This is a genomic window from Rhodoferax potami (assembly GCF_032193805.1).
GTDB classification, from domain to species: Bacteria; Pseudomonadota; Gammaproteobacteria; order Burkholderiales; family Burkholderiaceae_C; genus Allorhodoferax; species Allorhodoferax potami_A.
Genome location: NZ_JAVBIK010000003.1, coordinates 230687 through 271436, shown reverse-complemented (window position 1 = coordinate 271436; position 40750 = coordinate 230687). Strand labels below are relative to the sequence as shown.

The following is a 40750-nucleotide window of genomic DNA, read 5'->3' as shown; positions in this document are numbered from 1 at the left end:
GACGCAGCACCGTTGCTGGAATCCAATCAGGCTTGGCCGCCTGAATACGTCCAGCCAGGTAGTCCTTGAATGGATCGAGCTTGCTCTTACATGCCGGCAGTTTCTTCATGGCCGGCGGACCACCCTCCAAATACTTACGCACCGTGTTGACTGCCATACCAGTTTGCACCGATATCTCGCGCAAGCTCAGCCTGTGTTTCCTTAATACCTTGAGTTCCATGTACTCCTCGTTCGTAATCATTGCCAGTCCCATCCATGGTTCGGATGGCTTGGCACGTTAGTCGAGGTGTATCAATTCCTCACCGCGTTCTCGTGTCATTTTCATACTGCGCGTGACAACAATTGGGCGAGAATGGCGCGCATATCCTTGACCTGTAAACGCGCTGTTGTCCTATGACCCCCTTAGCTTTTGAACCCCTGTCTGACGAAGAGACCGACGAGCTTGATCACTTCATGCTCTATGAGGCTAAGTGCGACGAGGGCATGACTCTGGATACGCTGGATGGCTATTTGCATGCCATCGCCATCGGCCCCAAGACCCTGATGCCACGGCAGTGGATGCCGCTTATCTGGGGCAAGGGCGACAGCATGATGCCGCCGGTGGAGAGCATTGAGAAGCTCAACCAGATTCTGGGACTGATCATGCGCATGTTCAATAGCGTCATCTCCGGCCTGGAAGAAGACCCGCCAGAGATTTACCCGCACTGGTGCGTGCAGGTGTACCGGGGGCGCGAGTATGACGACGCGGAGGGCTGGGCCTACGGCTTTACTCAGGGCGTGCACCTGTGCCAAGCGGAGTGGGCGTCGCTATTGCAGACACCGCAGGGCCAGGCCTGGTATCGACCGATTGGTCTGTTGGGAGAGGATGACTTTGTCCCTGAGCAAGACGCATTGACCAAGACACCAGCAATGCGCAGCAAGCTAGCTCTGCAAATCCCGGAGGCCGTCGTTGCCATGCACCGGTACTGGCTACCGTACCGCCGCGCGGTTTACGAGCGTGAGGTTGCAAAGTAACCGGTCACTGTCCGGCGTTATTGCCTACGTTACCAAACCGTGTAATGGTGAACGCAATGGATTCTCGGCGAAGTGCTGCTTCCATTGACGAGGCGTCAGTTCTGAAACTCTGGAGGCGGGGTGGTGGCCTACGCGTTGCAAGACATCAACCAGGTAGGTGTAGGGGTCAATGTCATGTAAACGGCATGTCACGATCAGGCTCTGCATGATGCCCGCGCGCTTGGCGCCCACCTCCGTCCAGCAGAATAACCAATTGCGCCTGCCCATTGGTATCGCGCGCAAGGCGCGTTCCAGATGGTTCGTATCCATGGCCACATCCGCATCGCCCAGAAACACCTGCAGTTGCGCGCGGCGCTCGCGTGCATAGGCCAATGCCTTGGTCAACGGATTGCTGGGCAGGAAGCCTTGCCGCTCGAACTGCAAATCCACCCATTCAAAGAAGTTCTGCACCAGCGGTTTGCTGTGGCTTAGACGGTGCTCTCGTTTGGCATCCCCGTAGAGGTCACGTTCACGAATGGCTTCTTCCTGGGCGTAAATCTCGCCAATTTGCTGCAGCGCCTGGCCAGCGGCCTGTGGCTCGGCCCCTAGAGCTTCAAAGAAGCCACGCCTGCAGTGCGCCCAGCATTGGGCATGCGTAATGCCGGTCTTGGCAGCGTAACGTGCATAGGCCTCATAGCCGTCAGTGAGCAACACGGCATCTGTGGCCCCTGGCAGCCCCAATGCCTGCTGTACGTGCTCGTGGCGGCGCGACTCGAAATAGGCAAAGCACACCTCATCGAGTTCGCCGTACACAGGCCAGAAGTAGGCCGCCTTCATCTTGCCGGGCCCACTGCGCCCGGCCTTGATGGGGGTCTCGTCCATTGCCTTGACCCGGCTGTTGCGGATCGACTCGAGCTGCGTGTCGTAAATCGGCTCCAGCAGGGAAATGGTCTTTTGCGCCAGTTGCGTCAGCCACGCCCGGCTGAGTTTGAAGCCCGCTTGGCTCAGGCGCTGGTGCTGCCGGTACAGCGGAATGTGCCAGGCAAACTTGTCAACAACAACGCCTGCGAGCAAGCTCACGTCAGCGCGGCTGCCCTCAATGATGCCTGTTGGCGCGCCCGCACAGTGCAGGGTTTGCGTGTCGTGGCGCTTGATGACAGAGCGCACATACTTCAGCACCACATAGGCACCGGGGCGCTGTGCCAAGCGGTGGCTGACCTTCTGGCTGACAACCTCGTACTGATCGGGCGAGAGGTCTTTGGTCTCGGGGTTGGCCAGCTCGATGGTGTGCACGGGCACCTTGGTTTCGTCAAAGAACGATGCGGGCGTGCCCTCGTCGGCAAAGTTGCTGCGGGGTTTGCGTCGCTGGTGTGCAGGGATGGTGTTGGAGTCGGAGTCGGCTTCGGGCGCATCAGTGGCAGGGAGGTCGCCCAGGAGTTGCCCCAGGTGCATTTGCTGCGCATCGGGCAAGGGTGCAAAGCGCTCGCTCTTCTTGCCAAAGAGTTGGCGTTTGAACCATTCGAGCTGCTGCTCCAGCGCGCTGATGCTGGCGGCCTGTGCTTGCAGTGTCTGCGCGATGCTCTGCGGCGACAGCCCCATGACCGTTTCGACGGTAAATGTGGGAGTGCTGGTATTGGGCATCGACATGGGCCTTATCTTGCGGCCTTTAGGGACAAAGCAAAAGAGTGCTTCTCCGGATTGAAAATGGGCACATCGTCACCTCCGCGCAGGGTGTTGGTAGCGTTTGTGGCGTCGGCGCACTTCGATGCCTTCGAGCATCAGTTTGAGCGCCGTGCAGTCGATCTCGCCACTGCCGCCTTGAACGCCTTTACGGGAGAACTTGCCGCTCTCCAAACGCTTGCACCACAGGCACCAGCCGCTGCGGTCAAAGTACAGCACCTTCATCTGTGTTTGCCGCCGGTTGATGAAAACAAACATGTGTCCGGCCAGCACATCCACTTCAAACCCCTGGCGTGCCAGAGCGTACAAGCCGTCGTAGGACTGGCGCATATCGGCAGCTTGGCCATACAGGAACACGCGAATGCGGCCCTCGGGAAAGAACATTACCGGCGTACCAGATGCAAACTCATGCCCGAGCCGAGTTCGATGCGTAACTCCATGGCTCCATTGCCGCTGCCGTGCACTCCAGCAAGGTCGCCCAGATCAACGAACGCCGCCTTCGGCACGGTGGTGGGGGCTACCTTGTTCGTTCGCAGCGGGGACGCGATTCCCCTCTGTTTATTCCTAAGCGTGCGTCGGCGAGCAAGGCTGCTGCGACTGATGCCTTCGCGGCTGCAAAATTCATCTATCGTCAATCCAGCGCGGTCAAAACGATCCAGTACCTCAGCCCAAGTCTGTTCACTCAACACTGCACGCCTGAGCACGCTCTGCGTCTCTTCCATATCCGACCCCGTCCTGTTTGTTGATCAGGGCGCATTCTTTGGTACCTGCAATCAGTTCGCAAGAACGCCGGACAGTGACCGGTTACGTTGCAAAGGCGATGCAACCCAAGGTCGGACGCAATGAGCCCTGTCCATGCGGCAGCGGCAAGAAGTTCAAGAAGTGTTGCGGTGCCGCTGCCAACCTGCATTAGGTCGCAGCAATACGTCAGGCTGGCCGCCACCGATGCGGCAACAATTCTTCGATCTGGTTGTTCTTCTGCGTTGGCAGCCGGGTGAGGATGTCCTTCATGTAGGCATACGGGTCATGCCCATTGATCTTGGCGCTTTGAATCAAACTCATCACAGCGGCAGCACGCTGACCCGCGTGTCACTTTTCACCACATACAGGCCAATTGGTTTTCGGCACATAGGAGCCAGAGCGTTTTCGGCACATATAGGCCATTTGGTTTTCGTCATATAGGAGCCAGCCGGGGGATTGGACGGGCATCTCGAACGCGACGTAACTGTCGTTACCTTCTGAATTTTTTGTTCAGGAGTAACGGATGGGTCGCAGAAAGATCGAGATGCATGAATACAGAAACGTTTTAATCAGACTACGCGCCGGTGACGGCGATCGCGAGATCGCGCGTCTGGGCCTTATGGGCCGGGTCAAGGTGGCGAGCTTTCGCGAACACGCCCGCAGCTTGGGCTGGTTGGAGGCTGAGCTGCCGCTGCCCGAACCCGAAGTTATTGCCCTGAGTCTGTGCGCAGCGGCCAAGCGCCCATCCAGCACGGTCTCCAAAGCCCACCCATGGCGCGAACAAGTGGCGCGCTGGATGGCTGCCGGGGTTGAGGGCGTAGCCATTCATGCCGCGTTGGTGCGCGAGCACCAGTTCTGCGGCAGCTACTCCTCTGTCTATCGCATCATGCGTGACATTGCCAAGGCACAGCCGCGTACCGATCTCACTGTGAGACTGAGCTTCAAGCCCGGCGAAGCCGCTCAGGTTGACTTTGGCGCGGGGCCATTTTTGGTGCATCCGGATGGACAGCGTAGGCGCACCTGGGCCTTTGTTATGACCTTGTGTCACAGCCGCCATCAGTATGTGGAATTCGTCTGGGACCAAACGGTGGCCACATGGCTGGGCTGCCACCGCCGTGCCTTTGAGTGGTTTGGCGGTGTGCCCGAGCGCGTGATCATCGACAACGCCAAGTGCGCCATCATCAAGGCTTGCCGATTTGACCCGCAGGTGCAGCGCTCCTATGCCGAGTGCGCTGAAGGTTATGAATTCAAGATTGACCCGTGCCCGCCGCACGATCCGCAGAAGAAGGGTATCGTGGAGTCGGGCGTCAAATACGTCAAGCGTAACTTCCTGTCTACCCGCGAATTCCGTGATCTGGCGGACCTTAATGCACAGGCGCAGGCGTGGGTATTGCAGGAAGCCGGTGTGCGCATTCACGGCACCACCCGCCAGCAGCCCATGGATTTGTTTGCGCTGGAGCGGGCCTTGCTCAAGCCGCTTCCACCGCAGGCGCCGGACTTGGGCGTTTGGCAGTGCGTGACGCTGCACCGCGACTGCCACGTCAAGTTTGACTACAAGCTGTATTCCGCCCCCTTTGCGCTGGTGGGCAAAGAGCTGTGGCTACGTGCCACCGATAACTGCGTGACTTTGTTTGATGACTACCGATTGGTGGCAACCCATGCGCGGGGACAGCGTCCCGGTGAACGCCTCACGACCAAAGACCACTTGCCACCCGAGGCACAACTCTTCTTTGCCCGTGACCGCGAGTGGCTGGGTACCCAAGCGCTGCAAATCGGACCGTACTGTCAGCAGGTTATTGACTGGCTACTGAGTGACCGGATTCTGGAGCGATTGCGCGCAGCTCAGGGTGTGATTGGTCTGGCAAAGACCTACAGCGCCCAGCGTGTTGAGCTCGCCTGCCGACGTGCCATGGCCCACAACAGTCCGTATTACCGCACTGTCAAGACCATCCTGAGCAGTAATTCCGACCGGCTACCGATGCCTGATCACAGCATCGTGCCTACCTATGCAAAGGCCCGGTTTGTCCGCGACGCCGCAAGCCTCTTCACCCCCGATACCCACAACCCGCAGCAGGATTTGCTGCATTAACTATCCAGGAGACCATCCCAAATGACACCCATCCCCGAACTCGTTCCACATCTCAAGCAGTTGCGCTTGTCCGGTATTCTGGATTCGCTGGACGCCAGAAACCGCCAGGCGATTGAATCGAAGTTGGCCTATACGGAGTTCCTGGCCATCCTGATGGGCGATGAAGTGGCCCGCCGGGAGCAGAACAGTTTCAGTACCCGCCTGCGCCGGGCCCAGTTCCGCTCCACCAAAACGCTGGAGCAGTTTGACTTCGAGCGGCTACCCCAACTCAACCGCGCGCTGGTGCATGACCTGGCCACCGGGCGCTACGTGCGGGAGTGTTCTCCGGTATTGATTGTTGGCCCTAGTGGAACCGGCAAGAGTCATCTTGCGCAGGCCTTGGGCCATTGTGCGATCCGTCAGGGCGTGGATGTGCTGTTTACCAACTGCTCGGCACTCACGCAGTCACTGCACGCCGCGCGCGCCACCAACGCCTACGAGCGCAAGCTGCAGACCTTGAGTCGCATTCCGGTACTCATCATTGATGACTTCGGACTCAAGCCTCTGCGTGCGCCGGCCGACGAAGACCTGCATGAACTCATTGCCGAGCGCTACGAGCGCACTGCCACCATCGTCACCAGCAATCTGGACTTTACTGAATGGGATCAGGCATTCCCAGTCAACCCGCTCTTGGCATCCGCAACCTTGGACCGCTTACGTCACAACGCATACTGCCTGGTGCTTGATGGCCAGTCGTATCGGGCGCCACGCCAGATGCCGACCACCATGCCGACAAAAACAAAGAATTCAACGCAACAAAAAGACGTCAAATAAAGGCAAAATCCATACCCGAGTGATGTCCGTCAGACACCCTCCGGCTGGTCTCTATATGCCGAAAATCACTGGCTCCTATATGCCGCAAAGTGACACCGCGCGCAGAGACCCTGCAAAAAGCCAGTTGTTACGACCCAAGGCGGCCGGGCGGATTTGGTTCTCGCACCAATTGTTGTCAATGGGTACTTGGCCGTCATACAGGTAGTGCGTCAGCGCCACCCAGCGTTTGAGGCTGTAATCCAGTGCTTTTGCCGTCGCAGAGCCATTGGGGACCTTGCTTCGTTGCAATAACAGCCACTGATGCAGTGCATCGGCAACCGGTTTGGCCCTGTCCTGTCGAATCTTCTTGCGCTCCTCGGCGCTGAGCGCCTTTGCATCGCGCTCCACGTCATACAGTAGTTCAAAGAATTTAAGGCCCTCAGCAGCAATCAGGCTGCTGTGATTGGCATGCAGTTCAAACAGCTTTCTGCGGGCATGGGCCATGCAGCCGGACTCCGTGATGCCCTTGGTAAACAGCGCCTTGTAAGCCGCGTAGTCATCGCAAACCAGCGTGCCACTCCAGCCACCGTCAGCATCGGACTTGCCCAGGAATGCTCGGGCATGCTCGCCGGCACGGGACTCACAGAAGTCGTACACCACAGCCCGCGTGGACTCGAAGGCGCCCGGTGCATAGGCCCAGAGGTAAGCACGATGCGTCTTCTTGTTGCCCGGCTTGAGCATCGGGATCGGCGTTTCATCCGCATGCAGGATCGCGTGGCTCAGTACCGCTTGCTTGAGCGCATCTACCAATGGCTGCAACTGCACGCCGCACATGCCAACCCACGCACCCAATGTGGAGCGTGCTATCTCCAGACCCGCACGACCAAAGATCTTCTCCTGGCGGTACAGGGGCAGATGGTCCGCATACTTGGCCACCAATACCTGGGCCAGCAATCCTGCTGTAGGGATGCCCTTGTCGATGACTTGTGGGGGAACTGGTGCTTGGATCAAGGTCTCGCAACTGGCGCAGGCCCATTTGCCGCGCACATGGCGCTCTACCGTGAACACGCCGGGTGTGTAGTCCAGCTTCTCGGACACATCCTCGCCAATGCGCTTGCGTTGGCAGCCGCACTGGCAGGTGGTGGAGTCGGGTTCGTGGTGGACGTCCACGCGCGGCAGGTTGGCTGGCAGGGCTGCACGCTTGGGCTTCTTGGGTGGCTCGGTGTCCGCCTTGGGTGATGTGAGGTTCTTGAGTTCCTGCTCAACGGCGGCCAGGTCTTCGTCAAAGGCCTCTTCCAGCAGGCTGACTTGGGTACTGTCGACTTGCTCGCTGCTGCGACCAAACCGGTGGCGTTTGAGCACTGCCATCTCATGTGTGAGCAGATCAATCTTGGTCTGACGGTACACCAGTTCCTTGGCATCGCTGCTTGATGCCTGGTCCAGTTTCGCGATGTGCTGGTCTTGCTGTGCCACTTTGCTCATCAGGCCCGTGAGCAATTCGCGCAATTGGCTAAATACGCCCATCCCCTCTACAGGGACTTCCAGTTAAAGCAAGAGCGGATTTTTTTCTACCTTTTCGCATTCCCACATTTGAAATCTGACCAGTTGACGTTTGCTCGGGAGAGATACCAAGCAAGGACAGACTGCACATCTACAGGCGGGCTTGTTTCGGTGGGTTTCACCGAGGCCCCAGATACGAACCGCTCAGCAGGACTCCATTCGAAAAGCGTGATCAGGCACAGCCTGCCACTGAGGGAATGTCGAGTTCATCTGCTGCCGGTCTGACCTGTGGTGAGCATCTTCGAGCGCACGTCTGTTGGCAAAAAATCAATATTTTGGTTGCGCGATCTGACTGTGCCTAGGCAACTGACACTGCACCCGGATAGGTTGGGACGTGATCAGGGTCGAACGTTGTTCCCCTTGTCAGCACGCTCCAAAGTATTCTGGCATTTTTGTTGGCCAGCGCTACGACCGTTTTTTGCCAGCCAATGCGCTCCTTGAGTTGCAGCAGCCACTTGCTAATGCGGTCGCTACGTTTGCCTGCACTCATGACGGCGGACTTCGCCCCCTGAATGAGCAGGGTACGCAAGTAGGTGTCGCCACGTTTGGTGATGCCACCAAGCTTGGCTTTGCCTCCCGTTGAATTCTGACTCGGCGCCAGGCCAAGCCAGGCCCCGAATTGCCTGGCACTGTGGAACTGGGCGAAATCGCCCACCGTCGATACCAGTGCGGATGCCGTCAGCGGACCTATCCCAAGCAATTGGGCGGCCTTCTTTGCCTGCTCATCACTCTTGACGTGGGCGCAGATCCGTTCGTCGCACCAGGGTAACCGGTCACTGTCCGGCGTTCTTGCGAACTGATTGCAGGTACCAAAGAATGCGCCCTGATCAACAAACAGGACGGGGTCGGATATGGAAGAGACGCAGAGCGTGCTCAGGCGTGCAGTGTTGAGTGAACAGACTTGGGCTGAGGTACTGGATCGTTTTGACCGCGCTGGATTGACGATAGATGAATTTTGCAGCCGCGAAGGCATCAGTCGCAGCAGCCTTGCTCGCCGACGCACGCTTAGGAATAAACAGAGGGGAATCGCGTCCCCGCTGCGAACGAACAAGGTAGCCCCCACCACCGTGCCGAAGGCGGCGTTCGTTGATCTGGGCGACCTTGCTGGAGTGCACGGCAGCGGCAATGGAGCCATGGAGTTACGCATCGAACTCGGCTCGGGCATGAGTTTGCATCTGGTACGCCGGTAATGTTCTTTCCCGAGGGCCGCATTCGCGTGTTCCTGTATGGCCAAGCTGCCGATATGCGCCAGTCCTACGACGGCTTGTACGCTCTGGCACGCCAGGGGTTTGAAGTGGATGTGCTGGCCGGACACATGTTTGTTTTCATCAACCGGCGGCAAACACAGATGAAGGTGCTGTACTTTGACCGCAGCGGCTGGTGCCTGTGGTGCAAGCGTTTGGAGAGCGGCAAGTTCTCCCGTAAAGGCGTTCAAGGCGGCAGTGGCGAGATCGACTGCACGGCGCTCAAACTGATGCTCGAAGGCATCGAAGTGCGCCGACGCCACAAACGCTACCAACACCCTGCGCGGAGGTGACGATGTGCCCATTTTCAATCCGGAGAAGCACTCTTTTGCTTTGTCCCTAAAGGCCGCAAGATAAGGCCCATGTCGATGCCCAATACCAGCACTCCCACATTTACCGTCGAAACGGTCATGGGGCTGTCGCCGCAGAGCATCGCGCAGACACTGCAAGCACAGGCCGCCAGCATCAGCGCGCTGGAGCAGCAGCTCGAATGGTTCAAACGCCAACTCTTTGGCAAGAAGAGCGAGCGCTTTGCACCCTTGCCCGATGCGCAGCAAATGCACCTGGGGCAACTCCTGGGCGACCTCCCTGCCACTGATGCGCCCGAAGCCGACTCCGACTCCAACACCATCCCTGCACACCAGCGACGCAAACCCCGCAGCAACTTTGCCGACGAGGGCACGCCCGCATCGTTCTTTGACGAAACCAAGGTGCCCGTGCACACCATCGAGCTGGCCAACCCCGAGACCAAAGACCTCTCGCCCGATCAGTACGAGGTTGTCAGCCAGAAGGTCAGCCACCGCTTGGCACAGCGCCCCGGTGCCTATGTGGTGCTGAAGTATGTGCGCTCTGTCATCAAGCGCCACGACACGCAAACCCTGCACTGTGCGGGCGCGCCAACAGGCATCATTGAGGGCAGCCGCGCTGACGTGAGCTTGCTCGCAGGCGTTGTTGTTGACAAGTTTGCCTGGCACATTCCGCTGTACCGGCAGCACCAGCGCCTGAGCCAAGCGGGCTTCAAACTCAGCCGGGCGTGGCTGACGCAACTGGCGCAAAAGACCATTTCCCTGCTGGAGCCGATTTACGACACGCAGCTCGAGTCGATCCGCAACAGCCGGGTCAAGGCAATGGACGAGACCCCCATCAAGGCCGGGCGCAGTGGGCCCGGCAAGATGAAGGCGGCCTACTTCTGGCCTGTGTACGGCGAACTCGATGAGGTGTGCTTTGCCTATTTCGAGTCGCGCCGCCACGAGCACGTACAGCAGGCATTGGGGCTGCCAGGGGCCACAGATGCCGTGTTGCTCACTGACGGCTATGAGGCCTATGCACGTTACGCTGCCAAGACCGGCATTACGCATGCCCAATGCTGGGCGCACTGCAGGCGTGGCTTCTTTGAAGCTCTAGGGGCCGAGCCACAGGCCGCTGGCCAGGCGCTGCAGCAAATTGGCGAGATTTACGCCCAGGAAGAAGCCATTCGTGAACGTGACCTCTACGGGGATGCCAAACGAGAGCACCGTCTAAGCCACAGCAAACCGCTGGTGCAGAACTTCTTTGAATGGGTGGATTTGCAGTTCGAGCGGCAAGGCTTCCTGCCCAGCAATCCGTTGACCAAGGCATTGGCCTATGCACGCGAGCGCCGCGCGCAACTGCAGGTGTTTCTGGGCGATGCGGATGTGGCCATGGATACGAACCATCTGGAACGCGCCTTGCGCGCGATACCAATGGGCAGGCGCAATTGGTTATTCTGCTGGACGGAGGTGGGCGCCAAGCGCGCGGGCATCATGCAGAGCCTGATCGTGACATGCCGTTTACATGACATTGACCCCTACACCTACCTGGTTGATGTCTTGCAACGCGTAGGCCACCACCCCGCCTCCAGAGTTTCAGAACTGACGCCTCGTCAATGGAAGCAGCACTTCGCCGAGAATCCATTGCGTTCACCATTACACGGTTTGGTAACGTAGGCAATAACGCCGGACAGTGACCGGTTACGCACCAGGCTATTTCCTTGTCAAGTTCTGTGTAGTGTGAATTCGCACGGTCAAGTGCTAAACGCGCCACCGTTGGCAACTCGTTGCTGGCGTCCTCAAGGACCTCTTGTATCGCCCCTCTTAACGCTTCTGGACTTTGGGGGAACACCAAACCGAATTCAGTGAGGAGTCCGCGAATGCGATTGAGGCAGGCCGTCCGTTCTTCCTTGTAGCCTTCACGCAATCTGTGAACGGCCAACTGCCCTTGCTGCTCGCAGGTCTTTATAGGCACGAAGCGCATCTGTGGGCGACCGGCTGCCTCGCAAATCGCTGCCGCATCGTTGGCGTCATTCTTCCCGCTCTTGCCTGCCATACGATAGGGCGTAACGAAACTGCCGGCAATAAGTCTGGCATCCAAACCCATGGCACGGAGGCGGCGTGCGACGTGATGCGCACCTCCACAGCTCTCCATTGCCACCATGCAGCCTGACGGCAACTCGGAGCACCAGGAGAAGAACCGATCCCGAGAATATGCCTTGGCCAGGGTGACATCCCCAAGCTGCGTGATGGCGTGCACTTGGAAATACTTCTTGGAAAGGTCAACACCGACCCGAACAATGGCCGCCAGTGAAATGTCGTTCATGGGATACCCCTTTCAGTTGATGAATGGACTCGACATTCCGATCTTGGCTAACTTGTTGCGCCAGGGCAATCGCGGAAGTCCCTTCATATTCGAAAAGGTAAAACGAGCGAATTCCCCCTCTGAAGGCGGGGCGGTTTTTAGTCAAAAAGATCCCCTTGTCCAGGCTGCGTAGCATTGCTCCAGAACACCGAGTCGGCATACTGCGCGGCCAATGCATCTAGATCAATATCATGATCGTCTTCGCTGAACTCAAACGACCCGTACATGTTCACGTGCTGCCACGCCACCGGCGACATGCCCTGGATGAACGCGATGGCGTCCAAGTCCCCGGCGGCCACCTTCTGTTCATAGACCTTGGACAGTAACGCCGTGTTGTAGTAGATGACTGCGTTGGCAATCAGCCGCGCGCAGTCGTTCCAAACCTGCTGCTCAGTTTCCGTCTGTACCTTGAACTTTCCGCCATTGATGAAGGCCACTGCGCGGCGGAACCGGTGATAGGCCTCGCCCCGGTTGAGTGCCTTTTGTACGCTCTGGCGCAGTTCGACATCGTCAATGAAGTCCAGAATGTAGATGGTCCGCAGAATGTTGTCCAACTCCCACAGGGCCTTTTTGGTGTTGTTTTGCCGGGCGTAGCTGCTCAGCTTGCGCACGATGGTGGCTTGGGTCGTGTCCTTTTGCGCGAGGGATGCCATGATGCGCTGGATATTTGGCCATTCGCTGATGATCAGATCGGCATTGACCTTAGTGCTTGGTCGAATCAACATGTCTGCCGGGTACTGACTGAGCAAGTTGAACCCCACCAGGGATGCAGTTTTCTTTTGGATTGTCTTGTATCGCGGGGCAAAACCGTAGCCGTATGCGTAGAGAAAAAAGAAGTTGACCTGGTTGGTGCCGTGCGTATCAGTCGAGTGGCGCGTGGGCTTTATGTCCGACGTGTTGTTGTACAGCAGGTCAAACACAAAATGGCTCTCATGCTCGTGGGTGCCGATGATCTTGGCGTTGATGGGAACGTGGTTGGCCACCACGGTACAGGCGCTCACGCCCTTGTCCAAGCCGAAATACTTGGGCGCATGTCGGGCATTGAAGGTGTTGATCTGGGTCTCGAAACGCTGGCCATCGCTGCTGGAATGCAACTCTTCGCGGATATTGAAGAGTTTGAAGGCCGGCAGAGCGGCCGTGGCATTGCTGATGGCGTCATTGGCTGCGTGTACAGTTTCCGGGCTCAGGTAGCTGCGGGCGGTGGTTATCAAGGATGCGTGGTTCAAGCCTGAGACCTCTGCCATCTTGCCCAACCCCATGTTGGTGCCGAAGGCCACCACGCAGGCAAGGATTTCGCGCAGGTCCGGCGCGTGTTTGACGCCGCGATTCAAAACATGCTCGAAGGCATCCAGAAAACGCGTCTCTTTGTTCACGAAGCGCAATAGATCGGCAACAGCGATTCCCGGCAGCTGGTTGTAAAACGGGGCGTTGCCAGTCTGCGGTGCAGTTGGGTAGATCAGCGACCAACGCCTTTTTTCTCCTTGCCCGATAACCTTGATGTTGGTGTTGACGCAGGCGGCCACACGCTGATTGACATTTACCAGCCTGTCTTCCAGCTTGGTACGCAAAGTTGCCAGCGTCTCTTCAATGGGCGTGGTCAAAATGGACTGTCCGATTTCCGCCAGCACGGCTTCCTTGTGCACCCAGCGGGCGTCGCTGATCAGATCATCCTCAAACTGACGGAATTCGTTGCTGTGATTGACGTACAGGTCACCTGACTCCAGCGCATTGCGCAGCAGCCGGTAGACCAGAAACTCGTATCGATCGACATCCAGGACTTTGCGTTTTTCGCCGTCCTCGATGGATTCGACGTACAGGTGCTTCTTGAGTACCGCGGGTATCACTGCCTCGGGGAATTTTGATGAGTCTGCCTTGCGCAGTGACTTGCTCTGACGCAATTGATCTTGCATCACGGCGATCGCTGTGACCAATGGGGCGTTCTCCAGGCGACCGGCAAAATCTATGTCGCAAAAAAGGTGCCGCAAGTTGAGCTTGATGGTTGGCGACTGCATGGTGAAGTAGGTCCACTCGTAGTCCAGTTTGTCGAAGGCCACGTTACGCAAAAAATTGGACACCGATGAGAAGGCCGTCTGGTCCAGCAGTCCAAAAGCACGTTCCTTTATAGTAGAAAATGGGCAGTCATTTGCTATGGACTCATCGACGAACAGGCCCAGTACCTCGCCGGCTGCTTTCAGATTGCTGTTGGCTTGGTCAGATGCCAGCTGCATGGCCGTCTTGGCGGCCAGTTTTGCGTGCTTGTCAAATTGGCCGACCAGGTGGATGAACGCCTCGATCAGGTTGTCGTTGATTTGGCGGAACCGGTGGAAGGCAAAGCACAGCAAGTACAGGCGAACCGTTGAGACATCCATGCGACGCAGCTTGTAAATCGTGTAGAACTGAACCAGCCCGGCGTAATACTTGATGCTCTCAGGCGACAGCGCAGCATCCATCAGGAATTTCTGAGCGAAGGTATGCAAGGGGGCGAGTTGCTTGCGTCGGCTCACCTCCTGGCGCAGCTCTTTGTTGCTGAAGTCACTTGCTTCGTGTTTCAGGACGTTGATCAGATGGATTTTGTCGTCCGCGTGCAGCAGGGTGTTGAGCGATTGCTGCAGATTGGCGGGCAAGGCGGCATCGAGCATTCGGGTCACTCGCCGGCGCTCGTCGGTGACCGCCTGGCTCACCAAGTCCTGCAAGGACGTGTATCCCGGTGCCACAATACGCTGGCTTGCTAGATGCTCTAGCACCTCCCGCAAAATGAATTTTGGCTGGGTTGACAACATCGCAGCCCGCTGCGCGAAAGCAGCCAGCGCGTGCCTTCCCTCGCTGCCGCACAGACGATAGTCCAACAACCCAAGAATGATGCGTTGTTGGGCCAGCCTAGTCGGCTTTGACAAAACGCCTACCTCGGCCATCTGCCTGCCCGGGAAGTAACGCTTCAGAATATGATCAATGTCGGGGCGGACATGGTCAAGACTGACGACGAAGAATTGGGCTTTGGCCTTGAAATAACCCAGTTGCAGTACGAGGTGGACTCCCGCTGTGATTGTGCGTGCTGCATCAATAGTCTGGCGCTCTTCGGGACTCAGATCAAAGTGAATTTGGCGCTCACCTTCGGTGAAGTGCGGCATGCCATAGAGGCTGTCCACCTCTTCGGTTGAGAGAATGGAAAGGCGCCTGGACGCTTGTGTATTGGTGAGTGGCAAGACTGACGTGCTCCAACGCATGGCACAGCGTTGGCTGAGCCTGTAAAAACGAAATGGGGATGAGTCGAGGGATGCTGCAGAGATGCAACGCAGTGGCCGCCTTGCCTGCCAATTCACGTGCAATTTGTGAATGGCTTCAGCCAAAAACCCAAGGGATTTGTTTATTGGCGTGCATTCTATTGCGATAATCCTTCTTATCACAGCCGCTATTCCATTATTCTTAACTGACATCCATGAAAAGTCTGCCGATGTCCCTACCGCCCGGATTGGGAAAAGACGAACGCCAGGATGGTTTCCCCGGTGAAGCCGAACTGGCCGCCTTGCGTGGCTGGTACGCGGGCTTGTCATCGCGCGAATCCGTGGCCCGCTACCTGGAAACGCAGAAGGTCTCGGGAGAGTCATCACGAGGAATAATTGGAGGCATCCGCCGTCAATTGACCCGAATTGCCCGCCGACGACACCGGTCGGATCTGGTGGCCCTGCTGGACCATCCAGTGAATGAACGTGCCCAGCATGCGAAGACCGTTGCACATGCCATTGAGGCGCTACGCATTGCTTCTGAGCCGACTCCCAAGATTACGGACGACGTGAGCCTGTGGCTCTCCGTTCGTGCGGCCAACGCCCTATACGCCCAGGACATCAAGACGCTAGCGCAGCTGACTGTGCGTGTACCTCGGCGTCGGCGCTGGTGGACGGTGGTCCCTGGGCTGGGAGCACAAGGGGCCCGCCAAATCGAAGTCTTCTTTGCGGCCCACCCGCAATTGACCGAACGGGCGCGGGAATTGATGGTCAGCGAAACAGTACAGACAGTTGTTCCGTGGGAGCGCCTGCAAGTGCCGGAAGAACTCAACGGCACGCAAGGCACTTTCCGCGGGCCACCATCGGGCTGCACGCTCAGTGCCGACAATGACTATGAGGCCGTGCAGGCATGGCTGGCACTACACGAATCCAGTGCGACAAAACGGGCCTATCGCAAGGAGGCCGAACGCCTGATTCTGTGGGCCGTTGTGGAGCGTGGTCGCGCGCTATCGTCGCTCACAACCGAGGATGCCACTGCCTACCGGGGGTTCCTGCGCAATCCCACGCCACGCAGCCGATGGGTTGGACCACCGCAGACACGGTTTTCTGCCGAGTGGCGCCCATTCGCGGCCGGGTTATCACCCCGTTCCACTGCGTACGCCCTGACTGTCATTGGTGCGATGTTTCGTTGGCTGATTGAGCAGCGCTATGTGGTGGCCAACCCGTTTGCCGGGATCAAGGTGCGCGGTAGCAGCCGTAGCACGCCCATGGATGAAGGGCGCGTGTTCTCTGAGGGTGAGTGGGCCATCATCCGGGCCGTTGCCAATGGGTTGGAGTGGTCATACGGATGGAAGCTTGCAGCAGCCCAGCGGCTGCGCTTTGTGCTGGACTTCGCGTATGCAACGGGTCTGAGGTCCAGTGAGTTCGTGGGTGCAACCCTGGGGCAGATTGAAACGGATGCCCAGGGAGACCATTGGCTCAAGCTGGTCGGCAAAGGCAGCAAGGCGGGCAAAGTCGCCTTACCCCCGTTGGCTCGTGTGGCGCTGGACCACTACTTGATGCAGCGAGGTGTACCAACCACGCCAGCGATATGGAAGCCGTCCACTCCGATCATTGCCGACTTGCAGGCCGGCAATGGTCAGGATCGCATTACTTCGACGAGATTGTGGACCGTCACCAAGCGGTTTTTTGTGACAACCGCTGAGGTTATTGAGTCTGAGTCGCCGAAAACAGCTGAGAAACTGCGCCGAGCAAGTCCCCATTGGATGAGGCACACCCACGCTACACATGCTTTGGCACGAGGAGCTGAACTGACCACTGTGAGAGATAACTTGCGGCATGCTTCGGTGTCCACCACTTCCGTGTACCTTCACACTGATCAAGCCAAGCGTGCGCGGCAAATGCGGGATGCTTTTGGGTCGCCAAACGCCTAGCGCCTCAATGAACCAAGGGTTGGCACATCTACCCCAATTTGTCATTGAAAAGCTTATCAGTTCATGATAAGCTTTGGCATGGGTTCACAACGTTCACTGGCCATTGGTTTGGAATATTTGCTTGGCTTGGATGGCAATATTGAAGTTCAAAATGATGCAGGCTACTGGGTCAAGATGGAAGTTTCGAGTGCGGATGTGACGGCTGAGCGACCGCATGGCATCAGGTACAGCTTGACACTTCATGCGCCGGACAACACTCGGCTAATTGGTTTCGACAATGCCCATAGTGTGAGACCAGCAGGCTCGCGGTTCAAGCATGCTGGTAAAAGGTTTCCATACGACCATCGCCATCGACACGCTCTGGATGAGGGTGTGTTGTATGAGTTTGACACCGCTTACCAGTTGGTCAGTGATTTTTATGCTGAAGTTGATCGCGTTTTGAAAGAGGTCAGTCCATGAACAAGGTATTGAAGTTTGGTATTGCGCCAGTGCCTATGCAGCGTGCACGATCGCTGGCCATTGCGGCTGGAACACGCCAACGCGCCAAAGACGAACCCAACGTTTGGTTCCCCTCTGTGACCGCCATGGCAAGAGTCTTGTCAGATGAGAACATGGCGTTGCTCAAGGTCATTCGTGAGAGTCACCCAGACTCCATGGATGCCTTGGCCAAAACCGTGGGAAAACATGTACCCAACGTTTCGCGGTCGTTGCACACCATGGCTCAATATGGATTGGTCACACTAACCAAACATGGTCGAACGGTGATGCCCCAAGTTACCTCCGAGCGAGTTACGGTAGATTTCTCCTGGGGTGGGTGACATTGCATTCAAATGAGATCAGCCACTCATTGAAACCAATCGACATACGTCACAGCGAATAAATTGGTGGCTTTACCTTGTTTTGGGTGTGCAAAAGTAGCCAATTTTGGGCAAGCCGCCCCAGCCTCAAGTGGCCTGCGGATCGGTTTTTCTATCAAATAAAGCGAGCCGCGCATGTCAACGACAGAAGCAGAATTCATCCAGTTACGTGCTGAGAATGAAGCGCTGAAGGCACTGCTTGCAAAGCACGATATCGCGGTACCGCAACCGTCTAAATTCAACACTGGCGATGCTGCGCTGCAGCCAACTGCGAACGGGTTGTCGCAAACGGCAAAGGTTCAGCTCTTCCGACGACTCTTTCGCGGGCGAGATGATATCTATCCAGTTCGATGGATAAATAAAGCGGGCAAACCTGGGTATTCGCCCCTCTGCACCAACAAATGGAAACCCGGCGTTTGCAAATTGCCAGTAATAAAATGTAGCGTGTGCAGTTATAGCCTGTATGCGCCCATCACTGACGACATCATTCGCCAGCATCTTAGAGGCGAGATTACCGCCGGCGTATACCCACGATCGGTCGACAATCGATGCCATTTTCTTGCCATCGACTTTGATGACGCGGACTGGCGCGAAGATGCCCGAGCGGTGCTACAAACCTGCCTCGACAATGCTCTCCCCGCAGCGCTGGAAATATCGCGCTCCGGCGAGGGAGCTCACCTCTGGCTATTCTTTGCGAACGCGACGCTTGCAAGAGATGCGCGACGTCTTGGCGCGGCGCTGATCAGTGCGACTTGCGCCCGCACTCGCCAATTGGCCCTTAAATCGTACGACCGATTGTTCCCAAATCAAGACACCATGCCGAATGGCGGATTTGGCAACCTGATCGCCTTGCCGTTACAAAAGGAACCCCGTGACCTTGGACGCAGCGTCTTTGCCGATGAGAACTTGCAGCAACTTCCTGATCAGTGGGCGTTCCTTGAAAACATCAGGCCCCTACCGCAAAGCCTTATCGAAACGGTATTGACCAAACTGGTTGGGGACCGACATCCGCTCGACATCGCCTATGCCGAAGTTCCGCAAGAGAACGTTGACGCCCCATGGGTACGACCGGCTAAGCCTGATATCAAACTCAACAGCATCATGCCCAAAGCGGTGAAGGCAACAATGGCCGCCCAATTGTTTATCGAAAAGGCCAGCCTCCACAACCCTTGATGAACCGCCTAATCCGTGTTGCAGCGTTCCAAAATCCGGAGTTCTACAAACTTCAGGCCGGGCTCAGGTCCACATGGAACACACCCCGGATCATCAGTCGCGCAGAAAACCACGAAAAATTCCTGTCGTTGCCGCGAGGTTGTCTGAGCGACGTCGAGGCCTTGCTCGCTACAAATAGAATTGAACTCCGTCTCGAGGACGCGCGTTCGGTGGGGCAACGAATGAACGCGACGTTCAATGGCGTGCTGCGTCCGGATCAGCAGGAAGCCCTCGAAGCTATTACAAAACATGATTTCGGCATGCTCATTGCTCCCACCGCGTTTGGAAAGACGGTCACCGCAGCAGCCGTTATCGCCAAGAGAAAGGTTAGTACCTTGGTGATTGTGCACCGCGCCGACCTTATGCGGCAATGGCATGAGCGGCTTGGTAGTTTCGTTGGATTGGACGACCAAAAAATTGGACTGATCGGTGCCGGGAAAAAGAAGCCCACCGGCATGCTCGATATTGCAGTCATTCAAAGCCTTGCGCGCCGTGACGATCTGCCCGAACTGTTTAGCCAATACGGGCAGGTAATAATTGACGAGGCGCATCATTTAACGGCCGCAACATTCGAGGCGGTATTGAAGCAGGCCAACTCACGCTACGTCCTGGGGCTCAGTGCCACCCCTGTTCGCAGTAACGGGCACCATCCGATCATTTTCATGCAGTCGGGCCCCGTCAGGCATATTGCAAAACGTCCGGCACATGTACCAGATCAGTTAATGGTTCGGGTCCGTCATCTTCCAACTCCGGCCATTCCGTCGAACGCCAGTATTCAAGAGGTCATACGGTTGCTGTCCGTGGACGCCCATCGAAACGCACGTATCGTCGCCGATGCGACCACTGCCTTGAAAAACGGGCGTAAGGTGCTGCTGCTGACCAAAAGGACGGAACACCTTGACCTGTTGCACGCGCAACTGGCGCATGTCGAGTTCCCATGCTTCATGCTGCACGGTCGCATGAAGACAAAGGAACGCCAGGCGATCATCAAGGCCCTGGCGGAGTTGCCCCACGACGCACCGCACATACTGTTAGCCAGCGCCCAACTGGTCGGCGAGGGTTTTGATCATGCGCCGTTGGACACGCTGATCCTGACGCTGCCGATCTCATGGACAGGAACGCTGCAGCAATACGCCGGACGCCTACACCGTGACCATGCGGACAAGAGCGACATCTTGATTTACGACTACGTCGAACAGGATCATCCGCAACTCTACAGGATGTGGGAAAAGAGGCAGCGAGGTTATCGGGCGATGGGGTATCAAATGGATTTCGATCAACAGCAGTTACGCCTTGGTTCCCTATAACGAAAAAGTTGGCCAGAATCTGTTGTCACATCTAGATTCGACGCTTTTGTCCCCCTCCTAGCTCTGAAATCTGCTCGTTTTACCTTTTCGAATATGAAGGGACTTCCGCGATTGCCCTGGCGCAACAAGTTAGCCAAGATCGGAATGTCGAGTCCATTCATCAACTGAAAGGGGTATCCCATGAACGACATTTCACTGGCGGCCATTGTTCGGGTCGGTGTTGACCTTTCCAAGAAGTATTTCCAAGTGCACGCCATCACGCAGCTTGGGGATGTCACCCTGGCCAAGGCATATTCTCGGGATCGGTTCTTCTCCTGGTGCTCCGAGTTGCCGTCAGGCTGCATGGTGGCAATGGAGAGCTGTGGAGGTGCGCATCACGTCGCACGCCGCCTCCGTGCCATGGGTTTGGATGCCAGACTTATTGCCGGCAGTTTCGTTACGCCCTATCGTATGGCAGGCAAGAGCGGGAAGAATGACGCCAACGATGCGGCAGCGATTTGCGAGGCAGCCGGTCGCCCACAGATGCGCTTCGTGCCTATAAAGACCTGCGAGCAGCAAGGGCAGTTGGCCGTTCACAGATTGCGTGAAGGCTACAAGGAAGAACGGACGGCCTGCCTCAATCGCATTCGCGGACTCCTCACTGAATTCGGTTTGGTGTTCCCCCAAAGTCCAGAAGCGTTAAGAGGGGCGATACAAGAGGTCCTTGAGGACGCCAGCAACGAGTTGCCAACGGTGGCGCGTTTAGCACTTGACCGTGCGAATTCACACTACACAGAACTTGACAAGGAAATAGCCTGGTGCGACGAACGGATCTGCGCCCACGTCAAGAGTGATGAGCAGGCAAAGAAGGCCGCCCAATTGCTTGGGATAGGTCCGCTGACGGCATCCGCACTGGTATCGACGGTGGGCGATTTCGCCCAGTTCCACAGTGCCAGGCAATTCGGGGCCTGGCTTGGCCTGGCGCCGAGTCAGAATTCAACGGGAGGCAAAGCCAAGCTTGGTGGCATCACCAAACGTGGCGACACCTACTTGCGTACCCTGCTCATTCAGGGGGCGAAGTCCGCCGTCATGAGTGCAGGCAAACGTAGCGACCGCATTAGCAAGTGGCTGCTGCAACTCAAGGAGCGCATTGGCTGGCAAAAAACGGTCGTAGCGCTGGCCAACAAAAATGCCAGAATACTTTGGAGCGTGCTGACAAGGGGAACAACGTTCGACCCTGATCACGTCCCAACCTATCCGGGTGCAGTGTCAGTTGCCTAGGCACAGTCAGATCGCGCAACCAAAATATTGATTTTTTGCCAACAGACGTGCGCTCGAAGATGCTCACCACAGGTCAGACCGGCAGCAGATGAACTCGACATTCCCTCAGTGGCAGGCTGTGCCTGATCACGCTTTTCGAATGGAGTCCTGCTGAGCGGTTCGTATCTGGGGCCTCGGTGAAACCCACCGAAACAAGCCCGCCTGTAGATGTGCAGTCTGTCCTTGCTTGGTATCTCTCCCGAGCAAACGTCAACTGGTCAGATTTCAAATGTGGGAATGCGAAAAGGTAGAAAAAAATCCGCTCTTGCTTTAACTGGAAGTCCCTGTAGAGGGGATGGGCGTATTTAGCCCAATTGCTGCGCGCTCAATTGGTCCAATGAATCGGGGGTGACAACCATGGCCTGCAGTGTGGCAGGCACCGCACGCCATCACCATTGGTGCATGCACCGATGGCGCCCGCCCCGCGCTCATTCACACAACGGTGATGATGCCCTCAACGCCCAGGCGCTGCCAGGGCAGACCCAGCACCAGGGCATGCAACTGCTCCGTGCTGAGCTGGTGTTGCCGGTTGATGCCCGGTGCTGGCCAGACAAACTTGCCTTCGTTGAGTCGCCGGGCCGCCAACCAGATGCCGATGCCGTCGTGCACCAGCACCTTCATGCGATTGGCCCGGCGGTTGGCAAACAGATAGGCGTGGTGGGGATGCGCCGCACCGAACACCTGGACGACTCTACCCAGTGCCGTGTCCGTGCCCGCACGCATGTCCAGTGGCTGCACTGCCAGCCAGGCGCAGTCGATGCGAATCACTTGAGGACGGAGGCCGACCAGCAGGCAAAGTCACTGGCTGCAGACATGGGCCAGGTAACGGTCATGACCAGACCTCCTTTGCGAACCTCCACCTTGATCTCACGCTCCACAGGCTCAGCCGGCTTCGTGAGAAGTGGCAGTGCGATGAAGGACGGCACACTGTGGTCGGCCATGTCCACGGAAGTAGCGCCAATGCCAGCGCCTCGTAACCGGTCACTGTCCGGCGTTATTGCCTACGTTACCAAACCGTGTAATGGTGAACGCAATGGATTCTCGGCGAAGTGCTGCTTCCATTGACGAGGCGTCAGTTCTGAAACTCTGGAGGCGGGGTGGTGGCCTACGCGTTGCAAGACATCAACCAGGTAGGTGTAGGGGTCAATGTCATGTAAACGGCATGTCACGATCAGGCTCTGCATGATGCCCGCGCGCTTGGCGCCCACCTCCGTCCAGCAGAATAACCAATTGCGCCTGCCCATTGGTATCGCGCGCAAGGCGCGTTCCAGATGGTTCGTATCCATGGCCACATCCGCATCGCCCAGAAACACCTGCAGTTGCGCGCGGCGCTCGCGTGCATAGGCCAATGCCTTGGTCAACGGATTGCTGGGCAGGAAGCCTTGCCGCTCGAACTGCAAATCCACCCATTCAAAGAAGTTCTGCACCAGCGGTTTGCTGTGGCTTAGACGGTGCTCTCGTTTGGCATCCCCGTAGAGGTCACGTTCACGAATGGCTTCTTCCTGGGCGTAAATCTCGCCAATTTGCTGCAGCGCCTGGCCAGCGGCCTGTGGCTCGGCCCCTAGAGCTTCAAAGAAGCCACGCCTGCAGTGCGCCCAGCATTGGGCATGCGTAATGCCGGTCTTGGCAGCGTAACGTGCATAGGCCTCATAGCCGTCAGTGAGCAACACGGCATCTGTGGCCCCTGGCAGCCCCAATGCCTGCTGTACGTGCTCGTGGCGGCGCGACTCGAAATAGGCAAAGCACACCTCATCGAGTTCGCCGTACACAGGCCAGAAGTAGGCCGCCTTCATCTTGCCGGGCCCACTGCGCCCGGCCTTGATGGGGGTCTCGTCCATTGCCTTGACCCGGCTGTTGCGGATCGACTCGAGCTGCGTGTCGTAAATCGGCTCCAGCAGGGAAATGGTCTTTTGCGCCAGTTGCGTCAGCCACGCCCGGCTGAGTTTGAAGCCCGCTTGGCTCAGGCGCTGGTGCTGCCGGTACAGCGGAATGTGCCAGGCAAACTTGTCAACAACAACGCCTGCGAGCAAGCTCACGTCAGCGCGGCTGCCCTCAATGATGCCTGTTGGCGCGCCCGCACAGTGCAGGGTTTGCGTGTCGTGGCGCTTGATGACAGAGCGCACATACTTCAGCACCACATAGGCACCGGGGCGCTGTGCCAAGCGGTGGCTGACCTTCTGGCTGACAACCTCGTACTGATCGGGCGAGAGGTCTTTGGTCTCGGGGTTGGCCAGCTCGATGGTGTGCACGGGCACCTTGGTTTCGTCAAAGAACGATGCGGGCGTGCCCTCGTCGGCAAAGTTGCTGCGGGGTTTGCGTCGCTGGTGTGCAGGGATGGTGTTGGAGTCGGAGTCGGCTTCGGGCGCATCAGTGGCAGGGAGGTCGCCCAGGAGTTGCCCCAGGTGCATTTGCTGCGCATCGGGCAAGGGTGCAAAGCGCTCGCTCTTCTTGCCAAAGAGTTGGCGTTTGAACCATTCGAGCTGCTGCTCCAGCGCGCTGATGCTGGCGGCCTGTGCTTGCAGTGTCTGCGCGATGCTCTGCGGCGACAGCCCCATGACCGTTTCGACGGTAAATGTGGGAGTGCTGGTATTGGGCATCGACATGGGCCTTATCTTGCGGCCTTTAGGGACAAAGCAAAAGAGTGCTTCTCCGGATTGAAAATGGGCACATCGTCACCTCCGCGCAGGGTGTTGGTAGCGTTTGTGGCGTCGGCGCACTTCGATGCCTTCGAGCATCAGTTTGAGCGTAACCGGTCACTGTCCGGCGTTATTGCCTACGTTACCAAACCGTGTAATGGTGAACGCAATGGATTCTCGGCGAAGTGCTGCTTCCATTGACGAGGCGTCAGTTCTGAAACTCTGGAGGCGGGGTGGTGGCCTACGCGTTGCAAGACATCAACCAGGTAGGTGTAGGGGTCAATGTCATGTAAACGGCATGTCACGATCAGGCTCTGCATGATGCCCGCGCGCTTGGCGCCCACCTCCGTCCAGCAGAATAACCAATTGCGCCTGCCCATTGGTATCGCGCGCAAGGCGCGTTCCAGATGGTTCGTATCCATGGCCACATCCGCATCGCCCAGAAACACCTGCAGTTGCGCGCGGCGCTCGCGTGCATAGGCCAATGCCTTGGTCAACGGATTGCTGGGCAGGAAGCCTTGCCGCTCGAACTGCAAATCCACCCATTCAAAGAAGTTCTGCACCAGCGGTTTGCTGTGGCTTAGACGGTGCTCTCGTTTGGCATCCCCGTAGAGGTCACGTTCACGAATGGCTTCTTCCTGGGCGTAAATCTCGCCAATTTGCTGCAGCGCCTGGCCAGCGGCCTGTGGCTCGGCCCCTAGAGCTTCAAAGAAGCCACGCCTGCAGTGCGCCCAGCATTGGGCATGCGTAATGCCGGTCTTGGCAGCGTAACGTGCATAGGCCTCATAGCCGTCAGTGAGCAACACGGCATCTGTGGCCCCTGGCAGCCCCAATGCCTGCTGTACGTGCTCGTGGCGGCGCGACTCGAAATAGGCAAAGCACACCTCATCGAGTTCGCCGTACACAGGCCAGAAGTAGGCCGCCTTCATCTTGCCGGGCCCACTGCGCCCGGCCTTGATGGGGGTCTCGTCCATTGCCTTGACCCGGCTGTTGCGGATCGACTCGAGCTGCGTGTCGTAAATCGGCTCCAGCAGGGAAATGGTCTTTTGCGCCAGTTGCGTCAGCCACGCCCGGCTGAGTTTGAAGCCCGCTTGGCTCAGGCGCTGGTGCTGCCGGTACAGCGGAATGTGCCAGGCAAACTTGTCAACAACAACGCCTGCGAGCAAGCTCACGTCAGCGCGGCTGCCCTCAATGATGCCTGTTGGCGCGCCCGCACAGTGCAGGGTTTGCGTGTCGTGGCGCTTGATGACAGAGCGCACATACTTCAGCACCACATAGGCACCGGGGCGCTGTGCCAAGCGGTGGCTGACCTTCTGGCTGACAACCTCGTACTGATCGGGCGAGAGGTCTTTGGTCTCGGGGTTGGCCAGCTCGATGGTGTGCACGGGCACCTTGGTTTCGTCAAAGAACGATGCGGGCGTGCCCTCGTCGGCAAAGTTGCTGCGGGGTTTGCGTCGCTGGTGTGCAGGGATGGTGTTGGAGTCGGAGTCGGCTTCGGGCGCATCAGTGGCAGGGAGGTCGCCCAGGAGTTGCCCCAGGTGCATTTGCTGCGCATCGGGCAAGGGTGCAAAGCGCTCGCTCTTCTTGCCAAAGAGTTGGCGTTTGAACCATTCGAGCTGCTGCTCCAGCGCGCTGATGCTGGCGGCCTGTGCTTGCAGTGTCTGCGCGATGCTCTGCGGCGACAGCCCCATGACCGTTTCGACGGTAAATGTGGGAGTGCTGGTATTGGGCATCGACATGGGCCTTATCTTGCGGCCTTTAGGGACAAAGCAAAAGAGTGCTTCTCCGGATTGAAAATGGGCACATCGTCACCTCCGCGCAGGGTGTTGGTAGCGTTTGTGGCGTCGGCGCACTTCGATGCCTTCGAGCATCAGTTTGAGCGCCGTGCAGTCGATCTCGCCACTGCCGCCTTGAACGCCTTTACGGGAGAACTTGCCGCTCTCCAAACGCTTGCACCACAGGCACCAGCCGCTGCGGTCAAAGTACAGCACCTTCATCTGTGTTTGCCGCCGGTTGATGAAAACAAACATGTGTCCGGCCAGCACATCCACTTCAAACCCCTGGCGTGCCAGAGCGTACAAGCCGTCGTAGGACTGGCGCATATCGGCAGCTTGGCCATACAGGAACACGCGAATGCGGCCCTCGGGAAAGAACATTACCGGCGTACCAGATGCAAACTCATGCCCGAGCCGAGTTCGATGCGTAACTCCATGGCTCCATTGCCGCTGCCGTGCACTCCAGCAAGGTCGCCCAGATCAACGAACGCCGCCTTCGGCACGGTGGTGGGGGCTACCTTGTTCGTTCGCAGCGGGGACGCGATTCCCCTCTGTTTATTCCTAAGCGTGCGTCGGCGAGCAAGGCTGCTGCGACTGATGCCTTCGCGGCTGCAAAATTCATCTATCGTCAATCCAGCGCGGTCAAAACGATCCAGTACCTCAGCCCAAGTCTGTTCACTCAACACTGCACGCCTGAGCACGCTCTGCGTCTCTTCCATATCCGACCCCGTCCTGTTTGTTGATCAGGGCGCATTCTTTGGTACCTGCAATCAGTTCGCAAGAACGCCGGACAGTGACCGGTTACGTTTGAGCGCCGTGCAGTCGATCTCGCCACTGCCGCCTTGAACGCCTTTACGGGAGAACTTGCCGCTCTCCAAACGCTTGCACCACAGGCACCAGCCGCTGCGGTCAAAGTACAGCACCTTCATCTGTGTTTGCCGCCGGTTGATGAAAACAAACATGTGTCCGGCCAGCACATCCACTTCAAACCCCTGGCGTGCCAGAGCGTACAAGCCGTCGTAGGACTGGCGCATATCGGCAGCTTGGCCATACAGGAACACGCGAATGCGGCCCTCGGGAAAGAACATTACCGGCGTACCAGATGCAAACTCATGCCCGAGCCGAGTTCGATGCGTAACTCCATGGCTCCATTGCCGCTGCCGTGCACTCCAGCAAGGTCGCCCAGATCAACGAACGCCGCCTTCGGCACGGTGGTGGGGGCTACCTTGTTCGTTCGCAGCGGGGACGCGATTCCCCTCTGTTTATTCCTAAGCGTGCGTCGGCGAGCAAGGCTGCTGCGACTGATGCCTTCGCGGCTGCAAAATTCATCTATCGTCAATCCAGCGCGGTCAAAACGATCCAGTACCTCAGCCCAAGTCTGTTCACTCAACACTGCACGCCTGAGCACGCTCTGCGTCTCTTCCATATCCGACCCCGTCCTGTTTGTTGATCAGGGCGCATTCTTTGGTACCTGCAATCAGTTCGCAAGAACGCCGGACAGTGACCGGTTACAGCGCCTCTTCCAATTGGCGGCCGGGACTTGGATGACTCTTTGAGCCAACGGTGCAGCACGTTGGCGTTCATGCCGTTGGCGTTGGCGTTGGCCACCGCCGCAATGGATGCGCCCGGTGCATTGCAAGCCGCCAGCAACTCGGCCTTAGTCTCTGATGAGTATGTGCGCTTGGTACGTCGCATGGCATACCTCGGGGTTTCTGAGTCTTTGAGCATTGTGTCCACGATCAATTGTTGTGGACGCAATGTTGCAAGGTCGAGGGTCGGTCAACAAGGTGACTTCGCTGGCCGCTTACAGCCTCGCGTGGTGCTCAGTTGCTCCAGGATGCGTACGAGCTGATTCCCGCCCAATGCACGTTCTGGAACGATCGCCACGGCCTCATGGGTTGCGTCATCCACTACCGTGAGGTTCTTGATGCTGCGCCCCTCTGCCGTGCGGTCAAACACGAAGTCCATCGACCACACTTGGTTAGCTGCCGTGGGGCGCTCCAATGGATGCCGATCTGCCAGTGGGATCTTCTTGCGCTTGCGCTTCTTCACTTGCAAGCCTGCTTCGGCGTACAGCCGGTCCACGCGCTTGTGGTTGACCAGTTCACCGGCCTGGCGCAGCTTCAGATAGATCATGCCTGCACCGTAGCGGCGATGCCGCTGGGCCAAGGCGATGATCTTTTCCTTGAGTGCGCAATTGCGGTCCTGGGCAGGTTCATAGCGGTAGGCGCTGGCACTCATGCTGACAACACGTAAGCAACGGCGTTCGCTCAACCGATGACTGACCATATGGCGCACCAGTTCGCGTCGGGCCGGTGCGCTCACCACTTTTTTCTCAAGGCTTCTTTCGTCACCTCGTTCTCAAGCATGGCTTCGGCCAGCAATCGCTTGAGTCGCCCGTTCTCCGTTTCCAGCTCCTTCAGTCGCTTGGCGTCAGACACGTTCATGCCGCCAAACTTGCTGCGCCACAGGTAATAGCTGGCCTCTGAGAAGCCGTGCCTGCGGCAAAGCTCCGCCACCGCCAGGCCCGCTTCCGCTTCCCGCAGGAAGCCAATGATTTGTTCTTCGGTAAATCTCTTCTTCACGTCCAATCTCCTGTCGTATGGGATTGGACTCCAACATCATTTGCTACTCAAATATGGGGGGACGTCGCCGCTCGTGCCAAGGCCGCCGAACAAAACGTTCATCGTGGCTGCGCCAGAGCGCCCAAGACATCTCAGCCTCCCACGACACACATTGCCACGGCTCCTGGGCAGGTCTGGTGTGGGACATGACCTACCTTCCGGCTAATGTTCAAGGGCGATGGTTCCATCTATACCTAATCCTGGACTTGTACAGCCGCAAGATTGTGGGTGCTGAGGTGCATGAAAGTGACAGCGCCGACCATGCGGTGCATCTGGTGCGCCGCACCGCTTTGGCTGAGAGTACTGCCACACAGGACATCAAAACTGCTTTACAAAAACTGCTTTACAGCCTCCCAGGCTAAAAACCCTGGAAGGATGTTCAAATCCTTCTGATCCGCAGGGGTGATGACACCGTCCTTCACGTAGGCTTTCAATTCTTCCAGCCCATTACGGTCGGACTTATTATCCTCCGTGAGTTCGCGGTTATCGTCCACGCACGCTTTAAACCCCTTGAGGAATCCATCCACGGGTGCCCATAAGGGCGCGGTGACCGCCAAACCCAAGGCTGTAAGGGCGCGCTGTCCTTCACCCCTGTAGGCCTGAACCATTGCAACGATTAGATATTTCCCGGCTGTAACCGGACTCCACAAGAAGTTCAATGCAGCTCGAACCGTGCCAACCACTACGCCAGCAACTCTGGAAAAAAACCTCTTGAAGCAGGACATGCCATTGTGCGTATCCTGACGCAGATTTTGATTGTTGGGATTGACTGAACTATATTTGACCCCTGCTGCACTATTTATGTGCCGCAATGTTGTCCCGGCATTTTGCAGATCGTTTGATTTGCTATTAGATTCGGTGATGGTGCCGAAGGTGCCGAAGGTGCCGAAGGTGCCGATGGGGGCGGCGCTTGCGTTATTGATATTTTGCATGCTTTAAAAAATGAAAAAGTGGGTCTGAATTAGCTCACCGAGATACTTTGTTGTTGGCCTCCTCCCATGCAAAACGTGCTTGTGCGTTGGAATTTCGGATTGAAGCCAGAAGGTCCTGGGCCGTCAGATATTCATGCAATGTATGTTGAGTGGTCAGGATGACGTGAGCATTGCTGGGATTGACACTGAAAACGGCCAACCCGCCCATACCATAGTCAAAGTTCACAGACAACAAAGAGAGGGTCAGCATCCTCAGCTCGTCTAAGTCTGTGGGCAGACTGCCGAAATCGATCCGAATCTGCAAGCGTCCCGGATCGAATTCCTCATCGTAGAAGAGCAAAGTATCCAGTCCACCGACGTTTATGAGGCCGGTTTCCAGAAACGGGTCGTTTGCCTTCAAGCCAGCGCATTGGGCGACTTCCCTTATCAACCTTCGATAGCTTTCTTCATGCATCACTTGTTAGCCTTTAATGTTTTGTGACGCTACAACAGTAGCTTGCCACCTGCATTAACTAATATGGGCTTTAGTGGGGCCGCGCGTCGAAATAGTTCGACTAAAGTGGCTAAATTTCAGCGGGATAAGCAGGTTTCGCTGGCTCTCCGTCTTGCAGCAAGTCATTAAGATGTATTGACCCAGTGATTTCCTGCTGGGTATTTCGGACGAACGTGAACAGCCATTTCGGGCAACGTGAACGGGCGTGAATCGCCCCGGATTTACTAGACACCTCCGAGCCGTTGGAAATAGCGTTTCTCGAACTCTACCGGCGAGATGTCGCCAGCGGTATTGTGCCGACGCTTGGGGTTGTAAAACATCTCGATGTAATTGAAGACATCGGCCCTAGCGTCTTGCCGGGTGAGATAGATCTGACGGCGAACGCGTTCGCGCTTGAGCAACTGGAAGAAGCTCTCGGCCACTGCGTTGTCATGGCAGTTACCTCGCCGACTCATGCTGCTGATCAAGTTGTGATCGCGCAAAAAGGTTTGCCAAGCATGTCCTGTGAACCGGCACCCTTGATCTGAATGCACCAGTACCGATTCCTGGGGCTGTCGGCGCCACAGCGCCATCAAGAGTGCATTGAGCACCAAGTCTGTATCTATTCGACTGCCCATGGACCAGCCAATGACCTGTCTGGAGAACAGATCGATCACCACGGCCAAGTACAGCCAGCCTTCATGTGTACGGATGTAGGTGATGTCCGTGACCCAGGACCTATTGGGCTGATCCGGGGTGGACTGCCGATTCAGGTGATTGGGGGCAACCACAGCAGGTTTGCCGCCGCGTGCACTTGAGCGGCGCCGGTACCCTGTTTGTGAGCGTATACCTTCGCAGCGCAACCATTGGGCAACACGGTGCTTGCCGCATTGCTCGCCCAGGTCGCGCATATCTAGTGTGAGTTTGCGATAGCCGTAAACGCAGCCGCTCTCCAGCCAAGCCTGCTTGAGTAGCCCCAGCAGGCGTTGGTCATCTCGACGCTTCTCACCAATGGGTTCACGCCTCCATGCGTAGTAGCCGCTGGGGTGTACATCCATCACCGCACACATCCTGCGCACGCTATGGGCACGTTCGTGGCGCTGGATAAACGCGTACCTTACCCGGATAGCTTGGCAAAGTACGCGGCGGCTTTTTTTAAGATGTCGCGCTCCTCGCTCACCCGCTTGAGCTCGGCCTTGAGTCTGCGCAGTTCTTCCGTTTGGGATAACTGCTCCTTGTGCTGACCAGGAGGCAATTGCTGCTCTTTGACCCACTTGTACAGACTGTGCTGACTGACACCCAATCGGGCGGACACCTCGGCCACTGAATGGCCGCGTTGCGTGATCTGCTTAACCGCTTCGATCTTGAATTCTTCGGGAAATCTCTTCTGACTCATATCACCTCCTATTAGGCCTCACGTTTGAGGCTCAGAGGTGTCTACATATTCCGGGGCGATTCAATGAGCACCCTGATGAAAGAATACATCAAGCGTTGGACGGCCAAGAGAAAGACGGCCCTGGTCCTGGGCCTCGTTCAAGGTAAGGCCACAATTTCAGAGGCCACGCCGGCCTACGACCTCAACCCATCTGAGGTTGAACAGTGGGTCGATGAAGACAAGCGCGGCATGGAGAACGCGCTGCGCAGCAAGCCACAGGGATTTGGCATGCTATACGCCGGCGCCTGTTATCAGAAACAGCCTTTGGGCAAGACTGTTCTTGGACAGGTGTACTGCCAACTTAACCCGGATCTGCCCACGAGGGGTGACGAGCTACTGCAAACACCCTTCAGAAACCCTTTGGCATAGGTCAGCAAGTCAGCTGGATGACATTAACTTGTTACCGGACGCTTATCCGCCCCCAGCAATTTAACAGTGAGTGCATCCAAGTAGCCACATAGTCGTTCGGCATTTAATTGCTTTTCAAAACGTACGACTCGCATAGGTATGTGGCTAAGTTTCTTAAACTGTTCGAGGGAAAGGGACGTCAGACCAATTACATCGGGGCCTTTCATTCCAAATTCATCTTCAATTACCTGCGCTAACCTAAACCCATCAACCAGTTCTGAGTCAATATTCATGACTAACAGGTCAGGCTGAAAAGCACGGATCAAATCGATCGCTTGTGTTGCAGGATTCACAATGGCAAGCTCAACACAATGACCCATACGCCTCAAAATGGCTTTAAACGATGCTATTTGCACATGATCGTCTTCAAGCAAGAGGATGCGTAGAGTTAGTCTGCCGGTAACGCCTGCTAAACCTTTTTTGCGTGAGTCAAGCAGTTGTTCCACACTGCTACGAAAGATCCTGCGGTGACCACCAGGGGTAATCCATCCAGCCAACTCACCTTTAGTGGCCATCTTCTGAACAGAGGTGGTTGACAAACCTAAAATAATTGCTGCCTGTTGAGTCGTTAATACATCGCGTTTTTCGGTCATAACATAAGTTTTGGAGATTAGTGTAAAACAGCCTGTCAGGAGACACTGTTGATTCACAGATCACTTTTGCTGCATGTAATTTAATGAAATATCTTTAAAAAAACAAACAAAAGCGTTAGTTCATTTCTTTAAGGCAACCAAGTACTTAATTGGTAATATAAATACCCCACACCCCCATCAAAACCATGTTGGTAAGATCTCTTGGGATCGCGACCTAGTCAGTATGTGTATTACCCGTCTTCCCGCAGTCAACGTACTTATATTCAGCCACCCTACTGGGGGTGCTGAGTTAGCTTTAGCATTCCATGTGCAGCGTTCTCGTTATCTGAATCGAATTTGAAGGTTGAAACAATCTCAACTTGTTCACGCGCTTGGCTTCGCAAACTGCTGGCCGCTGCCGCCATCTGCTCAACCATCGCAAGAACCGACACAGTCTTACTGTATTCATCTGTGACCACAGCGGCTTTGTATAGTTTTTCAGCTTCATCCAGTTGAATTTGTACCAACTTGTTCATGAGGGGGGAGCACTTCTTCATACGGAGGTGCAACTTTTGCTTTCAAGAGGCGAAGCCCCTCCTCCTTTCGGTTCGCCTTAACTGCGGCTTGGATCGGCAGCAGGCCGGTGTCTCGATATTCAATTCGCTTTGCTTTCCATGCCTGCGCCATTTGTGCCTCCTCCTCCGCCTCCGTAGAGGCACCAGTGACACACGCAGTGCTAGAGCCCTGCAAATTAGTTATGGCCGTGGGCCTTGACACACTGTGCGATGAATCTTTCACCGTCTTACCGGCTCGCTGGCGCATACCGGCGCCAGCGAGGGGTGCAATCAGCGACTCTGTTACTTCCAAGCAGCGCGGTCGTCTTTTTGAAGGCCGTATACATCACCGATCATGTTGGCGATCGATGCGGGGCTTGCAACGGTGCCAGTTCCGCACGCTGCGGTTGCAGTTTTCAATATCTGCCACAACATGGCCCCATCACGCGGGTTGGAGTTAGTTCTCGTGGTCATGACCGCTTTGGCGTAACGCTCAACGGAATACGGCAGGTTAACCACGTTGGAGAACTGATCCTTCAATATTGTGGAGCCTTCGCACAGAGTGTCCACATTGCGGGTAACCAGCATACCTCCCGCCCAACCCTCGGGTGCCGTCTCCAGACCGATGCTCACGATGGTCTTGCTGGGGAACAGATCGCGATAGAGCTCCCAAGCCTTGACCCCGTCGTAATTTTCGTACCGCGCGTCATACGACATGACATTTATCATATCGATTTTTGCAGCCATGCCGTCCTGAGAGAACACCAAACGCTCACGCCCTGCCGAACCGCTCCAATACGAAGTCTTCCCCCCGCAGGCCGTAGCCGTAGTGCCCGTGGCGATGGTGCAGTCAGCGCCGGTTGACCAACCCGCTAGGGCCAAAATTCGTCCGCCACCAGCAAGGTCCACCGCCCTACGCATGGCATTGACCGCGCCCGTGTACTCCGCGACGCGCGCAGGATTTGCTCCTTCGACTTCATAGTCCACGTCCAAACCGTCGAACCCGACATCGATCATGATCTGTTTTAGCGCAGTGGTGATAGGGCCAACATTGCCACCCTCCGCAGCCAAACCGGCCCAGTCATTATAGGTTGCACCTCCTACAGCCAAAAGGACTTTGATGCCTCGCGCATGCAACACGTCCACCGCGCGTTTAATGTCTTTCGGGCCGGCATTGAAGTTCAAGCCCGTACCATCCCACTTGTTGGCAGTGTAATTCCCTGCGGTCGTGTAGCTGAAATTCGGCTGGGCAAATGACGCAACCACGTGGGTATAGGTCGCAGGAACCCGCGCCAGCTTGCTGGCTTTCAGGATAGCGTCGTTGGTTAATGCAGATCCATCCCAGCTAGCGCTGCTAAACCAGTTATCGCTCCAGCTCGGGTAATAACCGACGTAGACACGCTTGTTTGTAACGGCGCTTTTCGAAGTTGCAATGGATTGGGGCTCTTCCGTCCCGGTGGGTGGTACCACTGGCGTGGGTGGTACCACTGGCGTGGGTGGTACCACTGGCGTGGGTGGTACCACTGGCGTGGGTGGTACCACTGGCGTGGGTGGTACCACTGGCGTGGGTGGTACCACTGGCGTGGGTGGTACCGTGCTGCCTGCGAGCGCTATAGTGCATGACGAGTAGGCACCACCGTTGTAGGAAATTTCGCAAGCGCTGGGGACTGTGCTGAGAGCACCCTCGCCGCCGAAACCGAGCGTGATTGGTGCTCCCGCCGAGAGTTTGCCATTCCAGGATTCGTTGCCAAACGTGACGACAGAGCTCTCCGTTGTCAGTTTGTAGTTTCCCCAGGAGGTCACTCGGGTGACCCCAGCGGGCATAGTAAGTTTGAGGCTCCAGCTGGTCCAGCTGTCTGAACTGGTGTTCTTGAGCTGGAAGGAACCATTGAATCCACCGACCCAGCTCGACATGACACTGGCAACCACTGCTGCTTTGGCCGATGTGGGCGTTTCTGTTGAAATCGGACTGTCCTTGGGGGTCGGGTCGGTCGCCGGCGGAGGCACAGCGGCCTCAGGTTTCTTTTCTTGCACCTGCTGGGGAAGGGTGACCAGGAACTGGGCCCATGAACGAACCTTGACCGACGCATCGGAACTGTCAAGACTTGCCTGCTTGCCGTCATCAATCAACACCAAGCACTTCTGCCCATTGATGTTGCAGTCACGCAAGTCTGTCACGGACTCTGGCGCGCCCTTGCCGGTAAAGCCAAAGACGAAGGGTGACGGCTTGCTCTGAGCAGAAAGAGGTGCCAAATTCGCCCAACTCGGCAGCTCAAACAAAAAGCTTCCCTTATCATCTACGGCGGCGGACACATTCCAGAAACCCGTCGCATTGAGCTTGGTGCTTCCCAGATAAAGCTTTGAACCACCATCGATAGCGGAATCACTGAAGTTGTAAATTGCGAACTTGCCGTTGTAACCCGCCCAGCTGTCCGCAGGGCTTCCCCACTTGCCAGCCGGACTGAACACCACGACAACCGGGGCAGAGGCGGCCATGGCTCCTTTGACCGTATCGAGCTTGCTGGCGACCTTTGTTGCACTGGTACTGGCGGCAGATACGCTGGAGACGTCAAATGCGAGAGTCGAGTCAGCGAGCGACTTCTTGGCTGTATCACTGACGGGGCTGATCGTGCAGGAGGCCGAAGTACAAGAGACGGTGAATGTGTCCAGAACCTTGTCCAAGGGGTCCTGTGTTGGGACGAATTGACGGGTGAGGAGTTGCTCCGCGGTATCCGTCACGTTCATAGCATCAAGCAGCGGCTGAATGGCTTTTTTCACCTGAGCAACCGCATTGGCTCGAATCGCCTTGATTTCGCTGTCAGCTTTCCCGGCGAGGCCTTCGTTGATAGCCACGCGGGTCACGATCGTAGAAATAGGCGTGATGTTGACGTTAGCACCCGAGGCAGAGATATCGTCCTTGAGAACAAGGGCCTCGTACTTCATGGAAGGGGAGACCGAAGAATCTGTCACCTCCGCGATGTAAGGCGCTCTTGCTGGATCAAGTGCAACCTGAAAAAACGCTGCATCATTGGTCGTAGTTGAAACAATGATCTTACCGTCCAATGATTTAACAACCACCCCAGCTCGACTCAAGGGAGCACCGGTTGCAGCCACACCCCCAAGATTGTTGCTGCCGCTGGGCGTACCTATGGGATTGCTAGCGGCAGTACCGCCACCGCAACCCGCCACTAACACCAGCGACAGTATTGATACGTAAGGCACAAAGCCATGACTCAGTAAGCTCATCGAAGAGAACTCCTTTAAAAGGAAGAAATAACTACAGCCCGCAGCAGCCCTTGAAAAAGGTTGACCAAATGGTACCCCCCCCCATTTGCACTGACCTAAGAAGTAGAACGGTTATGCAGCCATGGCCAATGCTGCTTTTGGGTGAAACCGCCCAGGGCCATATCCAGGCGGCCGTGATGTAGGACCACATCCACTGAGTGGCGAGTTCCTGAACCTCTGCAATGCTGGACCAGCAATCCTGAAACAAACACTCATGGCGAGCTATCCAACACCGTTGTAAGTGGATAACCAACGAGAAAAAGTTCGGTCAGCCAATTTTAAATTTCACGCCATACAACTCTCAGCGCTTTGCAAGGATCCATAGCCTGCAGTACAACCTTAAGATCCGTCATTTGGGCCAAGGAATGGGGTATACGGATTAAGTGTTTCAGCTAGGCAAGCCTCAGCGGAACGCCTATGTCAAGCGAGCCGCGAAGGAAGGTGAGTAGTGAAAATCAACAACGAGCGCTTACGGACGATACCTGAAGTTCATAAAAAATTTTTTTGGAAGTAGGCACTGACTCTTGGGAGCAGGTCAGCTCGTACCGGACATATTGAGGTTGACAATCGAGTAACTGGGCTTATTCACGACGGAGAGCCCAGCGGCGGTATGTCGATCTATGTTGATTTAGGCGCGCTCTTTACTGAACAAGACCCGGACATCCACCAGAAAATGCTTGTCGTGAATCTTGCTCCGGATCGCGAATTGACCGGTTGCTTTGGCGTGCATCCAAGCACCGGAAATGCCGCCCACCGTATGCGAATCTCACCCCGGATCACAGGCGCGAATCTGGCGATGCGTCTAGCTCTTGAAACGGAGGGGGCTGCAACGCAGTTTCAAGAAATAATGGCCTAACGGAGGTAACGCTGGAGCTGTGCTGCGCTATTACAATTTTTGGCATTGCAATGTAAAGACAGACATGAACTCAGTCATTGGAAGATTTGTACAACAAACCGACAAGCGTTCGGTATCGAACCCTTTGAAGTCGCTTTTCAAGGGTGCGCCGAGAGCAAATTACAGCACCATGTTTAAATTTCATGACATGGACTTCGTGATTTAAAAATCCAGCCTTGGCGGTACTTCGCTTTTGCACTCGCAATATTCACATTCCTTTTCTACGAACAACATGAGTTTCGACTTGACAATTATCGCCAATACAAAGACAGTCAAGGCCCAAAGCCGTAACCCGGCCGACCACGCATATTGAAATGTGCCGTACATCGAGGCATGCATTCATTAATACAAAACAGTCAACGAAGACCGATAACATGGACGCATTTCGATCGCACGGCCCCGAACCGTCTCCCCCGAATCCGGAATATGCATCCACAACATGGCAGCCAACGCAAGCACAAGGTAAATAGCGACTAAACGTCACCATTGACTTTCAGTTCATGTGCAAAAAATGGAGTGCAGTACAATTCACGCAGAAATTTGCACGAATCCAACATTGGTACTAGAGCAATAAAGTAACATTGATTCAAGAGAATGGATACACAGCAGTGTGTATTGCATTAATCCTTTAATTCGTAATTAGAATCTAACTAGAACCGCGACTTACATTCTGACGGATCGACTGCACCTAGTTTAAATGTCTCACTCACGATCAACCACTTGCCGGTGCTCCGTGAAAATACAATCATTTTACAACCCCTATCTGTATAGCCAAGCGAATCATATGACTGGAAGAAAGTTATAGATGCCAAATCACTATTAATAAATTCAATTATTTCGCCGCCAATACTAATTCTTATGTTTTTAGAGTTAGGCACAATAGACAATCGGTTTGCTCGCCAAGCAAAGTGACTTTTAAATTTCCCCGAAAAGCTAGAAATGTACATTGAAAAATAGTCATGCATATTGGCGGCTTCCCAAGCTTGTTTCCAATTGGTGAGCGCATCGCGCAATTCCGACTCACTGGGCACTAAAGTATCAATTTCTGGATGATGAGGAGCATTAACCATAACAGCATCTTGATTTTCGTCTATGAGAGCCTCAAGAGACTTTATGTTATGCAGAGCAATGTCTCTCAACGATAGACTTTGTACCGGGCCAAGCTGTTTCCCGGAAAATAACGTATCAGAATCAGCATAATTCTGAACATTCAAATACGCTTTTCGAGCCTTATCAAGTTGACCAGATTTCTGCCAGATAAACCCTAAATTTAATTGAACCCACGGGTTATCCGGATCTAGTAAATATGCTTCTTCAAGAATGGTTGACGCAGTATCGTACTCGCCAACTCTCATTAACTCAAACGCGGTGGCGAGCGACCTATTGACATCCAATTTGTGCTTGTCACGTTGGTCCTGCGGAGACTCAAGAGCGCTACTATCTAACACAGGAGAAGCGCTGACATCGACCGACTGACAGCCGTAAGCCAAAAACGAAATAATTGCAGTAAAGATGAGTTTAAACATAATATTAACGCTCCGAAAGTGCGCCTCTGAAAGCCTTGGCAAAAGGTTTGAAGATATATTCAAATAATGAACGCTTGCCGACCATAATATCAATGGTGCTGGTCATTCCCGGCTTTATTTCCATGTTTTTAAGTAACAAGTTTGATTGGATATCAGGATCATCAAACCGAATGTTTACACGATAATAGGTGGATACTTGCCCGTTGGCTCCTGCCTGGTCGGTTAACGTATCAGAGCTGATGTGGACTACTTTTCCTGTCAAAGAACTATATGACGAATAATCATACGCATCTAGTCTTATGACTGCAATGTGTCCTATCAAAAGACGTCCGATATCTGATGGATTTATCTTTGCTTCCACTATGACGCCACCCTCTGTCGGAGATATCTGTAAGATTTCGTCACCGGCACGCAAGACACCACCAATGGTGTTTATTCGTAGCGACTTTACAATACCAGAAGCTGGTGACGTTACCCTAGTATGGTCAAGCACACTGACACGTTCTTGCAGTTTTGAGTGGATTTGCGCCAAATCCTCTTCCAATTTCACTATCTCCAATCTGGCATCCTGACGATACTTCTGTTTGGAGGCCTCTATTTTTCCAACAATCTCTCGAACCTGTCTTTTCGAGCGGCTCACCTCTAAAACACTGATATCTCCGCTTTGTAGCAGTTGCTGGTTAACAGCCAATTCATCATTAGCAGTGTCTAGCACAGATTTGAGTGTATCAAGCTCAGTAAACAGAGTCGCCAGCTTCTGCTTGTAAAGTTCTGTCTGTGTTGAAACAAAACCCTGATATTCATCAAATTCAGCTCCAAAATCCAAAGGAGATCCTCTTGCCTCCGCTCGAGCTCTAACTAGTGCTGATTTTATTGCGGCCATCCTACTGTTCAGCTCAGATACTGCAGCTTTGGGGCGCTCAGGCTCGAATGTAGCTAAGAGCTGACCTTCTTCAATATGTTGACCTTCATGCACTAACAGTTCGGCTAATACCCCACCATCCGCGCTTTGGACCAATTGATTCTTTGCACTGGGAATAACTTGTCCGCGAGCACGAATTGTTTCATCTATATCAAATACAGTAGTCCAGCCGAGGAATACTACAATACAGAGAAACAATATAAAAATCACCGATAAATGATTGGAATTCTTAATCATAATTTATAGTTCTATTGGTGATTTGAAATATTTACATGCTGTTCTTTCAAATGTCTAAGTACTAAATCTCGTTCGCCATCCAAGACAATTTGGTTCTTCACGATCACAATGAGTCTATCGACTAACATTAGGAGATCTAATTTATGCGAGATCACGATCAAAGTGTCTTCTTTTTTTATAGTGGTCTTTAACGCTTCAATCGCTCTCTTTTCTGATTCTGAATCCATTGAAGCAGTTGGCTCATCGAGTAACCAAACAGATCGATTACGCATGAATGCGCGTGTAAAGTGGACTAACTGCCGCTGCCCAATTGACAGGCCAGTACCACCCTCGTAGACCTCTTGGTACAAGCCTTTCTCATGAGTCATTAATACCGAATCATAAAGCCCTGTTTTTTTTGCAACTTCATAAATAAATTGATCGCCTGGATCAATAATGCCCAGGATCAGATTTTCCTTTAAAGTGCCGGCAAATAGGCGAGCATCTTGAGCCACAAAGGCGGTATGCATGGATAAAACCGGTTTCGACAGGATTGATATATCAATATCATCAAGCAAGACCTTCCCAAACTGTGGCTTATACATTCCAGAAAGAAGACGGATCAGGGAGGTTTTCCCTGCTCCAATCGGGCCTATTACGCCTACTTTTGATCCACTGGCAATTTGTAGATTAGGTATATTGAGAACAGGTTTTCCGCCATAGGCGAATTCAACTGAGCTCAATTTGTATTTTCCGCCGATCCCTTGCAAGACAACGGGCTGCGGTAATCCATCATGGTCATCTTTCATAGACCATAACTTATCGATACCTTGTATGGCGACTCTTGTTTGATTAAGCTGACTAATGAATCCTGGTATCAGCGCAATACAAGAAAGCAAGCGCCCCGACAAGATGCT

General features: G+C 55.4%; 37 protein-coding genes and 7 pseudogenes (1 of these 44 only partly in view). 16 read left to right on the top strand and 28 right to left on the bottom strand.

From position 1 onward, the window contains the following. Positions 1-241, bottom strand: a pseudogene (locus RAE19_RS19390) (IS21 family transposase); the annotation flags it as partial. Between the two features lie 152 nt (positions 242-393). On the opposite strand from RAE19_RS19390, the gene RAE19_RS19385 reads away from it, so the two are divergent. Beyond that, positions 394-1014: a YecA family protein gene (locus tag RAE19_RS19385; RefSeq protein WP_313876446.1), complete on the top strand. Its 621-nt coding sequence runs from the start codon at positions 394-396 to the stop codon at positions 1012-1014. A gap of 24 nt (positions 1015-1038) precedes the next feature. Here the strand turns inward: RAE19_RS19385 and tnpC (RAE19_RS19380) are convergent, their stop codons facing one another. From tnpC (RAE19_RS19380) to RAE19_RS19370, 3 genes are all read right to left on the bottom strand, one after another. Continuing rightward, positions 1039-2640 (bottom strand): IS66 family transposase, encoded by a 1602-nt coding sequence (tnpC, locus tag RAE19_RS19380; RefSeq protein WP_313872998.1) that lies wholly within the window; start codon positions 2638-2640, stop codon positions 1039-1041. A gap of 69 nt (positions 2641-2709) precedes the next feature. Beyond that, positions 2710-3057 (bottom strand): IS66 family insertion sequence element accessory protein TnpB, encoded by a 348-nt coding sequence (tnpB, locus tag RAE19_RS19375; protein WP_313873004.1) that lies wholly within the window; start codon positions 3055-3057, stop codon positions 2710-2712. Continuing rightward, on the bottom strand, positions 3057-3395 hold the full coding sequence (locus tag RAE19_RS19370; RefSeq protein ID WP_313873005.1) for a hypothetical protein: 339 nt from the start codon (positions 3393-3395) through the stop codon (positions 3057-3059). Before RAE19_RS19370 ends, tnpB (RAE19_RS19375) begins: the two co-directional genes overlap by 1 nt. A gap of 98 nt (positions 3396-3493) precedes the next feature. Between RAE19_RS19370 and RAE19_RS19365 the strand changes: the two genes are divergently transcribed. Beyond that, on the top strand, positions 3494-3586 hold the full coding sequence (locus RAE19_RS19365; protein WP_313876457.1) for an SEC-C metal-binding domain-containing protein: 93 nt from the start codon (positions 3494-3496) through the stop codon (positions 3584-3586). Positions 3587-3600: 14 nt separating this feature from the next. Here RAE19_RS19365 and RAE19_RS19360 read toward each other — a convergent pair. Beyond that, positions 3601-3759: pseudogene (locus tag RAE19_RS19360) on the bottom strand (transposase domain-containing protein); the annotation flags it as partial. A 199-nt stretch (positions 3760-3958) separates the two neighbouring features. Between RAE19_RS19360 and istA the strand changes: the two are divergent. Together istA and istB are read left to right on the top strand one after the other, a co-directional pair. Next, on the top strand, positions 3959-5503 hold the full coding sequence (gene istA / locus RAE19_RS19355; protein ID WP_313876140.1) for an IS21 family transposase: 1545 nt from the start codon (positions 3959-3961) through the stop codon (positions 5501-5503). 21 nt (positions 5504-5524) lie between these two features. Beyond that, positions 5525-6316, top strand: a complete 792-nt coding sequence (gene istB / locus RAE19_RS19350) for an IS21-like element helper ATPase IstB (RefSeq protein WP_313873002.1) — start codon at positions 5525-5527, stop codon at positions 6314-6316. 96 nt (positions 6317-6412) lie between these two features. Here istB and tnpC (RAE19_RS19345) read toward each other — a convergent pair. Then, a pseudogene (gene tnpC, locus RAE19_RS19345) lies at positions 6413-7819 on the bottom strand (IS66 family transposase); the annotation flags it as partial. Between the two features lie 334 nt (positions 7820-8153). Beyond that, positions 8154-8624: pseudogene (locus RAE19_RS19340) on the bottom strand (IS110 family transposase); the annotation flags it as partial. 82 nt (positions 8625-8706) lie between these two features. On the opposite strand from RAE19_RS19340, the gene RAE19_RS19335 reads away from it, so the two are divergent. From RAE19_RS19335 to tnpC (RAE19_RS19325), 3 genes are all read left to right on the top strand, one after another. After that, entirely contained in the window at positions 8707-9045 is a 339-nt protein-coding gene (locus tag RAE19_RS19335; RefSeq protein WP_313873005.1) for a hypothetical protein, read from the top strand. Continuing rightward, positions 9045-9392, top strand: a complete 348-nt coding sequence (gene tnpB, locus RAE19_RS19330) for an IS66 family insertion sequence element accessory protein TnpB (RefSeq protein WP_313873004.1) — start codon at positions 9045-9047, stop codon at positions 9390-9392. The genes RAE19_RS19335 and tnpB (RAE19_RS19330) overlap by 1 nt, the downstream gene beginning before the upstream one ends. A gap of 69 nt (positions 9393-9461) precedes the next feature. Continuing rightward, positions 9462-11063: an IS66 family transposase gene (gene tnpC, locus RAE19_RS19325; RefSeq protein ID WP_313872998.1), complete on the top strand. Its 1602-nt coding sequence runs from the start codon at positions 9462-9464 to the stop codon at positions 11061-11063. A gap of 28 nt (positions 11064-11091) precedes the next feature. On the opposite strand, the pseudogene RAE19_RS19320 reads toward tnpC (RAE19_RS19325), so the two are convergent. After that, a pseudogene (locus tag RAE19_RS19320) lies at positions 11092-11697 on the bottom strand (IS110 family transposase); the annotation flags it as partial. A gap of 152 nt (positions 11698-11849) precedes the next feature. Next, the gene (locus tag RAE19_RS19315) at positions 11850-14975 is read right to left on the bottom strand and encodes a Tn3 family transposase (RefSeq protein ID WP_346432768.1); all 3126 of its coding nucleotides are present in this window, start codon (positions 14973-14975) and stop codon (positions 11850-11852) included. A gap of 227 nt (positions 14976-15202) precedes the next feature. On the opposite strand from RAE19_RS19315, the gene RAE19_RS19310 reads away from it, so the two are divergent. The 6 genes from RAE19_RS19310 to RAE19_RS19285 all read left to right on the top strand — a co-directional run bounded on the left by RAE19_RS19310 (position 15203) and on the right by RAE19_RS19285 (position 21542). After that, positions 15203-16906, top strand: coding sequence for a phage integrase family protein (locus tag RAE19_RS19310; RefSeq protein ID WP_313876444.1), 1704 nt, complete (start codon positions 15203-15205; stop codon positions 16904-16906). Between the two features lie 78 nt (positions 16907-16984). After that, a complete protein-coding gene (locus tag RAE19_RS19305) occupies positions 16985-17365 on the top strand; it encodes a toxin-antitoxin system TumE family protein (protein ID WP_313876443.1) in 381 nt (126 codons plus the stop codon). Further along, positions 17362-17724, top strand: a complete 363-nt coding sequence (locus tag RAE19_RS19300) for a transcriptional regulator (protein ID WP_313876442.1) — start codon at positions 17362-17364, stop codon at positions 17722-17724. Before RAE19_RS19305 ends, RAE19_RS19300 begins: the two co-directional genes overlap by 4 nt. 174 nt (positions 17725-17898) lie before the next feature. After that, a complete protein-coding gene (locus RAE19_RS19295; protein WP_313876441.1) occupies positions 17899-18936 on the top strand; it encodes a TOTE conflict system archaeo-eukaryotic primase domain-containing protein in 1038 nt (345 codons plus the stop codon). Then, the gene (locus RAE19_RS19290; protein ID WP_313876440.1) at positions 18936-20282 is read left to right on the top strand and encodes a DEAD/DEAH box helicase family protein; all 1347 of its coding nucleotides are present in this window, start codon (positions 18936-18938) and stop codon (positions 20280-20282) included. Before RAE19_RS19295 ends, RAE19_RS19290 begins: the two co-directional genes overlap by 1 nt. A 195-nt stretch (positions 20283-20477) precedes the next feature. Then, complete coding sequence (locus tag RAE19_RS19285) at positions 20478-21542, top strand: IS110 family transposase (protein WP_430962591.1); 1065 nt, start codon at positions 20478-20480, stop codon at positions 21540-21542. 471 nt (positions 21543-22013) lie between these two features. On the opposite strand, the gene tnpB (RAE19_RS19280) is transcribed toward RAE19_RS19285, so the two are convergent. The 9 genes and pseudogenes from tnpB (RAE19_RS19280) to RAE19_RS19240 all read right to left on the bottom strand — a co-directional run. Further along, a complete protein-coding gene (tnpB, locus tag RAE19_RS19280; protein WP_313876438.1) occupies positions 22014-22349 on the bottom strand; it encodes an IS66 family insertion sequence element accessory protein TnpB in 336 nt (111 codons plus the stop codon). Further along, on the bottom strand, positions 22346-22528 hold the full coding sequence (locus RAE19_RS19275) for a hypothetical protein (protein ID WP_313876437.1): 183 nt from the start codon (positions 22526-22528) through the stop codon (positions 22346-22348). The genes tnpB (RAE19_RS19280) and RAE19_RS19275 overlap by 4 nt, the downstream gene beginning before the upstream one ends. A gap of 54 nt (positions 22529-22582) precedes the next feature. Next, positions 22583-24184, bottom strand: coding sequence for an IS66 family transposase (gene tnpC, locus RAE19_RS19270; RefSeq protein ID WP_313872998.1), 1602 nt, complete (start codon positions 24182-24184; stop codon positions 22583-22585). 170 nt (positions 24185-24354) lie between these two features. Then, positions 24355-25956, bottom strand: coding sequence for an IS66 family transposase (gene tnpC / locus RAE19_RS19265; RefSeq protein WP_313872998.1), 1602 nt, complete (start codon positions 25954-25956; stop codon positions 24355-24357). A 69-nt stretch (positions 25957-26025) separates the two neighbouring features. Next, positions 26026-26373 (bottom strand): IS66 family insertion sequence element accessory protein TnpB, encoded by a 348-nt coding sequence (gene tnpB, locus RAE19_RS19260; protein WP_313873004.1) that lies wholly within the window; start codon positions 26371-26373, stop codon positions 26026-26028. Next, positions 26373-26711: a hypothetical protein gene (locus tag RAE19_RS19255; RefSeq protein WP_313873005.1), complete on the bottom strand. Its 339-nt coding sequence runs from the start codon at positions 26709-26711 to the stop codon at positions 26373-26375. Before RAE19_RS19255 ends, tnpB (RAE19_RS19260) begins: the two co-directional genes overlap by 1 nt. 51 nt (positions 26712-26762) lie before the next feature. Further along, positions 26763-27080: an IS66 family insertion sequence element accessory protein TnpB gene (gene tnpB, locus RAE19_RS19250; RefSeq protein WP_313876436.1), complete on the bottom strand. Its 318-nt coding sequence runs from the start codon at positions 27078-27080 to the stop codon at positions 26763-26765. Then, positions 27080-27418, bottom strand: coding sequence for a hypothetical protein (locus RAE19_RS19245; protein ID WP_313873005.1), 339 nt, complete (start codon positions 27416-27418; stop codon positions 27080-27082). The genes tnpB (RAE19_RS19250) and RAE19_RS19245 overlap by 1 nt, the downstream gene beginning before the upstream one ends. 362 nt (positions 27419-27780) lie before the next feature. Next, positions 27781-28577, bottom strand: a pseudogene (locus tag RAE19_RS19240) (IS3 family transposase); the annotation flags it as partial. A gap of 90 nt (positions 28578-28667) precedes the next feature. Here RAE19_RS19240 and RAE19_RS19235 point away from each other — a divergent pair. Then, positions 28668-28915: pseudogene (locus tag RAE19_RS19235) on the top strand (DDE-type integrase/transposase/recombinase); the annotation flags it as partial. A 30-nt stretch (positions 28916-28945) separates the two neighbouring features. Here RAE19_RS19235 and RAE19_RS19230 read toward each other — a convergent pair. From RAE19_RS19230 to RAE19_RS19220, 3 genes are all read right to left on the bottom strand, one after another. Then, complete coding sequence (locus RAE19_RS19230; protein ID WP_313876435.1) at positions 28946-29548, bottom strand: hypothetical protein; 603 nt, start codon at positions 29546-29548, stop codon at positions 28946-28948. A 34-nt stretch (positions 29549-29582) separates the two neighbouring features. After that, complete coding sequence (locus tag RAE19_RS19225; RefSeq protein WP_313876434.1) at positions 29583-30002, bottom strand: hypothetical protein; 420 nt, start codon at positions 30000-30002, stop codon at positions 29583-29585. Positions 30003-30265: 263 nt separating this feature from the next. Then, positions 30266-31416 (bottom strand): IS3 family transposase gene (locus RAE19_RS19220; RefSeq protein ID WP_430962588.1). Its coding sequence is split into 2 segments (ribosomal slippage): positions 30266-31170 and positions 31170-31416, totalling 1152 coding nucleotides; the frame shifts between segments, so codons are not numbered across the junction. Between the two features lie 63 nt (positions 31417-31479). On the opposite strand from RAE19_RS19220, the gene RAE19_RS19215 reads away from it, so the two are divergent. Then, entirely contained in the window at positions 31480-31824 is a 345-nt protein-coding gene (locus tag RAE19_RS19215; RefSeq protein ID WP_313876432.1) for a DUF1153 domain-containing protein, read from the top strand. A 23-nt stretch (positions 31825-31847) separates the two neighbouring features. Here RAE19_RS19215 and RAE19_RS19210 read toward each other — a convergent pair whose 3' ends face one another. From RAE19_RS19210 to RAE19_RS19195, 4 genes are all read right to left on the bottom strand, one after another. Then, positions 31848-32456: a helix-turn-helix domain-containing protein gene (locus RAE19_RS19210; protein WP_313876431.1), complete on the bottom strand. Its 609-nt coding sequence runs from the start codon at positions 32454-32456 to the stop codon at positions 31848-31850. Between the two features lie 272 nt (positions 32457-32728). Beyond that, complete coding sequence (locus tag RAE19_RS19205; protein WP_313876430.1) at positions 32729-32971, bottom strand: hypothetical protein; 243 nt, start codon at positions 32969-32971, stop codon at positions 32729-32731. Then, positions 32940-33122: a hypothetical protein gene (locus RAE19_RS19200; RefSeq protein ID WP_313876429.1), complete on the bottom strand. Its 183-nt coding sequence runs from the start codon at positions 33120-33122 to the stop codon at positions 32940-32942. The genes RAE19_RS19205 and RAE19_RS19200 overlap by 32 nt, the downstream gene beginning before the upstream one ends. Positions 33123-33292: 170 nt before the next feature. Further along, positions 33293-36235: a cellulose binding domain-containing protein gene (locus RAE19_RS19195; RefSeq protein WP_313876428.1), complete on the bottom strand. Its 2943-nt coding sequence runs from the start codon at positions 36233-36235 to the stop codon at positions 33293-33295. A gap of 649 nt (positions 36236-36884) precedes the next feature. On the opposite strand from RAE19_RS19195, the gene RAE19_RS19190 reads away from it, so the two are divergent. Continuing rightward, on the top strand, positions 36885-37130 hold the full coding sequence (locus RAE19_RS19190; protein WP_313876427.1) for a hypothetical protein: 246 nt from the start codon (positions 36885-36887) through the stop codon (positions 37128-37130). A 689-nt stretch (positions 37131-37819) separates the two neighbouring features. Here the strand turns inward: RAE19_RS19190 and RAE19_RS19185 are convergent. The 3 genes in view from RAE19_RS19185 to RAE19_RS19175 are tightly spaced (at most 11 nt apart) and all read right to left on the bottom strand, a layout consistent with a single transcriptional unit that may run on beyond the window. Then, a complete protein-coding gene (locus RAE19_RS19185; RefSeq protein ID WP_313876426.1) occupies positions 37820-38695 on the bottom strand; it encodes a tetratricopeptide repeat protein in 876 nt (291 codons plus the stop codon). Positions 38696-38699: 4 nt separating this feature from the next. Beyond that, on the bottom strand, positions 38700-39854 hold the full coding sequence (locus RAE19_RS19180; RefSeq protein WP_313876425.1) for an HlyD family efflux transporter periplasmic adaptor subunit: 1155 nt from the start codon (positions 39852-39854) through the stop codon (positions 38700-38702). A gap of 11 nt (positions 39855-39865) precedes the next feature. Then, a protein-coding gene (locus RAE19_RS19175) for an ATP-binding cassette domain-containing protein (protein WP_313876424.1) crosses the window boundary here: on the bottom strand, positions 39866-40750 show its 3' end. It continues 1230 nt past the right edge of the window; the window shows 885 of its 2115 coding nt (coding positions 1231-2115); its start codon lies off the right edge, out of view; it ends in the stop codon at positions 39866-39868.

Coding starts and splice junctions, on each gene's coding strand:
- RAE19_RS19385 (WP_313876446.1), top strand. CDS start 394: ATGACCCCCTTAGCTTTTGAACCCCTGTCTGACGAAGAGACCGACGAG.
- tnpC (WP_313872998.1), bottom strand. CDS start 2,640: ATGTCGATGCCCAATACCAGCACTCCCACATTTACCGTCGAAACGGTC.
- tnpB (WP_313873004.1), bottom strand. CDS start 3,057: ATGTTCTTTCCCGAGGGCCGCATTCGCGTGTTCCTGTATGGCCAAGCT.
- RAE19_RS19370 (WP_313873005.1), bottom strand. CDS start 3,395: ATGGAAGAGACGCAGAGCGTGCTCAGGCGTGCAGTGTTGAGTGAACAG.
- RAE19_RS19365 (WP_313876457.1), top strand. CDS start 3,494: ATGCAACCCAAGGTCGGACGCAATGAGCCCTGTCCATGCGGCAGCGGC.
- istA (WP_313876140.1), top strand. CDS start 3,959: ATGCATGAATACAGAAACGTTTTAATCAGACTACGCGCCGGTGACGGC.
- istB (WP_313873002.1), top strand. CDS start 5,525: ATGACACCCATCCCCGAACTCGTTCCACATCTCAAGCAGTTGCGCTTG.
- RAE19_RS19335 (WP_313873005.1), top strand. CDS start 8,707: ATGGAAGAGACGCAGAGCGTGCTCAGGCGTGCAGTGTTGAGTGAACAG.
- tnpB (WP_313873004.1), top strand. CDS start 9,045: ATGTTCTTTCCCGAGGGCCGCATTCGCGTGTTCCTGTATGGCCAAGCT.
- tnpC (WP_313872998.1), top strand. CDS start 9,462: ATGTCGATGCCCAATACCAGCACTCCCACATTTACCGTCGAAACGGTC.
- RAE19_RS19315 (WP_346432768.1), bottom strand. CDS start 14,975: ATGCGTTGGAGCACGTCAGTCTTGCCACTCACCAATACACAAGCGTCC.
- RAE19_RS19310 (WP_313876444.1), top strand. CDS start 15,203: ATGTCCCTACCGCCCGGATTGGGAAAAGACGAACGCCAGGATGGTTTC.
- RAE19_RS19305 (WP_313876443.1), top strand. CDS start 16,985: ATGGGTTCACAACGTTCACTGGCCATTGGTTTGGAATATTTGCTTGGC.
- RAE19_RS19300 (WP_313876442.1), top strand. CDS start 17,362: ATGAACAAGGTATTGAAGTTTGGTATTGCGCCAGTGCCTATGCAGCGT.
- RAE19_RS19295 (WP_313876441.1), top strand. CDS start 17,899: ATGTCAACGACAGAAGCAGAATTCATCCAGTTACGTGCTGAGAATGAA.
- RAE19_RS19290 (WP_313876440.1), top strand. CDS start 18,936: ATGAACCGCCTAATCCGTGTTGCAGCGTTCCAAAATCCGGAGTTCTAC.
- tnpC (WP_313872998.1), bottom strand. CDS start 24,184: ATGTCGATGCCCAATACCAGCACTCCCACATTTACCGTCGAAACGGTC.
- tnpC (WP_313872998.1), bottom strand. CDS start 25,956: ATGTCGATGCCCAATACCAGCACTCCCACATTTACCGTCGAAACGGTC.
- tnpB (WP_313873004.1), bottom strand. CDS start 26,373: ATGTTCTTTCCCGAGGGCCGCATTCGCGTGTTCCTGTATGGCCAAGCT.
- RAE19_RS19255 (WP_313873005.1), bottom strand. CDS start 26,711: ATGGAAGAGACGCAGAGCGTGCTCAGGCGTGCAGTGTTGAGTGAACAG.
- tnpB (WP_313876436.1), bottom strand. CDS start 27,080: ATGTTCTTTCCCGAGGGCCGCATTCGCGTGTTCCTGTATGGCCAAGCT.
- RAE19_RS19245 (WP_313873005.1), bottom strand. CDS start 27,418: ATGGAAGAGACGCAGAGCGTGCTCAGGCGTGCAGTGTTGAGTGAACAG.
- RAE19_RS19230 (WP_313876435.1), bottom strand. CDS start 29,548: ATGCAAAATATCAATAACGCAAGCGCCGCCCCCATCGGCACCTTCGGC.
- RAE19_RS19225 (WP_313876434.1), bottom strand. CDS start 30,002: ATGCATGAAGAAAGCTATCGAAGGTTGATAAGGGAAGTCGCCCAATGC.
- RAE19_RS19215 (WP_313876432.1), top strand. CDS start 31,480: ATGAGCACCCTGATGAAAGAATACATCAAGCGTTGGACGGCCAAGAGA.
- RAE19_RS19210 (WP_313876431.1), bottom strand. CDS start 32,456: ATGACCGAAAAACGCGATGTATTAACGACTCAACAGGCAGCAATTATT.
- RAE19_RS19205 (WP_313876430.1), bottom strand. CDS start 32,971: ATGAACAAGTTGGTACAAATTCAACTGGATGAAGCTGAAAAACTATAC.
- RAE19_RS19200 (WP_313876429.1), bottom strand. CDS start 33,122: ATGGCGCAGGCATGGAAAGCAAAGCGAATTGAATATCGAGACACCGGC.
- RAE19_RS19195 (WP_313876428.1), bottom strand. CDS start 36,235: ATGAGCTTACTGAGTCATGGCTTTGTGCCTTACGTATCAATACTGTCG.
- RAE19_RS19190 (WP_313876427.1), top strand. CDS start 36,885: ATGTCGATCTATGTTGATTTAGGCGCGCTCTTTACTGAACAAGACCCG.
- RAE19_RS19185 (WP_313876426.1), bottom strand. CDS start 38,695: ATGTTTAAACTCATCTTTACTGCAATTATTTCGTTTTTGGCTTACGGC.
- RAE19_RS19180 (WP_313876425.1), bottom strand. CDS start 39,854: ATGATTAAGAATTCCAATCATTTATCGGTGATTTTTATATTGTTTCTC.